The 54,540-nt window shown below is 70.2% G+C and carries 51 protein-coding genes, 1 tRNA gene, 2 pseudogenes and 1 riboswitch (1 of these 55 running past the window's edge); of the genes and pseudogenes, 31 read left to right on the plus strand and 23 right to left on the minus strand.

The window, feature by feature from the left end; all coding sequences use genetic code 11:
• The 4 genes from groL to thrC form a co-directional block, all read right to left on the minus strand.
• Window positions 1-158 carry the beginning of a chaperonin GroEL gene (gene groL, locus H293_RS0137075; RefSeq protein ID WP_020122859.1) on the minus strand. It extends 1,465 nt beyond the left edge of the window, so only the first 158 of its 1,623 coding nucleotides appear in the window; it begins with the start codon at window positions 156-158; its stop codon lies beyond the left edge, outside the window.
• Window positions 159-756: 598 nt separating this feature from the next.
• Window positions 757-963, minus strand: a complete 207-nt coding sequence (locus H293_RS0137080) for a cold-shock protein (RefSeq protein ID WP_007382895.1) — start codon at window positions 961-963, stop codon at window positions 757-759.
• A gap of 443 nt (window positions 964-1,406) precedes the next feature.
• Window positions 1,407-1,682, minus strand: a complete 276-nt coding sequence (locus H293_RS0137085) for a MoaD/ThiS family protein (RefSeq protein WP_020122860.1) — start codon at window positions 1,680-1,682, stop codon at window positions 1,407-1,409.
• Window positions 1,679-2,959 carry a threonine synthase gene (thrC, locus tag H293_RS0137090; RefSeq protein ID WP_020122861.1) on the minus strand — a complete coding sequence of 427 codons (1,281 nt, stop codon included), beginning with the start codon at window positions 2,957-2,959 and terminating at the stop codon, window positions 1,679-1,681. The genes H293_RS0137085 and thrC overlap by 4 nt, the downstream gene beginning before the upstream one ends.
• A gap of 17 nt (window positions 2,960-2,976) precedes the next feature.
• Window positions 2,977-3,135, minus strand: a riboswitch (SAM riboswitch).
• A 149-nt stretch (window positions 3,136-3,284) separates the two neighbouring features.
• On the opposite strand from thrC, the gene H293_RS0137095 reads away from it, so the two are divergent.
• From H293_RS0137095 to otsB, 3 genes are all read left to right on the plus strand, one after another.
• Window positions 3,285-4,229 (plus strand): glucosyl-3-phosphoglycerate synthase, encoded by a 945-nt coding sequence (locus H293_RS0137095; RefSeq protein ID WP_020122862.1) that lies wholly within the window; start codon window positions 3,285-3,287, stop codon window positions 4,227-4,229.
• Between the two features lie 107 nt (window positions 4,230-4,336).
• On the plus strand, window positions 4,337-5,743 hold the full coding sequence (locus tag H293_RS0137100; RefSeq protein WP_028808521.1) for an alpha,alpha-trehalose-phosphate synthase (UDP-forming): 1,407 nt from the start codon (window positions 4,337-4,339) through the stop codon (window positions 5,741-5,743).
• Between the two features lie 2 nt (window positions 5,744-5,745).
• A complete protein-coding gene (otsB, locus tag H293_RS0137105; RefSeq protein WP_033416074.1) occupies window positions 5,746-6,567 on the plus strand; it encodes a trehalose-phosphatase in 822 nt (273 codons plus the stop codon).
• Window positions 6,568-6,570: 3 nt separating this feature from the next.
• Here otsB and H293_RS0137110 read toward each other — a convergent pair whose 3' ends face one another.
• Window positions 6,571-6,804, minus strand: a complete 234-nt coding sequence (locus tag H293_RS0137110; RefSeq protein ID WP_020122865.1) for a DUF3263 domain-containing protein — start codon at window positions 6,802-6,804, stop codon at window positions 6,571-6,573.
• 33 nt (window positions 6,805-6,837) lie between these two features.
• Complete coding sequence (locus tag H293_RS0137115; RefSeq protein WP_028808522.1) at window positions 6,838-8,094, minus strand: extracellular solute-binding protein; 1,257 nt, start codon at window positions 8,092-8,094, stop codon at window positions 6,838-6,840.
• A 120-nt stretch (window positions 8,095-8,214) separates the two neighbouring features.
• On the opposite strand from H293_RS0137115, the gene H293_RS0137120 reads away from it, so the two are divergent.
• From H293_RS0137120 to H293_RS58630, 4 genes are all read left to right on the plus strand, one after another.
• Complete coding sequence (locus H293_RS0137120) at window positions 8,215-9,159, plus strand: ROK family protein (RefSeq protein ID WP_033416082.1); 945 nt, start codon at window positions 8,215-8,217, stop codon at window positions 9,157-9,159.
• A gap of 107 nt (window positions 9,160-9,266) precedes the next feature.
• On the plus strand, window positions 9,267-10,397 hold the full coding sequence (gene nagA, locus H293_RS0137125) for an N-acetylglucosamine-6-phosphate deacetylase (protein ID WP_020122868.1): 1,131 nt from the start codon (window positions 9,267-9,269) through the stop codon (window positions 10,395-10,397).
• A gap of 85 nt (window positions 10,398-10,482) precedes the next feature.
• Complete coding sequence (locus tag H293_RS0137130; RefSeq protein WP_020122869.1) at window positions 10,483-11,400, plus strand: 1-phosphofructokinase family hexose kinase; 918 nt, start codon at window positions 10,483-10,485, stop codon at window positions 11,398-11,400.
• A gap of 177 nt (window positions 11,401-11,577) precedes the next feature.
• Complete coding sequence (locus H293_RS58630) at window positions 11,578-11,916, plus strand: hypothetical protein (protein ID WP_158694487.1); 339 nt, start codon at window positions 11,578-11,580, stop codon at window positions 11,914-11,916.
• Window positions 11,917-12,184: 268 nt separating this feature from the next.
• On the opposite strand, the gene H293_RS0137135 is transcribed toward H293_RS58630, so the two are convergent.
• Both H293_RS0137135 and cdgB read right to left on the minus strand, forming a co-directional pair.
• Window positions 12,185-13,171, minus strand: coding sequence for a carbohydrate-binding protein (locus tag H293_RS0137135; RefSeq protein WP_020122870.1), 987 nt, complete (start codon window positions 13,169-13,171; stop codon window positions 12,185-12,187).
• 123 nt (window positions 13,172-13,294) lie between these two features.
• Window positions 13,295-14,950 carry a diguanylate cyclase CdgB gene (gene cdgB / locus H293_RS0137140; protein WP_020122871.1) on the minus strand — a complete coding sequence of 552 codons (1,656 nt, stop codon included), beginning with the start codon at window positions 14,948-14,950 and terminating at the stop codon, window positions 13,295-13,297.
• A 338-nt stretch (window positions 14,951-15,288) separates the two neighbouring features.
• Here cdgB and H293_RS0137145 point away from each other — a divergent pair, with 338 nt between their 5' ends.
• Together H293_RS0137145 and H293_RS0137150 are read left to right on the plus strand one after the other, a co-directional pair.
• Window positions 15,289-15,876, plus strand: coding sequence for a flavin reductase family protein (locus H293_RS0137145; protein WP_078612776.1), 588 nt, complete (start codon window positions 15,289-15,291; stop codon window positions 15,874-15,876).
• A gap of 42 nt (window positions 15,877-15,918) precedes the next feature.
• Complete coding sequence (locus H293_RS0137150; RefSeq protein WP_020122873.1) at window positions 15,919-16,401, plus strand: GNAT family N-acetyltransferase; 483 nt, start codon at window positions 15,919-15,921, stop codon at window positions 16,399-16,401.
• On the opposite strand, the gene H293_RS0137155 is transcribed toward H293_RS0137150, so the two are convergent.
• Both H293_RS0137155 and arfB read right to left on the minus strand, forming a co-directional pair.
• Complete coding sequence (locus tag H293_RS0137155) at window positions 16,398-17,240, minus strand: sigma-70 family RNA polymerase sigma factor (protein ID WP_020122874.1); 843 nt, start codon at window positions 17,238-17,240, stop codon at window positions 16,398-16,400. The two genes, H293_RS0137150 and H293_RS0137155, sit on opposite strands and share 4 nt — an antisense overlap.
• A gap of 168 nt (window positions 17,241-17,408) precedes the next feature.
• Window positions 17,409-17,846, minus strand: coding sequence for an alternative ribosome rescue aminoacyl-tRNA hydrolase ArfB (arfB, locus tag H293_RS0137160; RefSeq protein WP_078612777.1), 438 nt, complete (start codon window positions 17,844-17,846; stop codon window positions 17,409-17,411).
• Between the two features lie 169 nt (window positions 17,847-18,015).
• Between arfB and H293_RS0137165 the strand changes: the two genes are divergently transcribed.
• The 3 genes and pseudogenes from H293_RS0137165 to H293_RS0137170 all read left to right on the plus strand — a co-directional run bounded on the left by H293_RS0137165 (window position 18,016) and on the right by H293_RS0137170 (window position 19,943).
• Window positions 18,016-18,591, plus strand: coding sequence for a TerD family protein (locus H293_RS0137165; RefSeq protein ID WP_007382914.1), 576 nt, complete (start codon window positions 18,016-18,018; stop codon window positions 18,589-18,591).
• A gap of 474 nt (window positions 18,592-19,065) precedes the next feature.
• Window positions 19,066-19,374, plus strand: a pseudogene (locus H293_RS55605) (Uma2 family endonuclease); the annotation flags it as partial.
• 38 nt (window positions 19,375-19,412) lie between these two features.
• Window positions 19,413-19,943: a GNAT family N-acetyltransferase gene (locus H293_RS0137170; protein WP_020122876.1), complete on the plus strand. Its 531-nt coding sequence runs from the start codon at window positions 19,413-19,415 to the stop codon at window positions 19,941-19,943.
• Window positions 19,944-19,952: 9 nt separating this feature from the next.
• Here the strand turns inward: H293_RS0137170 and H293_RS0137175 are convergent, their stop codons facing one another.
• The gene (locus tag H293_RS0137175) at window positions 19,953-21,392 is read right to left on the minus strand and encodes a M1 family metallopeptidase (RefSeq protein ID WP_020122877.1); all 1,440 of its coding nucleotides are present in this window, start codon (window positions 21,390-21,392) and stop codon (window positions 19,953-19,955) included.
• Between the two features lie 40 nt (window positions 21,393-21,432).
• Between H293_RS0137175 and H293_RS0137180 the strand changes: the two genes are divergently transcribed.
• Window positions 21,433-21,933: a hypothetical protein gene (locus H293_RS0137180; RefSeq protein WP_020122878.1), complete on the plus strand. Its 501-nt coding sequence runs from the start codon at window positions 21,433-21,435 to the stop codon at window positions 21,931-21,933.
• 20 nt (window positions 21,934-21,953) lie between these two features.
• On the opposite strand, the gene H293_RS0137185 is transcribed toward H293_RS0137180, so the two are convergent.
• The gene (locus H293_RS0137185; RefSeq protein WP_259294606.1) at window positions 21,954-22,640 is read right to left on the minus strand and encodes a pentapeptide repeat-containing protein; all 687 of its coding nucleotides are present in this window, start codon (window positions 22,638-22,640) and stop codon (window positions 21,954-21,956) included.
• A gap of 129 nt (window positions 22,641-22,769) precedes the next feature.
• Here H293_RS0137185 and H293_RS0137190 point away from each other — a divergent pair, with 129 nt between their 5' ends.
• Complete coding sequence (locus H293_RS0137190; RefSeq protein ID WP_020122880.1) at window positions 22,770-23,930, plus strand: NAD(P)-binding protein; 1,161 nt, start codon at window positions 22,770-22,772, stop codon at window positions 23,928-23,930.
• Between the two features lie 63 nt (window positions 23,931-23,993).
• On the plus strand, window positions 23,994-24,980 hold the full coding sequence (locus H293_RS0137195; protein WP_020122881.1) for a zinc-binding dehydrogenase: 987 nt from the start codon (window positions 23,994-23,996) through the stop codon (window positions 24,978-24,980).
• Window positions 24,981-24,994: 14 nt separating this feature from the next.
• Here H293_RS0137195 and H293_RS0137200 read toward each other — a convergent pair whose 3' ends face one another.
• Window positions 24,995-26,392 (minus strand): NAD(P)/FAD-dependent oxidoreductase, encoded by a 1,398-nt coding sequence (locus tag H293_RS0137200; protein ID WP_028808523.1) that lies wholly within the window; start codon window positions 26,390-26,392, stop codon window positions 24,995-24,997.
• Window positions 26,393-26,403: 11 nt separating this feature from the next.
• Window positions 26,404-27,057, minus strand: coding sequence for a rhomboid-like protein (locus tag H293_RS0137205; protein WP_033416076.1), 654 nt, complete (start codon window positions 27,055-27,057; stop codon window positions 26,404-26,406).
• Here H293_RS0137205 and H293_RS0137210 point away from each other — a divergent pair.
• Genes H293_RS0137210 through H293_RS50685 form a run of 4 tightly spaced genes read left to right on the plus strand, consistent with a single transcriptional unit; the run spans window position 27,056 to window position 30,346 of the window.
• On the plus strand, window positions 27,056-28,006 hold the full coding sequence (locus H293_RS0137210; protein WP_028808524.1) for an aminoglycoside phosphotransferase family protein: 951 nt from the start codon (window positions 27,056-27,058) through the stop codon (window positions 28,004-28,006). The genes H293_RS0137205 and H293_RS0137210 overlap by 2 nt on opposite strands.
• Window positions 28,003-28,479: a GNAT family N-acetyltransferase gene (locus H293_RS0137215; protein WP_020122885.1), complete on the plus strand. Its 477-nt coding sequence runs from the start codon at window positions 28,003-28,005 to the stop codon at window positions 28,477-28,479. Before H293_RS0137210 ends, H293_RS0137215 begins: the two co-directional genes overlap by 4 nt.
• A 60-nt stretch (window positions 28,480-28,539) precedes the next feature.
• Window positions 28,540-29,235, plus strand: a complete 696-nt coding sequence (locus H293_RS0137220; RefSeq protein WP_020122886.1) for a response regulator transcription factor — start codon at window positions 28,540-28,542, stop codon at window positions 29,233-29,235.
• On the plus strand, window positions 29,228-30,346 hold the full coding sequence (locus H293_RS50685; protein WP_020122887.1) for a sensor histidine kinase: 1,119 nt from the start codon (window positions 29,228-29,230) through the stop codon (window positions 30,344-30,346). The genes H293_RS0137220 and H293_RS50685 overlap by 8 nt, the downstream gene beginning before the upstream one ends.
• Before the next feature lie 14 nt (window positions 30,347-30,360).
• Here H293_RS50685 and H293_RS0137230 read toward each other — a convergent pair.
• Window positions 30,361-30,434, minus strand: a tRNA-Thr gene (locus H293_RS0137230).
• Window positions 30,435-30,599: 165 nt separating this feature from the next.
• Here H293_RS0137230 and H293_RS50690 point away from each other — a divergent pair.
• The 4 genes from H293_RS50690 to H293_RS0137250 all read left to right on the plus strand — a co-directional run bounded on the left by H293_RS50690 (window position 30,600) and on the right by H293_RS0137250 (window position 34,816).
• Window positions 30,600-31,889 carry an RNA-guided endonuclease InsQ/TnpB family protein gene (locus H293_RS50690; RefSeq protein ID WP_020122888.1) on the plus strand — a complete coding sequence of 430 codons (1,290 nt, stop codon included), beginning with the start codon at window positions 30,600-30,602 and terminating at the stop codon, window positions 31,887-31,889.
• A gap of 320 nt (window positions 31,890-32,209) precedes the next feature.
• Window positions 32,210-33,346 carry an ABC transporter ATP-binding protein gene (locus H293_RS0137240; protein ID WP_020122889.1) on the plus strand — a complete coding sequence of 379 codons (1,137 nt, stop codon included), beginning with the start codon at window positions 32,210-32,212 and terminating at the stop codon, window positions 33,344-33,346.
• A gap of 216 nt (window positions 33,347-33,562) precedes the next feature.
• A complete protein-coding gene (locus H293_RS0137245) occupies window positions 33,563-34,024 on the plus strand; it encodes a hypothetical protein (RefSeq protein ID WP_020122890.1) in 462 nt (153 codons plus the stop codon).
• Between the two features lie 60 nt (window positions 34,025-34,084).
• Window positions 34,085-34,816, plus strand: coding sequence for a nucleotidyltransferase family protein (locus tag H293_RS0137250; RefSeq protein ID WP_020122891.1), 732 nt, complete (start codon window positions 34,085-34,087; stop codon window positions 34,814-34,816).
• A gap of 175 nt (window positions 34,817-34,991) precedes the next feature.
• On the opposite strand, the gene H293_RS0137255 is transcribed toward H293_RS0137250, so the two are convergent.
• The 6 genes from H293_RS0137255 to H293_RS0137280 form a co-directional block, all read right to left on the minus strand.
• Window positions 34,992-36,608, minus strand: a complete 1,617-nt coding sequence (locus H293_RS0137255; protein WP_078612778.1) for a DoxX family protein — start codon at window positions 36,606-36,608, stop codon at window positions 34,992-34,994.
• Window positions 36,609-36,726: 118 nt separating this feature from the next.
• Window positions 36,727-37,668 carry a 23S rRNA (guanosine(2251)-2'-O)-methyltransferase RlmB gene (rlmB, locus tag H293_RS0137260; protein ID WP_020122893.1) on the minus strand — a complete coding sequence of 314 codons (942 nt, stop codon included), beginning with the start codon at window positions 37,666-37,668 and terminating at the stop codon, window positions 36,727-36,729.
• Between the two features lie 102 nt (window positions 37,669-37,770).
• Window positions 37,771-39,165 carry a cysteine--tRNA ligase gene (gene cysS / locus H293_RS0137265; protein WP_020122894.1) on the minus strand — a complete coding sequence of 465 codons (1,395 nt, stop codon included), beginning with the start codon at window positions 39,163-39,165 and terminating at the stop codon, window positions 37,771-37,773.
• Window positions 39,166-39,218: 53 nt separating this feature from the next.
• A complete protein-coding gene (gene ispF / locus H293_RS0137270) occupies window positions 39,219-39,713 on the minus strand; it encodes a 2-C-methyl-D-erythritol 2,4-cyclodiphosphate synthase (protein ID WP_020122895.1) in 495 nt (164 codons plus the stop codon).
• Window positions 39,703-40,467, minus strand: coding sequence for a 2-C-methyl-D-erythritol 4-phosphate cytidylyltransferase (gene ispD, locus H293_RS0137275; RefSeq protein ID WP_028808525.1), 765 nt, complete (start codon window positions 40,465-40,467; stop codon window positions 39,703-39,705). Before ispD ends, ispF begins: the two co-directional genes overlap by 11 nt.
• Window positions 40,468-40,816: 349 nt before the next feature.
• Entirely contained in the window at window positions 40,817-41,299 is a 483-nt protein-coding gene (locus H293_RS0137280; RefSeq protein ID WP_003953493.1) for a CarD family transcriptional regulator, read from the minus strand.
• Window positions 41,300-41,888: 589 nt separating this feature from the next.
• Here H293_RS0137280 and H293_RS0137285 point away from each other — a divergent pair.
• A complete protein-coding gene (locus H293_RS0137285) occupies window positions 41,889-42,545 on the plus strand; it encodes a copper chaperone PCu(A)C domain-containing protein (protein WP_020122897.1) in 657 nt (218 codons plus the stop codon).
• Between the two features lie 109 nt (window positions 42,546-42,654).
• On the opposite strand, the gene phoP is transcribed toward H293_RS0137285, so the two are convergent.
• Window positions 42,655-43,326 carry a two-component system response regulator PhoP gene (gene phoP, locus H293_RS0137290; RefSeq protein WP_004000192.1) on the minus strand — a complete coding sequence of 224 codons (672 nt, stop codon included), beginning with the start codon at window positions 43,324-43,326 and terminating at the stop codon, window positions 42,655-42,657.
• 5 nt (window positions 43,327-43,331) lie between these two features.
• On the minus strand, window positions 43,332-44,588 hold the full coding sequence (phoR, locus tag H293_RS0137295) for a two-component system sensor histidine kinase PhoR (protein ID WP_020122898.1): 1,257 nt from the start codon (window positions 44,586-44,588) through the stop codon (window positions 43,332-43,334).
• 224 nt (window positions 44,589-44,812) lie between these two features.
• On the opposite strand from phoR, the gene phoU reads away from it, so the two are divergent.
• The 7 genes and pseudogenes from phoU to H293_RS60575 all read left to right on the plus strand — a co-directional run.
• Window positions 44,813-45,502 (plus strand): phosphate signaling complex protein PhoU, encoded by a 690-nt coding sequence (gene phoU, locus H293_RS0137300; RefSeq protein WP_020122899.1) that lies wholly within the window; start codon window positions 44,813-44,815, stop codon window positions 45,500-45,502.
• A 579-nt stretch (window positions 45,503-46,081) separates the two neighbouring features.
• Window positions 46,082-46,804 carry a hypothetical protein gene (locus H293_RS0137305; RefSeq protein WP_020122900.1) on the plus strand — a complete coding sequence of 241 codons (723 nt, stop codon included), beginning with the start codon at window positions 46,082-46,084 and terminating at the stop codon, window positions 46,802-46,804.
• A gap of 1,588 nt (window positions 46,805-48,392) precedes the next feature.
• Window positions 48,393-49,049, plus strand: coding sequence for a PadR family transcriptional regulator (locus H293_RS0137320; RefSeq protein WP_020122902.1), 657 nt, complete (start codon window positions 48,393-48,395; stop codon window positions 49,047-49,049).
• 203 nt (window positions 49,050-49,252) lie between these two features.
• Window positions 49,253-49,993 (plus strand): ABC transporter ATP-binding protein, encoded by a 741-nt coding sequence (locus tag H293_RS0137325; RefSeq protein WP_020122903.1) that lies wholly within the window; start codon window positions 49,253-49,255, stop codon window positions 49,991-49,993.
• Window positions 49,990-52,848 carry an ABC transporter permease family protein gene (locus H293_RS0137330; protein ID WP_020122904.1) on the plus strand — a complete coding sequence of 953 codons (2,859 nt, stop codon included), beginning with the start codon at window positions 49,990-49,992 and terminating at the stop codon, window positions 52,846-52,848. The genes H293_RS0137325 and H293_RS0137330 overlap by 4 nt, the downstream gene beginning before the upstream one ends.
• Window positions 52,849-53,611: 763 nt before the next feature.
• A pseudogene (locus H293_RS50700) lies at window positions 53,612-54,166 on the plus strand (FtsK/SpoIIIE domain-containing protein); the annotation flags it as partial.
• An 85-nt stretch (window positions 54,167-54,251) separates the two neighbouring features.
• The coding region (locus H293_RS60575; RefSeq protein WP_028808527.1) for a DUF2637 domain-containing protein at window positions 54,252-54,540 on the plus strand (289 nt) is incomplete at its 3' end.

The following is a 54,540-nucleotide window of genomic DNA, read 5'->3' on the forward strand; positions in this document are numbered from 1 at the left end:
ACACCATCGTTGGTGATCGTGGGGGCGCCCCACTTCTTCTCGAGGACGACGTTGCGGCCCTTGGGGCCGAGCGTCACCTTGACGGCGTCCGCGAGCTGGTTCATGCCGCGCTCGAGGCCGCGCCGCGCCTCCTCGTCGAACGCGATGATCTTGGCCATGTGAAGTGGTCCCTCCAGGACTGGGGGTGATTCCTTCGGACCGCGCCCGCGCCCGCGACGGACGGCTCGCCTGCCTGTGGATCCTTGCCCCACTAGGCCTGCGGGCCTCACCGACCCGGTCCATCTTTGTCACTCTCACCTTCAGAGTGCTAACGCCAATGATTAGCACTCGGCATGGTCGAGTGCAAGCGCCTCTCGGGTATCGGGCCCCGGTCCGCCGGTCAGAGCGGCAGGCAGACCACGGCCCGCAAGCCGCGTACGGCGGCAAGGGGACGGGGTGGGGGGTGTCCGCCCGCAGCGGCCGGCGTCCGTTACAGAGCCCTGATCCAGCGACCGAGCCGCCGGACCGAGGACGGATACCCCCCACCCCCACCGGGCCCGCGCAGGCCGCCGCAGGCATCAGGGGCGCGGGGAACTGCGCAAAAACGCCCGCCCCCACCGAACCCGCACCAGAAACCCCACCCGCACCCGCACAAGACCCCGCCCCACCGCCGGAGGCACATGCACATGCCGAAGGGCCCGTACCCATGACTCCCCATGGGGTACGAGCCCTTCGAAGAAGAACGAAGAACGACGCTGTTGTTACCCGGCGCGTGCTTCAGCCAGTCGCGAGACGAACCATGTCCGCCTGCGGCCCCTTCTGACCTTGCGAGATCTCGAACTCGACCCGCTGGCCCTCTTCAAGGGTGCGGTAGCCGTCCATCTGAATCGCGCTGTAGTGGACGAATACATCCGCACCACCGTCGACCGCGATGAAGCCGTACCCCTTCTCCGCGTTGAACCACTTGACGGTGCCCTGAGCCATGCCTAACTCCCCTATTACTGGCCCTTGCACGGATCCACACTTCATGGATCCGGGTCAGACCTCACCCCCCACATGGTTGGGGGCGTGCGCCGGAACGCGTCGACCGCGGCTGAATGTATCTGTCCAACTGCCGTCTGCAACAGGTCAATCGGACGAGAATTCTGGACGGAAGGGGTCCGGAATGTAGTGAGAATTCGCCCGAATTCGGGGCAAGTCGGGCCCCATAAAAGGAGCGTAAGGCGCAAAGGACCCACACACTTTGGCTACTTCTCGTCGCATCCGAAGTCGGAACTCATATGCGTCCGGCATGAAGGAAGCAGCGGGTTCCCCAACTGTACCGTGCTCAACCATAGAGAATTGCCCCCTCCGCTTCTCTCGCGGAGAGGGCAATCGGATGAACACTCGGTAATTACTGTTACCGAAGGTAATGACCAGTCATACGGTCACCCGCCGGCAACCGCCGGGATGATGGAGACTCCGGCCCCGTCGGGCGTCGCCGTCTCCAGCCCCTGCTCGAACCGCACATCGTCGTCGTTCACGTACACGTTCACGAACCGCCGCAGCTTGCCCTGGTCGTCGAGAACACGCGCGGCGATACCGGTGTGGTTCTTCTCCAGATCGGCGATGACCTCGGCGAGGGTCCCACCCTCGGCCTGCACCTCGGCCTGGCCGCCCGTGTAGGTGCGCAGGATGGTGGGGATGCGGACGTTGACGCTCATGCGAGGCCAGCCTCTCGGAAAGAGTCCAGGTTCGGACGAATCGTGGCGGTGAGCCCGGTACCGGCCACCGCGTCCAGGGTCTTGAGACCGTCGCCGGTGTTCAGCACCACCGTGGTCTTCGTCGGGTCGAGGACGCCGTTCTCGATCAGCTTGCGGGTCACACCCACGGTCACGCCACCGGCGGTCTCCGCGAAGATGCCCTCGGTCCGCGCCAGCAGCTTGATCGCGTCCACGATCTGCTCGTCGTTCACGTCCTCCACCGCACCGCCGGTACGGCGCGCGATGTCCAGCACGTACGGGCCGTCCGCCGGGTTGCCGATGGCGAGCGACTTGGCGATGGTGTCCGGCTTCTGGGGGCGGACCACGTCGTGCCCGGCCTTGTACGCCACCGACACCGGCGAGCACCCCTCGGCCTGCGCGCCGAAGATCTTGTACGGCTTGTCCTCGACGAGCCCCAGCTTGATCAGCTCCTGCAGGCCCTTGTCGATCTTCGTGAGCTGCGAGCCGGAGGCGATCGGCACGACCAGCTGGTCGGGGAGCCTCCAGCCGAGCTGCTCGCAGATCTCGTACGCCAGGGTCTTGGACCCCTCCGCGTAGTACGGCCGCAGGTTGACGTTGACGAAGCCCCAGCCCTCGCCGGCCGGGTCGCCGATCAGCTCGGAGCAGAAGCGGTTCACGTCGTCGTAGTTGCCCTCGATGCCGACGAGCTCGCCGCCGTAAATCGCGGCCATGACGACCTTGCCCTGCTCCAGGTCGTGCGGGATGAACACGCAGGAGCGGAAGCCGGCGCGGGCGGCCGCGGCACCCACCGCACCGGCCAGGTTGCCGGTGGAGGAGCAGGAGAGGGTGGTGAAGCCGAAGGCGCGCGCGGCCTCGATGGCCTGCGCGACGACACGGTCCTTGAAGGAGTGCGTCGGGTTGCCGGAGTCGTCCTTGATGTACAGGCCGCCGGTCACGCCGAGCTCGCGGGCGAGGTTGTCGGCCTTGACGAGCTGGGTCCAGCCGGGGTTGATGTTGGGCTTGTCCGCCACGTCCGCGGGGACGGGCAGCAGCGGGGCGTAGCGCCAGATGTTCGCGGGTCCCGCCTCGATCTGCTTGCGGAGCTCCTCGGTGTCGTAGGCCGAGAAGTCGTAGGCGATCTCGAGCGGGCCGAAACACTCCTCGCAGGCGAAGACCGGGCCGAGCGGGACGCGGTGACCGCATTCGCGGCAGCTCAGTGCCGCGGCGGGACCCAGGTCGACGGAGTTCGTGGTGCTTGCAACTGTCTGCGCAGCCATGGAGGCGAGGCCCTTTCTCCTCATCTTCCTCACGACGCATCTCGCCGTGAGACGGATTTGGCACCTTCCCGAGTCGGGAGCCTCGCGGAGACGATCGTCAGCGATCGCTACGAGAACCGACTGGAGGGTTGCCGGGGCTTCATCGGGCCGTATCCCTCTGCCCCTCTGGATGAGCGGTATGAAGTTGTGAACGGCGGGCCACCCAGGACATGCGATGGTCACCCGCGTTGTTCAAGACTGTAACCGAAGGCCAGGACAGTTGAGATAGTCGTCCGAACGGCGAGATGGATCACACGCAGATCACACCGCAGAGGAGCCGCGCACTGTGCTGAACGAAGTCGAGCGCTGGCTGGCCACCCGTTCCTGGTCCGCGAGCGATCGCCCACTCCACCGGATCATGGCCGCGAAGCGGAGCACGGGTCGGACCGTCAGTGTCGTCCTGCCCGCGCTCAACGAGGAGGAGACGGTCGGTGACATCGTCGCCGTGATCCGTCATGACCTCATGCAGCAGGTCCCGCTCGTCGACGAGATCGTCGTCGTCGACTCGGGATCGACCGACCGCACCTCGGAGGTCGCCGCCGCGGCCGGGGCGCGGGTCGTCCACCGCGACGACATCCTCCCGCGCATACCGGCCGTGCCCGGCAAGGGCGAGGTCCTGTGGCGCTCCCTGCTCGTCACCAGCGGGGACATCGTCTGCTTCATCGACGCCGACCTGAAGGAGTTCTCCTCGGACTTCGTCTCCGGCATCGTCGGCCCGCTGCTCACCGACCCCGAGGTCGACCTGGTCAAGGGCATGTACGACCGTCCCCTGGGCGGCGCCGCCGGGCAGGGCGGCCGGGTCACCGAGCTCATGGCGCGCCCGCTGCTGAACATGCACTGGCCGCAGCTGGCCGGTTTCGTGCAGCCGCTGGGCGGTGAGTACGCGGCCCGGCGCTCGCTGCTGGAGCAGCTTCCGTTCCCCGTCGGCTACGGCGTGGAGCTGGGCATGCTGGTCGACGCCCTGCACCTGGTCGGCCTGAACGCGCTCGCCCAGGTGGACGTCGGGGTGCGCAAGCACCGCCACCAGGACGGACAGGCCCTGGGCCGGATGTCCGCAGCGATCTACCGCACCGCGCAGCTCCGGCTGGCCCGCGGTCACATGATCCGGCCGGCCCTCACCCAGTTCGAGCGGGGCCGGGACGGCTTCGAGCCGCGTACGTACTCCGTGGACACGGAGGAGCGGCCGCCGATGGTGGAGATCGCGGAGTACGCGGAGCAGAAGGTCGCGTGACGGCCCGGGTGACGGAACGGGTGACAGAACGGGGCGTTCCGCATACGTCCGCGCACTGAGCGCAACCGTACGTTTGAGCGTTTCCGGGCCGGGCTAGGTTGAGGCGTATGGCTTCCACGTCTTCCGTGCAGGGTGCTGCCCAGGTATTGGTCGCGTCCAACCGCGGCCCGGTCTCGTACGAGGTACAGGAGGACGGTTCGCTGCGCCCCAGACGGGGTGGCGGCGGACTGGTCTCGGGCCTTTCGGCGATCGGTCCGGAGGCGGGCGCGCTGTGGGTGTGCTCCGCGCTCTCCGACGGTGACCGCGAGGCGGTGCGGCAGGGGGTCGGCGAGGACGGCGTCCGCATGCTCGCGATCCCGGCCGACGTGCACGCGGACGCGTACAACGGCATCGCGAACTCGGTCCTCTGGTTCGTCCACCACCTCCTCTACCAGACCCCGCTGGAGCCGTCCTTCGACGCGGAGTTCCGGCGGCAGTGGGCGTCGTACGAGACGTACAACCGCGCCTTCGCCGAGGCGCTCGCGGAGGAGGCGGCCGAGGGGGCGGCGGTCCTGGTGCAGGACTACCACCTGTGCCTGGTGCCGGGGATGCTCCGCGAGCTCCGCCCCGACCTGCGCATCGCCCACTTCTCGCACACGCCGTGGGCGCCGGTGGACTACTTCCGGATGCTGCCGGACGACATCGCGGCCCAGGTCCTGCGGGGCATGCTCGGCGCCGACCGGCTCGGCTTCCTCACCCAGCGCTGGGCGGACGCCTTCACGGCCTGCTGCACGGAGTTCACCGACGGGCTCGGGGAGACCCGGATCGGGGTGCACGGCCTTGGCGCGGACGCGGACTTCCTGCGCGCCCGCTCCCACGAGGCCGATGTCGAGGAGCGGATCGTCGCCCTGCGCGAGGAGATCGGCGCGGGCCGCAGGACGATCGTGCGGGTGGACCGGACCGAGCTGTCCAAGAACATCGTGCGCGGGCTGCTCGCCTACCGGCGGCTGCTGGAGTCGCGGCCGGAGTGGCGGGAGCGGGTCGTGCACGTGGCGTTCGCGTATCCGTCGCGCCAGGACCTCGCGGTCTACCGGGACTACACGGCCGAGGTGCAGCGGATGGCCGAGGAGATCAACGACACGTTCGGCACGCCCGGCTGGACCCCGGTCCTGCTGAATCTGAAGGACGACTTCGCGCGCTCCCTGGCCGCGTACCGGCTGGCCGACGTGGCGCTGGTCAACCCCATCCGGGACGGCATGAACCTGGTCGCGAAGGAGGTGCCGGTGGTGTCCGACGAGGGGTGCGCGCTGGTGCTGTCGCGGGAGGCCGGCGCGTTCGCGGAGCTGGGTGACGACGCGGTCGTGGTGAACCCGTACGACGTGGAGCAAACGGCGGCGGCCCTGCACGAGGCCCTGACGATGCCGGCCCACGAACGGGCCGAACGCGCGAAGCGGCTCGCCGCGGCGGCGACGGCACTCCCGCCCGCCCAGTGGTTCCTGGACCAGCTGAACGCACTGAAGGCGCTGAACGGGTGAGCATGAACCTTCCCACGCCCACCACCCCCGCCGGCCAGGAGGGCCTGCGCGTACTCCTCGCGGAGCCGCGCCGCGCGGTGATCGGCCTCGACTTCGACGGGACGCTCGCGCCGATCGTGGCGGACCCCGAGCAGGCGCGGGCGCACCCCGAGGCGGTGGCCGTCCTCGCCGCCCTGGCACCGAAGGTGGCGTCCGTGGCGGTGATCACCGGCCGCCCGGCCGAGATCGCGGTCCGCTACGGCGGCTTCGCGGACGTCCCCGGCCTGGAGCACCTGACGGTCCTGGGCCACTACGGCGCCGAACGCTGGGACGCGGCGACCGGCGAGGTCACGGCACCCGAGCCGCACCCGGGCGTGGCCGCGGTCCGTGCCGAGCTGCCGGCGCTCCTCGACGGGACCGGCGCCTGGATCGAGGAGAAGGGCGGCCGGGCGGTGGCGGTCCACACCCGCCGGGCCCCGGACCCCCAGGCCGTCTTCGACGCCCTGCGCGTCCCGCTCACCGACCTGGCCACCCACCACGGCCTGATCGTCGAACCGGGCCGGCTGGTCCTGGAACTGCGCCCGCCGGGCATGGACAAGGGCGTGGCCCTGCTGACCCATGTCCGCGAGCTGTCCGCCGCCTCCGTCCTCTACGGCGGCGACGACCTGGGCGACCTGCCCGCCTTCTCCGCGGTCGGCGACCTGCGCGCCGCCGGCACCCCCGGCCTCCTGGTGTGCAGCGGCAGCGACGAGGTGACGGAGCTCCGGAAGCGGGCCGACCTGGTGGTGGACGGCCCGGCCGGTGTGGTGGGCCTGCTGCGGGACCTGGCGGAGCGGCTCACCTGATCCTCAGCGCTCCGCCCGCCGCGTGTCCCGCACTCTGCGCAGCCGGTTCACCGTCACCGGGTCGAAGGCCAGCGCGCGCTCGTCGTCCAGCAGGGCGTTGAGCAGCTGGTAGTAGCGGACCGGTGCGAGTCCCAGTTCCTCGCGGATCGCCCGCTCCTTCGCGCCGGGGCCCGCGAAGGAGCGGCGCTCCAGCGCGAGGATGTCCCGCTCCCGGCGGTCGAGTTCCGCATGCTCCATGCCCGGAACCGTAACGCCCGCCACTGACGGCGACTACTCCGCGTTCCGCGCGGTCAGCTGCAAAGCGCGCAGCACCTCGGTGGGGCTCCCGTCGGAGCTCACCGCGGAGCCGATCCGCTGCTTCACGGCCGCGCTGACCGAGGCCCAGGACGTCTTGCTCACGGGAGGCAGCTCCGCGAAGGGCAGCGCGTCGAGGAAGGGCTTGAGGTCGGCGTCCCGGGAGGCCCGGCTCATGACCTCGGACGCGGAGTTGGTCACCGGCAGCAGGTCGTACTCCCGGGAGAACGCGAGGACGTTCTTCTCGCTGTAGACGAAGTCGAGGAAGTCGCCCACCTGTTCGGCGTGCCCGTGCTGCCGGAAGGCCATCATCCAGTCGGCGACGCCCATGGAGTTCCTGGTCCGTCCGTCGACGCCGGGCATCGGCACCATCCCGAACTTCACACCCTTCTCGGCGGCGATCTTCATCAGCGAGGGGTGCCCGTTGAGCATCCCGACGTCCCCGGCGGCGAACGCCGAGAACGCGGCGGCCCGGTTCAGGTTCTCGGGCGCGACCGGTCCGGTCAGTCCCTTGCCGACGAGGTCGTCCTTGAGCCAGGTCAGCGTGGCGGCGTTCTCCTCGGAGTCGATGCCGTACGTGCCGACGTCGTCGACGTACCCGCCGTGCCCGCTCAGCAGCCACTGCATGGTCTCGGCCTGCGCCTCCTCGGGGCCGAGCGGCAGCGCGTACGGGTACTTCACCCCGTCCGCCTTGAGCGCCTCGGCGTCGGCGGCCAGCTGCTTCCATGTCTTCGGCGGGGTGAGCCCGGCGTCGGCGAAGAGGGTCTTGTTGTAGAAGAGCAGCCGGGTCGACGCGGCGAACGGCATCCCGTACTGCATCCCGTTGATCCGCCCCGCGGAGCCGAGCTGGGAGACGAAGTCGGCCTGTTCCCGGATCCCGATCAGCTCGTCGGCCGTGTACAGCAGCCCCTTGTCCGCGTAGTCGGCGTAGGCGCCGATCTGCGCCATGTCGGGCGCCTTCCCCGCGTCGGCCAGCTCCTTTACCTTGCGGTCGACGTCGGTCCAGGAGTACACGCTGACGTCGATCTTCACGCCGGGGTGCTTCGCCTCGTACTCCTTGACGAGCTTGTCCCAGTACTTCTGGGAACTGTTGGCCGAGCTGTCGCCGTAGTCGGCGGCGACCAGCTTCAGCGTCACCTCGTCCGATCCCGCGCCCAGCCCGCAGCCGCCGAGGACCGCCGTCATACCCAGTGCGGACACCGCCGCGATCGTTCCCGTCCTACGCCGCCGCACCGGCAACCGCCCCACACTCACGTTCGAAACTTTCGAAAAGTCATACATATCTCGGAGCTTAGGTCTACACCACGTGAGTGGACTAGACCTCTTGTGGGTCAACGGGTCACACTGTTCCCCGTGAGACATGTCATCGCCCTCGACGTGGGCGGCACCGGGATGAAGGCGGCCTTGGTCGGCGCGGGCGGCGAACTCCTGCACCGGGCCCGCCGGGCCACCGGCCGCGAGCGCGGACCGGACGCGGTCGTCGACGGCATCCTCGACTTCGCCGCCGAACTGCGCGCGTACGGCACCGAGCACCTCGGCGCCCCCGCGGCCGCGGCCGGCGTCGCCGTTCCCGGCATCGTCGACGAGGCCCAGGGCATCGCGGCCTACGCCGCCAACCTGGGCTGGCGGGACGTCCCCCTGCGTGACCTGCTCACCGCCCGCCTCGGCGGCGTCCCGGTCGCCCTCGGCCACGACGTCCGCACCGGCGGCCTCGCCGAGGGCCGCATCGGAGCCGGCCGGGGCACCGACCGCTTCCTCTTCGTCGCCCTGGGCACCGGCATCGCGGGCGCGATCGGCATCGCGGGCCGGGTGGAGGCGGGCGCCCACGGATTCGCGGGCGAGATCGGCCACATCGCCGTACGCCCGGGCGGCACGCCCTGTCCGTGCGGCCAGCGGGGCTGCCTGGAGCGGTACGCCTCCGCGGCGGCCGTGAGCGAGGCCTGGGCCTCGGCCACCGGGAACCCGGAGGCGGACGCGGCGGACTGCGCGAAGGCCGTGGTGGCCGAGGACCCGAGGGCCCGCGAGATCTGGCAGCACGCCGTGGACGCCCTGGCCGACGGCCTGGTCACCGCCCTCACCCTCCTGGACCCCCGCACCCTGATCATCGGTGGCGGCCTGGCAGAGGCGGGGGAAACCTTGTTCACACCGCTCAGGGAGGCGGTCCGAAGCCGGACCACCTTCCAGAAGCTCCCGACGATCGTCCCCGCGGCCCTGGGCGACACGGCGGGCTGCCTCGGTGCCGGCCTCCTGGCCTGGGATCTCCTCGACACGACCGACAGTTCGGAGGCAACTCGCTGATGGCAACCCCCCTAGGGGCGCGGGACAGCGCTGAATCTGCGGCTACCGCCGCGCGGGCGCGACCAGCCGCGACGCACCCGCACCCCGCACCGGCCGGAACCCCCCTGGTGCTCTCCGGCGCCAACGTGGTCCTGCCCACGGGAACGGTCAAGAACGGCCAAGTCGTCATCGAGGGCACGCGCATCACCGCGACAGCCCCCGAAAACGCCCACGCCATCGACGTGACCAACCACTGGCTGGTCCCAGGATTCATCGACCTCCACAACCACGGCGGCGGCGGAGCCTCCTTCACCTCGGGCACCGTCGACGACGTACTCAAGGGCATCCGCACCCACCGCGACCACGGCACCACCACCCTCGTCGCCTCCACCGTCACCGGCGACATGGACTTCCTCGCCCAGCGAGCCGGTCTGCTGAGCGAGCTCGCCGAGCAGGGCGACATCGCCGGCATCCACTTCGAGGGCCCGTTCATCTCCCCCTGCCGCAAGGGCGCCCACTCGGAGGAGCTGCTGCGCCATCCCGACCCGGCGGAGGTCCGCAAGCTGATCGACGCGGCGCGCGGGCAGGCGCGGATGCTCACCCTCGCCACCGAACTCCCCGGCGGCATCGACTCCGTACGGCTCCTCGTCGAACACGGGGTCATCGCGGCGGTCGGCCACACGGACGCGAGCTACGAGCAGACCGTCGAGGCGATCGACGCGGGCGCGACCGTGGCCACCCACCTCTTCAACGCGATGCCGCAGATCGGCCACCGCACGCCCGGCCCCATCACCGCCCTCCTGGAGGACGAGCGGATCACCGTCGAGCTCATCGACGACGGCACGCACCTCCACCCGGCCGCGCTGCAACTGGCGTTCCACCACGCGGGAGCGAAGAGGGTCGCCTTCATCACGGACGCCATGGACGCGGCCGGCTTCGGCGACGGGCGTTATCTGCTCGGCCCCCTGGAGGTGGAGGTCAGCGAGGGAGTCGCCCGGCTCGTGGAGGGCGGCTCGATCGCCGGCTCGACGCTCACCCTGGACCGCGCCTTCAAGCGGGCGGTGACCTTCGACCGGCTGCCGGTGGAGGACGTGGTCGCGGCGATCTCCGCCAACCCGGCCCGTCTGCTGGGGATGGACGACCGCATCGGCTCCCTGGAGCCCGGCAAGGACGCCGACCTGGTCCTCCTCGACCATCAATTCGACCTCAAGGGCGTCATGCGCCGGGGGGAATGGGTGGTCGATCCCCAACTGGGGTGATCTGTCACGCTGTTGGGGCCGGGACGGTCCTGGGAGACTGGACGGGCACATTCTGTCGTCGGGGGACACGTGGGAGGTCGGCCAGGTGATCCTCACGGTCACGCTGAACACCGCTCTCGACATCACCTATCGCGTACGGTCGCTGCGGCCGCACACCAGCCACCGGGTCACCGAGGTCGTCGAACGCCCCGGCGGCAAGGGCCTGAACGTGGCCCGGGTGCTGGCCGCGCTCGGCCACGAGGTGACGGTCACCGGCTTCACGGGCGGCGCCACGGGCCGCATCGTCCAGGACCGGCTCACCGCCGTACCGGGCCTGGTGGACGCGCTCGTCCCGGTGACCGGATCGACCCGGCGCACGATCGCCGTCGTGGACGAACGCTCCGGCGACACCACCCAGCTCAACGAACCGGGTCCGACGGTGACGCCCGCGGAGTGGTCGGCCTTCCAGGAGGCGTACGAGGATCTCGTCCCGTCCGTCTCGGCGGTGGCCCTGTGCGGGAGCCTGCCGCCGGGCGTGCCGGTGGGGGCGTACGCGGGCCTGATCCGCACGGCGAAGGCGGCCGGGATCCCGGTCCTCCTCGACACCAGCGGAGAGGCGCTGCGCCGCGGGGTCGCCGCCCGCCCCGACATCCTCAAGCCGAACGCCGACGAACTGGCGGAACTGACCGGCTCCCACGAGCCGTTGCGCGCGACGCAGGACGCACGGCGCCGGGGCGCCCTCGCCGTCGTCGCCTCCCTGGGCAAGGAGGGCCTTCTCGCCACGACTGCGCAGGGCCGCTGGCGCGCCACCCCGCCCGCCCCGGTACCCGGCAACCCGACGGGCGCCGGCGACTCGGTGGCAGCGGGCCTGCTGTCGGGCCTGGTGGAACAACTCCCCTGGCCGGACCGCCTGACCCGCGCGGTCGCCCTGTCGGCGGCGACCGTCCTGTCCCCGGTGGCGGGCGAGTTCGACCGCGCCGCTTACGAGGACCTGCTTGCACGTGTCGTAGCCGACAGGGCCTGAACAAGTATGCGCACCGCGCCACGAAGGCGATCTTTTCAGCCAATATTCGAACTAACGCGCGAATCTATGTAGCCGTCACATAGAGTGGCAAAGATTTATTCCCGAGGAGGTCAAATGAATTAGAAGGTCGGAGCAGCCATCACAACGGCCGCCACACTAGCCGCCACCGCACTCAGCATGAGCCCCGCCCACGCCGAGGACTACCGCTGGTGTTCAACCACTGGAGCCAACGGCGGCGTCACGATAACCAACTGGACCGACCCGGGAGCTACGGTGGGACTCTCAATCGGGCTAAATGACACGAAGGCCGACAGCCACCACGTTCGGATCAGGATTCTTAGCAAGCAGTCCGGCGGCAACGTTGTTCACTGGCCGTGGCGCAAGCATATGGGTGGAGCAGGCACAGGAGACAGCTGGGACACCACCGCATCGGACGACAGAGGCCTCTTCGAGATAGGCGTGGAGGTGGCGGTGTTCGAAGGTGATCATAAGCTGAACTCTTGCACCGATTGGTAATGGCCAACCTGACCGTGGGGTGCGTTCCTCGTAGTGTGGCGCGGCGCTCTGGTGTGCCACTGCTCCGGACGGTGGTTGCACCACGCATCACCTGTAGAACTTGTATCCGGGGCGGCGACCTCGAATTGGCCATAGGCGTCTGCACTCCACACGCACAGCGTCGGCCGGGGCCTCCCCAGGGCCCCGGCCTTTGTGGTGAGAGCACGATCGTGGCGTCTACTGCTGCAGAGCATGGCAAACCGGGTGTAACGCGGGAGGTCAGCGCGGCCTAGCTCGTGACCTGGCCCTCCTTGATCCACACCTGGTCCAGGAGGACGTTGCACTGGTCGCCGTCCGCGCAGGACAAGGTGATGGTGTTGGTGCCCTTGGTGAGGGTGGGCCAGTTGTATGTGGTCGTCCAGCCCTTGGCGAAGTCGCCGTCGGCCGCCTTCGCGTAGTTCTTCAGGTTCAGTTTGCTGCCGAAGACCTTGCCGTTGACAGAGAGGGTCATCGCCTGGTCGTCGCTGGTAGCGCTGTAGCGCGCGAACACCGTATACGTGCCGTCCGAGGGAATGCCGTTGACGGTCCACGTCACCGAGGCGCCCACGTTGTTCAGGTTTCCGACATAGATGCCGCCGTCGGACTGGGCACCCGCGACGTCCGAGGCGAGAGCGGCACCGCCGCCGAGACGCAGGGCCTTGGCGTCGATCGTCTTCTGGTACTCCTCGCTCGCCTGGCTAGCGCCGCTACTCGACGCACTCGGCTCCGAGCTCTGCGACGCGCTCGGGGTCGTCGAAGGCTTGTTGCCGGCGTCGTCCTTCTGGTCGTCGCCGCCCGCCATCGCGATGCCGATGCCGATGACCACCGCGGCGACCACCGCGATCGCGCCGATCAGCAGACCCTTGGTGTTGGGGCCGCCGCTCCGGCCGCCACCGCTCCGGCCGCCACCGCTGTGGCCCGGCATGGGCTGCTGGGTGGTGGGCGCCGAGCCCGGGAAGGTCTCGGGGGCCGCGTAGTGGGCGCTGGGCTGGCCGTAGCCGCCCTGGGCCTGCTGCTGCGGGACCTGGCCGTACGGGGCGGTCTGCGCGGCCTGCGCCTGCTGCTGGCCGTACTGGCGCTGGCCGACCGAGCGGGACCGGTTGACGGAGTTCGGATAGCCGTAGCCGTAGCCGCCGCCGGAGGGCGGCTGGGCCCCGTTGGCCTGGCCGTCGGCGTAGAGGTAGCCGAACGGGTCTTCGTCCTCGGGCGTGCTCGCGCCGTTGTTGCCGGACGTCATCCCTTGGTACTCCTCAACAGGTCTGCGGATCGGATGCGATACGTGGAGTCAGAATGGCGAGCCTACCCGCTCCTGATGGCCCAAACGGGTGACTCGGATCGCATCAGCTCGCTGACCTGGGGCTCAGCCCGCGCGTCTGTGTTGTTTGGGACGAGATCGTTTCTCGACGTACATCCGCTCGTCGGCGGACTTCAACACTTCGTCCGCGGTCATGCCGCAGTGCGCCCAGCCGATGCCGAAGCTGGCACCGACCCGCACGGCCCGGCCCTCGGCCCGGATGGGCTGGATGATCTCGTTGCGCAGGCGTACCGCGAGGTCCGCCGCGTCGGCCTTGCCGAGGCCGTCGGCGAGGATCACGAACTCGTCGCCGCCGAGCCGGGCCACGGTGTCGCCGTCGCGGACGCACTGGGACAGCCGCCGGGCGACCTCGATGAGCACCGCGTCGCCCGCGTTGTGCCCGAACCGGTCGTTGATCGACTTGAAGCCGTCGAGGTCGCAGAAGAGCACCGCGAGCCCCTTGGTGCCGTCGTCGCGCTCCCCCTCGGGGGCGACGGTGTGCACATGGTGGTCGAAGGCGGCGAACGCCTCGGTGCCGCCCTGCCGGAAGTCGAAACCGTGGCCGTTGGCGTCGAAGGCCGGGTGGCCGAAGGCCGCGTCGACCGGCTCCAGGGCGCCGGTGTGGGTGGGTCGCTGACACAGCCGGGAGGACAGCCGCGAGCGCAGCTCGGCGGAGTTCGGCAGGCCGGTCAGGGAGTCATGGGAGGCACGGTGGGCGAGCTGGAGCTCGCGGCGCTTGCGCTCCTCGATGTCCTCGACGTGGGTGAGCAGGAAGCGCGGGCCGTCGGCGGCGTCGGCGACCACCGAGTTGCGCAGGGACACCCAGACGTAGGTGCCGTCCCGGCGCCCGAGGCGGAGCTCGGCCCGGCCGCCCTCCGCCGAGGTGCGCAGCAGGGTGCCTATGTCCTCGGGGTGGACCAGGTCGGAGAAGGCGTAGCGGCGCATCGCGGACGCGGGGCGGCCGAGGAGGCGGCACAGGGCGTCGTTGGTGCGCAGGATGCGGCCGTGCTGGTCGCCTCCCATCTCGGCGATGGCCATCCCGGAGGGGGCGTACTCGAAGGCCTGCCGAAAGCTCTCTTCACTGGCCCGAAGGGCCTGCTGTTCCCTTTCGAGCCTGACCAGCGCGCGCTGCATGTTCGCGCGCAGACGCGCGTTGCTGATCGCGATGGCGGCCTGGAACGTGTACATCTGGAGCGCTTCGCGGCCCCACGCGCCCGGCCTGCGGCCGTTGCGCGGCCGGTCCACGGAGAGCACGCCGATCAGCTCGCCGCACTGGCCGCCCTGCACGCCCGGCGTGTACATCGGCGCGAACAGCCGGTCGGAGGGGTGCCACTCGTCCTCGAAGCGGGGTGCGGGGCCGTCGGTGTACCACTGCGGGACGTCGTCGTCGTCGAGGACCCAGCCCTCGGTGTGCGGGATGAAGACCAGGTCGCCCCAGGTCTCCCCCATGCCCAGCCGGCGCTCCCAGGACTCGCGGGAGCCCACCCGGCCGGTGATCAGCGCCTCGGCGGCCTGGTTCCCGGCGAAGGCGGCGACCACGAGGTCCCCGTCGGGGCGCACGAGATTGACGCACGCCAGCTCGTAGCCGAGTGCGGTGACCACGCCGTTCGCGACGGTCTGCAGTGTGTCGGCCAGGCTGCGGGCCGTGTTCATGTCGGCCATGACCTCGTGCAGCTGTCGCAGGGACGCAAGGCGGACGTACGGCTCCGACTCGCTCTCCATTGCTCGCCCTCCCCCCGAGACCTCGCAGCGAATCAAGGGTTCTCTTCGGCGTATCTTCAGTGCGGTTTCGTTGGTGCGGCTCCGTCGGTACTTCCCGCCACTGAATCACAGCGCGCTGCCCACTCGGTACACAGGGTCAACAATTGGCGCCCCTTGTGACTCAAGTCACAGCGAAAGATGAACAATTGAGTGGGGTTTCTGCGTTTTCCCTGTGCGTTTACTGAACGCAAACTTTGGGTGTTTGTGAACGCCGTGCGCATCTCCGCCGGTAGACCTAGGTCCGGCCTCGGACGAAGGCCCGATGCGGTGCGCCCGGAGGTGACACTAGCGTTTCCGGCGTGCCGAACACTCCTGCCGCCACTCCTGCCGCCACCGTGCCGATGATCCCTCCGCCCGCTTCCGGGCATGCTGTGGGGGTGAGCAACGACGAGTTCCGCGCCGCCATGTCCCGGCTGGCCGCGGGCGTGGTCCTGGTGACCGCGTTCGAGCCGCCGCTCGACGCCGAGGGACCGAAGGGCGAGGACGTCGGCATGACGGCGACGGCGTTCCTGTCCGTCTCCCTGGACCCGCCTCTGGTGCTGGTCAGCCTGCGTACGGGCTCCCGGATGGACGACCTGCTCGACGAGCAGCCGCTGTGGGCGGTGTCCGTCCTGTCCGAGAGCCAGCGCCACATCGCCGGCCGTTTCGCCATGAAGGGCCGCATCAGCGACCGCCTCCTGTTCGAGGACATCCCCTACGTCCGCGGCAAGGCCACCGGCGCCGTTCTGGTGGGCGGCGCCCTCGCCACCCTGGAGTGCCGCACCGAGCAGCGCGTGGAGGCCGGCGACCACACCCTGGTGATCGGCCGCGTCCTGACGGCCGACGTGCCGAGCGCGGACGGCGGCCCGCTCATGTATTTCCGCGGCAGGTACCGGCAGTTGGGATGAATTCCGTGGCGGCGCGCCGTCGGCTCACCCTAAGGTCACCGGATGACATTCGCACCCCGCCTCGAGGAGATCACACCCGGGAATTTCGAAACGGCGACCGGCATACGCGTCCGGCCCGAGCAGGAATTCGCGGTCTCCCCCGTGATGCGGTCCCTTGCCGAGGCGTACGTCCATCCCGCGGGCGTCGCCTGGCCCCGCCTGATCGTCGACGGTGACCGCACGGTCGGCTTCCTGATGGCCTTCCTCGACATCGACTGGCGCGCCGACGGGGGCAGCGTGCGCCGCTCCGGCCTGTGGCGGCTGAACATCGCGGCCGACGCCCAGGGCAGGGGCTACGGCCGTTTCGCCGTCGAGTCCGTCGCCGCGGAGCTGCGCCGCCGGGGCACGAAGGAGTTGTACGTCACCTGGCACGACGGCCCCGACGGCCCGGCGGAGTTCTACCTGAAGCTCGGCTTCCGCCGCACCGGGGAGCTGAGCGAGGACGAGACGGTGGGTGTCCTGGACCTCCTCCAGAGAGGGGTCTAGAGGAGGGTGACGGCCGTCCGCGCCGCCCGCGCCGGGTCCGTGGTGATGTCGATCATGGCGATCCGGTCGTGTACGAACGTGAACGCGAGCGTCCGCTCCACCCGGCCGTCCGCCAAAAGCGCGATGCCGGTCGCCCCCTCGACGAGAGCGGGCACGGGGACACCGACCATGTGCCGCGAGTAGGTGGCCGCGCCCTTGGCCACCGCGAGGGCCCCCGTCGTCACCCCGGCCTCCGTGCGCACCACTACATCCGGGTCCAGGACCTCCAGCAGCCCGTCGAAGTCGCCTTCACGCGCGGCGGCGAGGAAGGCGTCGACAAGTTCCCGCCGACGCGTCGGATCGGTCTCGGTGGCCTCGGCGCCCCGCACCCGGCGCCGCGCCCGGCTGGCGAGTTGGCGAGTGGCCGCCGGGGACTTGCCGACGACGCCGGCGACCTCGTCGTACGGGACGGCGAACAGGTCGTGGAGGACGAAGGCGAGCCGTTCGGCGGGGGTGAGGGTGTCGAGGACGACGAGGAGGGCGCTGCCGACCGAGTCGGCGAGGAGGGCGTCCTGCTCGGGGCCGGGGACGGTGGCCGGGACCGGCGCCTCGGGCTCCAGGGGCTGCTCGGCACGGGACCTGCGGGAGCGGAGCATGTCGAGGCAGACCCGGCCCACGACCGTCGTCAGCCAGCCCCCGAGGTTGTCGACATGGCTGGTGTCCGACCGGCTCGTCCGCACCCAGGCCTCCTGCACGGCGTCCTCGGCCTCGGCGACCGAGCCAAGCATCCGCTGCGCCACCGCCCGCAGCTGCCCCCGATGGGCCTCGAACCGCTCGGCCAGGAAGTCCTCGTCGCGCATGGGGTCACCGCTCTCGTCAGTCGTCAGCTTTCGGTCAGTTGACGGATGAGAGGGTGAGGATGTGACGCGCCCCCCATAGGGGCGCGGGGCTGTAATCGATCTGCGGCTACCGCCGCGTGGGCGCGACAAGCCACGACGGCGCCGCACCCGACCGACGGCCTGGAGGCGTTAGCCCCAGTCCCGCCCCGACCGCCCCCGCTTCGTGTCCGACCGCGCCTTCTTCTCCCGCAGCCGCCGCTCGTTGATCCCACGAGGAATCCTGGTCGCCCGCCGCGGCTTGGGCGGGGGCGCGGTGGCCTCGGCGAGCAGCGCCGCGAGGCGTACGGCCGCGGTCTCCCGGTTGCGCCACTGCGAGCGGTGCTCGGAGGAGCGGACGGTGACGACCCCGTCGACGAGCCGTCCGGCCAGCTTGGCCAGCGCCCGCTGCTTCCACACGTCGGGCAGGGACTCCGTGCGGGCCAGGTCGAACCGCAGCTCCACCTGGGAGTCACTGGTGTTGACGTGCTGGCCACCGGGGCCGGAGGAGCGCGAGAAACGCCACATGAGCTCGGCCTCGGGAAGGGAGACGGAGCCGCGGATGACGTGGGGACCGGACATGGGGTCCATGTTCCCGCCCCTGACCGGTCCACGTCACCCCAATATCGCCCGCCCGTCCCCCGCCCCCGCTTCGGTAAAGAAGGCAAAGAAGCGGGGAACCTTCGACACCTCTCGCGGCGTTCATAGAGGTAGCTGTAGCTTCGTGCCCGTTACATAACGAGGGAAGGGACTCCCAACAATGGCTGTAAGCCTGTCCAAGGGTGGCAACGTCTCGCTCACCAAGGAGGCTCCGGGCCTGACCGCCGTCACCGTGGGCCTCGGCTGGGACGTCCGCACGACCACCGGCACGGACTTCGACCTCGACGCCTCCGCGATCGCGGTCAACACGCAGGGCAAGGTCTACTCCGACGCCCACTTCGTCTTCTTCAACAACAAGCAGACCCCGGACCAGACCATCGTCCACACCGGTGACAACCGCACCGGCGAGGGCGCGGGCGACGACGAGGCGATCAACGTCAACCTGGCCGGCCTCCCGGCCGACATCGACAAGATCGTCTTCCCGGTCTCGATCTACGACGCGGAGAACCGCTCGCAGAACTTCGGCCAGGTCCGCAACGCCTACATCCGCATCGTCAACCAGGCCGGCGGCGCCGAGATCGCCCGCTACGACCTCTCCGAGGACGCGGCCACGGAGACGGCGATGGTCTTCGGCGAGCTGTACCGCAACGGCGCGGAGTGGAAGTTCCGCGCGGTCGGCCAGGGCTACGCGTCCGGCCTGGTCGGCATCGCCACGGACTTCGGCGTCAACGTCTGACGTTCCACCACGCTGAACTGAACGGGAGCCCCCGGCCGCACCGGCCGGGGGCTCCCGTCTGTGGGCGGAAAACGATGTCTCACCGGCATCTGGAAACCGGGGCTTCGGCGGCGACGGCGCTCTTCCCCAAAGAACTCCGGGTGAAAGCAACCCCACCAAGCCCCACCCCTCCTCCCACCGCGAAGTCGCAGCTCACTTGCCCGAGTGAACATCGCCAACTCAGCTGGATTTCGCCCCGGTTGCTTGCTCTACGCTCAGCGCGACACAACCGCAGACCTGCTGCGGACATACAACGGCCCTCGCTGGGACTGGCATCCCGATGCGAGGGCCTGACCACCAAGGAAATGCACCTTCCCGATGGACACGCAAAACCCTAGCGCGCCCTCGCGCGCCCAGTCCCGTACCGCGGGCAAAAACCACCCTCACGCGGGTGGCGTCGTTCACGAGAACGCCCGCCACACCGAACGCTTCACGGTGATCGCATGGACGGACCTGAACGTCGAGGGTCCCATCGACCCTCACACAGTCATCGCCGCCATCGAGATCGTCTCCCGATCCAACCCGGACAACGACTGGGTCACCAAGATCCGTGACTACCCCCTGATGGGCGTACCCGTCTACGCGATCTTCGACCCCCGCAGCGCCACCGGCGCCGTCCTCACCGACATCCACCCAACCCCCGACGGCCCCCGATACGCCACCCGCAAGGACTTCGTCTACGGCGAGGACGTCACCATCGGCGACTGGACCATCTCCACGGACGGCCTGCCGCGCTACAGGGACCGAATGGCATGCGGCGGGGAGCAACTACTCTGCCCGCCATGCTCCTCACCTCCCTCCCCCTCACCCCCGACCACGACATCCCCGCTCCCCTCCTCACCGAGCTCACCGCCCTCTACGCCGCCAACCACGAGTTCTTCTCACTCAGCGGTGACCTCCCGGACCCGGACGACATCCGGCCGGAGCAGGTGGCGGCCGCGCTGGCCGAGGAACTCGCGCATCCGGACGCGGAGGTGCTGCTGGCGCGCAGCGAGGGCCGGCTGGTCGGCATCGCGATCACTCTCGCCCACCACCCCGACCCGGCCGACCCGGACCCGTGGATCGGGCTGCTGATGATCGACGCGGGCGTGCATCGGCAGGGCCTGGGGCAGCGCCTCGCGCGGCTCGTCGAGGACCGTTTCCGCACCGAGGGCCGGACCGCCGTCCGCCTCGCCGTCCTCGACGGCAACGACCGCGCCCTCGCCTTCTGGACCGCCCTCGGCTACGAGGTCATCGACCACCGCCCGGACCGCGAACACGGCCGCCCGTGCGCGGTGTTGCGCAAGCCGCTGGACGAGCCGGGACGGTCCTGACCCGCTCCCTCAGGCCCGGTCCGGCTTCCCGTCCCCGTACAGCCACTCCTCCCAGATCGGGCCGAAGTCCTCGTCGGGGGCGAGATCTTCGACGTACGTCGTGAAGTCCTCGGTGTCCACGGTGCCGTGGCGGTGGGTGGTGGGCCAGTCGCGGAGGAGGGCCTTGAAGGCGGTGTCGCCGAGCCGCTGCCGGATCTTGTGGAGGACCATCGCGCCGCGCTGGTAGACGGGGGTGTCGGACAGGTGCGCGGCGCTCGACGGCTTTCCGGGCGGGAAGGACCAGAGGTCGTCGTAGTCGTCCTCGCCGTGCGCGTACAGCTCGTCGAAGGTCTTCTGGGCGCTGTCGCCGCCGTGGTCCTCCGCCCACAGCCACTCGGCGTAGGTCGCGAAGCCCTCGTTGAGCCACATGTCCTGCCAGGTCTTCGGCGTGACCGAGTCGCCGTACCACTGGTGGGCGAGCTCGTGGACGAGGGTCTCGGTGTCGGGGGCGCCGGGAAAGAAGGGGCGGTTCTGCGTTTCCAGGGCGTACTCGGCGTCCCCCTCGCGGTCGACGATCGCGCCGGTGGAGGAGAAGGGGTACGGGCCGAAGGTGTGCTGCTCCCATGTCATCACGGAGGGGAGCTGCGCCAGGACCTTCCGGCTCGCGGCGGCCTCCCTCGGGTCGACCGCGACGTACACGGGCAGGCCGCCGGGGAGGGTGGAGGTGTGGATGTCGTAGTCGCCGATCGCGAGGGCGGCGAGGTAGCTCGCCATCGGTTCGGCGGTGTGCCAGTGGGACGTCGTACGGCCGCCGGCGGTCCTGCTCGCCGTCAACTCGCCGTTGGAGACGGCCTGGAGGCCCTCGGGCACGGTGATCGTGAGGTCGTAGGACGCCTTGTCGGAGGGGTGGTGGTTGCCGGGGAACCAGGCCATCGAGCCGGTCGGTTCGCCGAGGGCCACCGCGCCGTCGTCGGTGGGCAGCCAGCCCTCCTCGGAGCCGTCCGGGTCGGTGATCGTCTTCGGGGTGCCGGAGTAGGCGACGGTCACACGGAAGGCGCGGCCCTCGTCGAGGTCGTCGTGCGGGCGTACGGTCAGCTCCTGGCCGGTGCGGTTGAAGCGGGCCGGGTCGCCGCCGACGGTGACCTTCTCGACGTCCAGGCCGTCGAGGTCCAGGTCGAAGGCGGTCAGGTCCTGGGTGGCGCGGGCGGTGAGGGTCGCCGTGCCGGACAGTCGCGAGGTGTCCGGGTCGTAGGCGAGGTCGAGGGCGTAGTGGGTGACGTCGTAGCCGCCGTTGCCGGACTTCGGGAAGTAGGGGTCGCGCAGGCCGGAGCCGCCGGGGGTGCCGTGCACTCCGCCGTCGCACGCGGTGAGGGCGAGGGTTCCCGCGAGGAGCAGGGCGGCGGGGACGCGCAGTGCGACGGGGATGCGCATGCGCAGGGCGACGGGGACGAGCGGCGCGGATCGGGACACGCCGGTGATCCTATGAGGGCCGCGTGACACCATCGCCTACGTGCTCGACATCGGCTACGCCCTCTCCAACCGTTTCCCGGACCCCCCGCAGACCGACTACCGCCGCGCGGACGTCCACGCGCTGCGGCACGACCTGTTCTGCGGAGACGTGTATCTCGCGGACACCAAAGAGGACCGGGAACTGTCCACAGCCTGGGGATGGGTGCCGGTGCTCGACTTCGCGTGGGCGCTGTGCGACATCGTGGAACTCCTGGACCGCGACCCGGCGGGCTCCCGCGCCTCCCGCCCCCAGTACGCCGAACTCGACTTCACCGAGTCCACCGACCGCATGCTCTTCGAGCGCCGCTTCGGCTGGGTGGACATCGAGGCCGACTGGATGCGCGTGGAGGAACCCCCGCTCACCTTCTCCCACGCGGACCTGCGCCGCGAGGCCCGCGACTTCCTGCACGACCTGATCGCCGATCTGGTCGACCTGCACGAGGACCTGGGCGAGAACCCGGCGATCTGGACGCTCCAGGCACGGTTCCCCAGGGTGAAGTGATCACGGAGGGCCGGCCCCCGTCAGCCCTCCACCCGAATCCCCACCTCCGCCGCCAGCACCGGTGCCAGATCCAGCAGCTGGGACGGGCTGATCACCGCCCCGGCGAGGCGGTCGACGCCCCGGGCGATCTCCAGTGACGCGGCGCCGCGCAGGTCGACGTCCTTGAGGGTGGCCGCCGTGAGGTCCACGCCCTTCAGGGCGCAGTCCACGAACTCCACGCGCTCCAGGCGCGCGCCCCCGAAGTCCGGTTCCACCAGGACGCAGCTCTCGAAGACGACGTCCTTCAGGACGGCCGTGCGCAGGTTCAGGTAGTCGATCTTGCCGCCCCGGATCACGACCCGCTCCAGCGCCGCCCCGTGCAACTGCACTCCGCCGAGGCGGGCGTCGATCAGCTCGACGTCCCGCAGGGTCGACTCCGCGAGGTCGGTGCCCACGCCCCGTATGCCGGTGAGGACCGAGTCGAGGAAACGGGCGTGGTGGAGCCGGGTCTCGTCCAGCGCGCAGCTTCTCAGCGCGCAGTCCATGAAGCGGGCCCCCGCCCCGTCCTGCCCCACGAAGTCCGCCTCCAGGAACTCCAGCCCGTCGTAGTCCCCGTCCGGCTCCAGTTCCCCTCCCCCGTGCGGCTCCAGCGGCGGCAGCCGCACCTCGGGGCGCCGCGCCCCCTTCACCCTGCTCGCACCGCTCGCACCCGTCGCTCGCCTCACCATGCCCCCATCCTGCACCCCACCGCTGACAATCCCCCTGACCTGCGCAAACAGCCCTCATGTCACATTCCGGTGCCCTCAATCAGTCATACCGACGAAGACACGACCCCGAGCAGAGGGAGATCCCCAGCCATGCACCGCATCACCGTCATCGGCGGTGGCCTCGCCGGGCTGACCGCGGCGATCACCGCCGCCGAGGCGGGCGCCAAGGTCACCGTGTACGAGGCCCATCACACGCTCGGCGGCCGGGCCAGGACCAGCGAGGGGCCGTACCGCACGAACGACGGCCCGCACGCCCTCTACAACGGCGGCCCGCACTGGTCCTGGCTCCAGCAGCGCGACCTCATCGGACCGCTCGCCCCGCTCCCGCCCCTGGAGGCGGCCCGGCTGCGGCTGCGGCACAAGGGCGCACTGCGCCGCACCCCGCCCTTCGCGATGCTCAAGCTGCTGCGTCACAGCGCCCAACAGGCCCCCGCCGACGTCGACTTCATGTCCTGGGCCACCGGACAGGCCGGCGAGGAGGGCGCCCGCGCCGCCGCCCACTACTCAGCCGTCGCCCTCTTCCACCACGACCCGGGCGCGCTGTCCGCCGCGTTCGTGCAGGAACGGCTCCGGCGTGCCACCAAGCTGCCGCCCGAGGCGCACTACCCACGCGGCGGCTGGGCCGGCGTCGTCGACCGGATGGCCGCCCGCGCCTGGAACCTGGGCGTCCGGATGGAGACTTTGTCCCGCGTCGACGCCCTGCCCACCGACACCCCCGTCGTCGTCGCCACCTCCCTCGACGCGGCCCGCCGGCTCCTCCACGACGACTCGCTGACCTGGCCGAGCGGCCGTACGACACTGATCGACCTCGCTCTGCGCACCCGGCGCGGCGACGCCTTCGCCGTCTCCGACCTCGACTCCCCCGGCTGGATCGAACGGTTCACCGCCCAGGACCGCACCCTGGCCCCCGCGGGCGAACAGCTCCTCCAGGGGCAGATCCCGATCGCCCCGCACGAGACCAGGGCCGACGGCGTCGCGCGCGCGGAACAGCTCCTCGACCTCGCCTTCGACGGCTGGCGCGAGCGCGTCACCTGGCGGCGCGAGTCCGTCGCGAACGGCCGCACGGGAGCCGTCGACCTGCCCGGCACCAGCTGGCGCGACCGGCCCGGCATCGACCGGGGCGACGGCGTCTATCTCGCGGGCGACCAGGTCGCGGCGCCCGGGGTGCTCTCGGAGGTCTCCTTCAACAGCGCGCTCACCGCCGTGTCGCTGGCGCTGGGCCGGAACGCCCTTGACCTCAAGCATGCTTGAGGTCGGAGGGTGGCTGCACACCGGGTCCACACCGGGTGCACCTACCAAGGAGGGTTCCATCCCATGCACGCCATCCGCCTGCACACCTTCGGCCCCGCCGAGAACCTCACCTACGAGCAGACGGAGGATCCGGTACCGGGCCCCGGCCAGGTCCGTATCGCCGTACGGGCGGCCGGGGTCCACCTCCTGGACACCGCCCTGCGCGAGGGGCAGCAGGGGCCCGCGCCCCGGCCGACCACCCTTCCCACCATCCCCGGCCGCGAGGTAGCCGGCACCGTCGAGTCCCTCGGCGAGGGCGTCGCCGGCCTGTGGCTCGGCAAGCGCGCGGTCGCCCACCTCGGCTTCGCGCCCGGAGGCTACGCCGAACTCGCCGTCACCGACGTCGACCGCGTCCACGAGATCCCCGGCAACCTGGACTTCGCCCAGGCCGTCGCCATGATCGGCACGGGCCGTACGACCATGGGGATCGTCCAGTTCGCCGAGCTCGGCCCGGACTCCGTGGCCGTGATCCCGGCGGCGGCCGGAGGCATCGGCACACTGCTCGTGCAGTACGCGAAGAACGCCGGCGCGACCGTCGTCGGCCTCGCGGGCGGCCCCTCGAAGACGGCACGGGTGCAGGCGAACGGCGCCGACCTCGCCGTCGACTACAAGGACTCCGCGTGGCCCGGCAAGGTCCGCGCCTTCCTCGGCGGCCGGCCCGCCACCGTCGTCTTCGACGGGGTGGGCGGGGACATCGCGCGCGCATCCGTGGCCCTGCTCGGTGACCGAGGCCGAGGCCGACACATCGTCTTCGGCTGGTCCGGCGAGGGGATACGCGACGGCCGGCCCTACCTCGTCGAAGGCGTCTCCGAGCAGGTCCTCGGGCCCGTGATGGCCCAGCGGGCGGGCGGCCCGAACCCCCTCCGCACCCTCGAACTCCGCGCCCTCACCGAAGCCGCAGCGGGCCGCCTCACCCCCGCCGTACAACGCTTCCCGCTCACCGAGGCGGCCACCGCGCACCGGGCCCTGGAGACCCGCGGCACAACCGGGAAAGTGGTCCTGGAGCCCTGACCCGCCCGAGAAGGTCAGTGCCGCCCGGCGATCCGATCGGCCCACCGCGCCAGCCGGGACGACTCCGCGCTGTGGCCGGCGAGCTCCCGCCGGTCCGCCGCACGGTAGGTGGCGTACATGCCCTGCACACCCAGCCAGCGCAGCGGCTCCGGCTCCCACCTGCGCACCTTGTGCCCGACCCAGGGCAGTTCGGTGAGCTCCGTCCGGCCGCCCTGGCCGGAGTCCTGCTGAACCAGGTCCCGCAGGGTGCGGGCGGCCAGGTTGGCGGTGGCGACGCCCGAGCCGACGTAACCGCCCGCCCAGCCGATGCCCGTCGAACGGTCCAGGGTCACCGTCGCGCACCAGTCCCGCGGCACCCCGAGCACCCCCGACCAGGCATGCGCGATCCGCGTCCCGGCCAGCATCGGGAAGAACCCCACGAGGATCTCCCGCAGCGCCTCGACCGTCGCCGCCTGCGTCCGCCCGTCGTTGTCGGTACGCGAGCCGAAGCGGTACGGCACCCCGCGCCCGCCGAGCGCGATCCGCCCGTCGACGGTGCGCTGCGCGTACATGTAGGTGTGCGCCATGTCCCCCAGCGTCTGGCGCCCCTCCCAGCCGATCGCCGCCCACTGCTCGTCGGTCAGCGGCTCGGTGGCGATCATCGAGGAGTTCATGGGCAGCCAGGTCCGCTTCTGGCCCTTCAGCGCGGCGGTGAAACCCTCGGTGCAGCGCAGCACATAGGGCGCGCGGACCGTGCCGTACGGCGTGACCGCGTGCTTGGGCCGGATCTCCGTCACCGGCGTCTGCTCGTGGACCGTGACACCCAGCGCCTCGACGGCCGCCGCGAGCCCCTTCACCAGCTTCACCGGATGCACCCGCGCCCCATGCGGCGTCCACGACGACCCGACCGCGTCCGCGACCCGGACCCGCTCGGCCGTCTCCCGGGCACCGTACAGCTCACGGTCCTTCTCGCCGTACGACAGCTCGTGCTCATGGAAGGCCCTCAGCCGCGCCAACTGCGCGGGCGTACGCGCGACTTCGAGCACGCCCCCCTTGTGCAGCCCGGCGTCGAAGCCCTCCTCCCCGACCACCCGGACGACCTCGTCGACAGTGTCGTTCATGGCCTTCTGGAGACGTACAGCGGCCTCGTGGCCGTGCAGCCGCGCGTACCGGTCCCGGCCCGCGATGCCGTTGTAGAGCCAGCCGCCGTTGCGCCCGGAGGCGCCGTAGCCGCAGAACTTCTGCTCCAGGACGGTGATCCGCAGGAAGGGCACGGCCTTCTTCAGGTAGTACGCCGTCCACAGTCCCGTGTACCCGCCGCCGACGATCACGACGTCCGCCGACGCGTCACCGCCGAGCGGCTCCCGCGCCTCGGGATAACCGTCGTCCGCGTACCAGAAGGAGATGCCGCCGTTCACGACCCTGCTGCTCATGGCCAGGGACGTTAACCCGCCGGCGCACCCGCTGTCTCCTTCGGATTCCGTGCTTTTTCCCGCCCGGCGACCAGCGGCCAACACCCGAACCCGATCAGCGCCGACGTGAAGTGACCGAGATCCGTGAAGGTCCGCCCGGTCACCAGAGGCACCGCGTACACGACGAGGACCACGAACCCGTAGACGTACCGCCAGGGCGACGGAATCCGGTACACAAGCACGGCCACCACCCCCGCCAGCGCGTAACTCACCCCGATGTCCAGCGTGTTGACCGCCGACGCGGGCGCCATCCCGTGCCGGATGCCCCACAGCAGCGCCCCCTCGCTGATCAGCGTGGCCAGCACGTGCGCCGCGGCGCACACCGCCAGCCAGCGCGCCGTGCCCAGCCAGCGCTCGGCCGGCGCGTGGAAGAGGGAGTAGAGGACGACGTACGGCAGCCAGTGCCCGCTGTCGATCCACATCGCGCTGGAGACCAGCACCCGCAGCGGATTGCTCGACAACTCATGGATGTTGGTCGAACGCTGCCGCAGAAACTGCACCTCGAACTCCGGCGACATGTGGTGCAACGCCACCGTCGTCACGAAGAGGACCGCCAGCCACACATAGGTGCCGGGGGCGCTGCGGACGTACGCCCACACCCTGTGAACACCCCGGTTAATTCGCATGAGTCGATTCACGCACGCCGGTAGGGTCCGGCACGTGATCGACATCCCGGAGGAACTGGCCGCCGCACAGGAGCTTTACAACGGCGACCGGGGCCGGGAGTTCATCGCCGGACTCCCGACACAGATCGAGGACTTCCTGGAGCACTGGGACCTCAGACCGGACGGCTCCCCCCTGCACGGCGTCACCGCCCTGGTCCTGCCCGTCGTCCGCCGCGCCGACGACACCCCGGCCGTCCTCAAGCTCCAGCTCCTCGACGAGGAGAGCGCCGGCGAACCCGTCGCCCTGCGCCTGTGGAACGGCGACGGGGCGGTACGCCTCCTGGACCACGACCCGGTCACCCACACCATGCTCCTGGAACGCCTCGACTCCACCCGCATGCTGTCCACCCTGCCCGGCACCCGGGACGCGGTCCTGATCATCGCCGGACTGCTGGCCCACCTGACCGCGGAGCCCGCCCCCGCCGGGATGCGCCGGCTCGGCGACATCGCGCACACCATGCTCGACGAGACCCCCGAGGCCCTGAAACGCATCCCCGACCCGGCGGTCCGCCGTACCCTCGCCGACTGCGCGGCCGCCGTACGCGAGGTCGTCGACGAACCCGGCGACCGCCTCCTGCACTGGGACCTGCACGACGAGAACGTCCTCGCCTGCGACCGCGCGCCCTGGCTCGCCATCGACCCCAAACCCCTCGCCGGCGACCCCGGGTTCGAACTCTGGCCCGCCCTCGACAACCGCTTCGACGCCGACGAGATCACCTGGCGCTTCGACGCCATGACCGACGTCCTCGGCCTGGACCGCGCACGCGCGCGTGCCTGGACCATGGGACGCCTCCTCCAGAACGCCCTCTGGGACATCGAGGACGGCCGCCCCGTAGAACCCCGCCAACTCCACATCGCCCACCGACTGCGCACCCCCCGTCCGCACACCCCCCGGAGCCGACAGCCGTGATCCGCCCCGCCACCCCCGCCGACCTCCCCGCCATCCACACCCTGATCCGCGAACTCGCCGACTACGAAAGGGCCCTGGAGGAGGTCCGGACGACCGAGGAACAACTCCACGAAGCCCTCTTCGGCCCCCACCCCGCCGCCTACGCCCACGTGGCGACCGACGCCACGGACACCGTGGTCGGCTACGCGATCTGGTTCCTCAACTTCTCCACCTGGCGCGGCGTCCACGGCATCTACCTGGAGGACCTCTACGTCCACCCCACCGCCCGCGGCAGCGGCCACGGCAAGGCCCTGCTCACCGAACTCGCCCGCATCTGCGTCGAACGCGGCTACCAGCGCCTCGAATGGGCCGTCCTGAACTGGAACACCCCCGCGATCGACTTCTACGAGTCCCTCGGCGCCCGCCCCCAGGACGAATGGACGGTGTACCGCCTCACCGACGAAGCCCTCACAAAGGCCGCCGACACCGCGTAACCGGCCCCCGCCCGGATTTCGATACGCCGACGATACGCACCCCCTCGTAGCATCGAAGACATGCGTGTCTTGATCGTCGAGGACGAGCTCTACATGGCAGAAGCCATCCGCGATGGTCTCCGCCTGGAAGCGATCGCGGCCGACATCGCAGGCGACGGCAACACCGCGCTGGAACTGCTGAGCATCAACACCTACGACATCGCCGTCCTCGACCGGGACATCCCCGGACCCTCCGGCGACGACATCGCCAAACGCATCATCGACTCCGGCAGCGGCATGCCCATCCTCATGCTCACCGCGGCCGACCGCCTCGACGACAAGGCCTCCGGCTTCGAACTCGGCGCCGACGACTACCTCACCAAACCCTTCGAACTCCAGGAACTCGCGCTCCGGCTCCGCGCACTCGACCGCCGCCGCGCCCACCACCGCCCTCCCGTGCGGGAGATCGCCGGCCTGCGCCTGGACCCCTTCCGCAGAGAGGTCTACCGGGACGGCCGCTACGTCGCCCTCACCCGGAAGCAGTTCGCCGTGCTCGAAGTCCTCGTCGGCGCCGAAGGCGGTGTCGTCAGCGCCGAAGCCCTCCTGGAACGCGCATGGGACGAGAACGCCGACCCCTTCACCAACGCCGTACGCATCACCGTCTCGGCCCTGCGCAAGCGCCTGGGCGAACCCTGGATCATCGCCACGGTCCCGGGCGTCGGCTACCGCATCGACACACAGCCCGGGACCGGACCCGAGGGAGACGACCGTGGATAGAGCGCCCGGTCTCAGCCTTCGCCTCAAACTCACCCTCAGCTACGCCGGGTTCCTCATGCTCGCCGGTGTCCTGCTGATCGCCACCGTGTGGCTGTACCTGCTGCGAAAAGGAGAGCTGGCATACAACGAAGCGGGGGCCGTACAGGCGACTCCGGGCACCATGTTCCTGAAGGCCTTCGCCCCGACCGCAGCCGCGGCGATGGCGTTCCTGCTGGTGTTCGGCCTCCTCGGCGGATGGATCCTCGCTGGCCGCATGCTCGCCCCCCTGAACCGCATCACCGACGCCACCCGCATGGCCACCACCGGCTCCCTCTCCCACCGGATCCGGCTACCGGGCCGCAAGGACGAGTTCCGCGAACTCGCCGACACCTTCGACACGATGCTCGCGCGACTCGAAGCACACGTCGCCGAACAGCGCAGATTCGCCGCCAACGCCTCCCACGAGCTGCGCACCCCGCTGGCGGTCTCCAAGTCGCTCCTCGACGTGGCCCGCGCCGACCCGAACCGCGACACCGGCGAACTCATCAACCGCCTCCATGCCGTCAACACCCGCGCGATCGACCTCACCGAGGCACTGCTCCTGGTCAGCCGGGCCGAACGGCGGTCCTTCACCCGAGAGCACGTCGACCTGTCCCTCATGGCGGAAGAAGCCACCGAAACCCTCCTCCCCCTCGCGGAGAAGCACGGCGTCACCATCGAGACCCACGGCGACATCACCCCCACGACCGGCTCCCAGGCCCTCCTGCTCCAGCTCACCACGAACCTCGTGCACAACGCGATCATCCACAACCTGCCCGACCGGGGCACCGTGCGGGTCACCACCGACGTCCGCCCCGGAACAGTGGTCCTCACGGTCGAGAACACCGGCGAGCAGCTCGCCCCGGACCTGGTCCCGACCCTCACCGAGCCCTTCCAGCGCGGCACCGAGCGCATCCACACCGACCACGCGGGAGTCGGCCTGGGCCTCGCCATCGTCAAGACCATCACCCACGCCCACGACGGCACCCTCACCCTCACCCCACGCCCCGGGGGCGGCCTGCGCATCAGCGTGGAGCTCCCGGCGACGAACCCGCCCCCAGACAGCAAAAAGCCCAGGTCAGAGACGCTCTGACCTGGGCCTGCCGGAGCCCCCTGTCGGATTCGAACCGACGACCTGCGCTTTACAAGAGCGCTGCTCGTTCCAGCTGAGCTAAGGAGGCATCGCGCGCTGTAACGCCGTACGCGAAGGCTGCACCACTGTACACAGTGCCCCTTAGTCCGAGCCACAAAGTTCGGGACGCAGAAACCATGCGTAACCATCCGCGCACCCGTTCGTTGATCGAGCTGACGTGCTGTTCCGAAGATCGGATCGTCATGGAGGGGTTATGGGGGAGACGGAGGCCGAGCGCATCAAGCGTGAGGTTCTCGGCATCGGCGATCGCAGGAAGCACCACACGCGCACAGCGACGCCGCTGAAGTCCCACGCCAAGGCGCCGGACGCGCATCACCGGCTGTACCGGTTCCGCTTCTATCCGACCGAGGAGCAGGCTCGTCAGCTGGGGCGGACGTTCGGGGCGTGTCGTTGGGTCTACAACGAGGGGCTGGCGCTGCGTTCGGGGGCTTGGGAGCGGCACCGCGTGAACGTGGGGTTCGCGGAGACGTGTCGGGCACTGACCGGGTGGAAGCGGAGGGGGGAGACGGCGTGGTTGAGGGATGTGTCGTCGACGGTTCTTCAGCAGTCGTTGCGTCATCTGGATCAGGCGTACGTCCGTTTCTTCAAGGGGGAAGCCAGGTATCCGAGGCGCAAGAGGAAGGGTCGGTCGCGGGATTCGGCGACGTATGTGCGTACGGGGTTCAAGTGGGTGGAGGACCCGGGGCGGCCGGGGACCGGGCTGATCACTCTGGCTAAGCAGTCGGTGCCGTTGGACATCCGTTGGTCTCGGGCGTTGCCCGCCGGGGAGGTTCCGGTGCGGTTGTCGGTGACGCGGGATCGGGCGGGCCGGTACTTCGTGTCGGTGTTGGTGGAGGAGCGCATAGCGCCGCTGCCTGTGGTGTTTGTGCCAGGGACGCGGGAGCCGAAGGCGGTCGGGGTGGATGTCGGGCTGGCGTCGCTTGTGATCCTCGACGACGGGACGAAGTTCGATCATCCGCGGCTGTTGAAGCGGTATGCGGAGAAGTTGGCGCGGTTGCAGCGGGAGCTGCACCGGAAGGTGCGGGGGTCGAGGAATCGGCAGAAGGTGCGGGAGAAGATCGCGCGGCTCTATGCCCTGATCAGTGACGTACGCAGGGACATGTTGAACCGGCTCACCACCCGTCTCGTGCGCGAGAACCAAGTGCTCGTGGTGGAGGACCTGTCGGTCAGGACCTTGATGCGTGCGGCGCGCGGCAAGGGGCGTGGGCGCAAGGCGAAGCTGAATCAGGCGATCGTCGACGCCTCGTGGGGTGAGTTGCTTAGGCAGCTGCGCTACAAGTGCGAGTGGTACGGCCGGACGCTGGTGGTCGTGGATCGTTTCTTTCCCTCGACACGGCGTTGCTCCGGCTGTCATGTCATGGGGCCAAGGGTGGACGTCTCGGTTCGGCAGTGGACGTGTGCCCAGTGTGGGGCTCTGCACGACCGTGACGTGAATGCCGCCGTGAACCTGAGGGACGAGGGTTTGCGTTTGCTGGCCGCGTAAGGCGCAGCTGGTGAAGTACGGACCGACGGGCCGTCGGTCTGAATGCCTGTGGAGTTCGTGTAAGACCGGTTGGACGCAGCTCACCGTGGCTGTGTGTGGCTGGCAGCGGATGTTGAAGCAGGAAGCCTCTAGGCAAGGTCAAAAGTGCCGTGCTCTGGCCCGTTCGAAAATTTCCGCGAAGTTCACAGTCCGCCAGGTACTGACATACGGGTGAACGCCGGGTACCGTCCTGAGCCAGTCCATCTGTGTGGACTACACCACCACCTTCCTACAACGGATCGTCCGGCACGTTCCTGCCGGTAGAAGGGGGCCTCTGAGCCATGGCCACTGTTTCGTTCGACAAGGCGACCCGTATTTATCCGGGTTCCACGAAGCCCGCCGTCGACGGTCTCGACATCCACATCGAGGACGGCGAGTTCCTCGTTCTGGTCGGCCCGTCCGGCTGTGGCAAGTCCACCTCGCTCCGTATGCTCGCGGGGCTCGAGGACGTCAACGGCGGTGCCATCCGCATCGGTGACCGTGACGTCACGCACCTGCCGCCGAAGGACCGGGACATCGCCATGGTGTTCCAGAACTACGCGCTCTACCCGCACATGACGGTCGCCGACAACATGGGCTTCGCGCTCAAGATCGCCGGCATCAACAAGGCGGAGATCCGGCAGAAGGTCGAGGAGGCCGCGAAGATCCTCGACCTCACCGAGTACCTGGACCGCAAGCCGAAGGCGCTCTCCGGCGGTCAGCGCCAGCGTGTCGCGATGGGCCGCGCCATCGTGCGTGAGCCCCAGGTCTTCCTCATGGACGAGCCGCTGTCCAACCTGGACGCCAAGCTCCGTGTGTCGACGCGTACGCAGATCGCCTCGCTCCAGCGCCGTCTCGGCATCACCACCGTCTACGTCACCCACGACCAGGTCGAGGCCATGACGATGGGCGACCGCGTGGCCGTGCTCAAGGACGGTCTGCTCCAGCAGGTGGACTCGCCCCGGAACATGTACGACCGCCCGGCGAACCTCTTCGTCGCCGGTTTCATCGGCTCCCCGGCGATGAACCTCGTCGAGGTCCCGATCACCGACGGTGGTGTGAAGTTCGGCAACAGCGTGGTGCCCGTCAACCGCGAGGCCCTCAAGGCCGCCTCCGACAAGGGTGACACCACCGTCACCGTCGGTGTCCGCCCCGAGCACTTCGACATCGTCGAGCACAACGGCGCCGCCGCCTCCGCCCTCTCGAAGGACACCGAGGACGCCCCGGCCGGTCTCGCGGTCTCGGTGAACGTGGTCGAGGAGCTCGGCGCCGACGGCTACGTCTACGGCTCCGCCAAGGTCGACGGCGAGCTGAAGGACCTGGTCGTCCGTGTCAGCGGCCGCGCGGTGCCGGAGAAGGGCGCCACGCTGCACGTGGTGCCGCGTCCGGGCGAGACCCACGTGTTCTCGACCTCCACGGGCGAGCGCCTCACCGACTGAGGACGAACCGCAGCAATTCACCCAGGTTGACGAGAAGGGCCCCGCGGACAGTCCGCGGGGCCCTTTCCGTGTTTCGAGGGCGGCGCCAAATACCCCGGCACACCGGTCATTTCGAGCAGTGTGCGTCAACGCCGTACCCAGAAATCGGCACCACCCCGTCCCCCGAACCGGTGACTAAATGTCGCCAAATCATTACCGCACGCTACCCTCACACGCGTGAAGCACTCCATTTACCAAGAGACGCGACGCGGCCGGGGCCCCGCCCGCCGTATCGGCCGCTCCCTCGCCCTTGTCCTGCCCGTCGTCCTGGTGCTCTCCGGGACCCTCGCGGTCACCCGAGTCAACTGGTCGGGGGACCCGTCGAGCTCCTCGGTGCTCACCGCGTCGGACGCGACGGTCTCCGACAGCAAGCCGGGCGGCGCGCCCCTCGCCCCGCAGGACCTCCTGCGCGAGCAGCTGCTGACCGAGCTCCAGGAGAAGAACCCGGGCATCGCCCTCACGCACCTCCAGGAGGCCGTGAACGAGCGTCCGTCGCTCGCCAGGCACTGCGCCTCCATCGCGCGGGCCCTGGGCCGTGCCGCGGTCCGTGTGTACGGCCCCACGCGCGCGCAGTCGTACGCCCGTCCCGTCTGCGACACGTCCTTCGCGACGGGTGTGGCCGCGGCGCACAGCGGCTGACCTCCGCGAGAGGGGATGCCGACCGGGGTCGGGAGAGGGGCGCGTCGTACAGTTCCGGTCATGACCGATCCGAACGCCGCGTCCCGTCCCACCCAGGCCGTGATCCTGGCCGGTGGCCAGGGCTCCCGGCTGCGTCCGTACACCGACGACCGGCCCAAGCCGATGGTCGAGATCCCCGGTACGGGGACTCCGATCATCGGCCATCAGCTTGTCTGGCTCGCCGAGGAGGGCGTGACGGACGTCGTGGTCAGCTGTGGGCATCTCGCCGAGGTGCTGCAGGACTGGCTGAGGACGGCCGACCTCCCGGTGCGCGTCCAGACCGTCATCGAGACAGAGCCGCTCGGGCGCGGTGGCGGTCTGAAGTACGCGGCCGCACATCTGCCGCACCCGGAGCGGGCGTGGTACGCGACGAACGGTGACATCTGGACCCGTTTCTCGCTGCGCGACATGGCGGACTTCCACACCGGGCGCGACGCGGTCGCGACGGTCGCGCTGGCGCGGCCGCGGATTCCGTGGGGGGCGGTGCAGACCGACGGGTTCGGGCACATCACGGACTTCATCGAGGCCCCGCCGTCGACGTTCGAGATCAACGCGGGGGTGTACGTCTTCTCGCCCGCGTTCGCCGGGCTGCTGCCGGAGCGCGGGGACCATGAGCGGACCACGTTTCCGACGCTCGCGCGTGAGCTGCGGCTGGCCGGGTTCCCGATCCCGCAGGGGGCCTACTGGCGGGCCATCGACACGGCGAAGGACCTGACGGAGGCGGCGCGGGAACTGGCGGCGCTGGGTCGATAGACGGGTAGGCGTCGACAGCGGCGTGAGCGTCGACGGCGGCGAACGCGTCGTCAGCGGCGAACGCGTCGTCAGCGGCGAACGCGAGAAGGTCCCGCACCTCCACGGTGCGGGACCTTTTCGCGGGCCCGTGTCGCTCAGCCGGTGGGGTTGCCCAGTACGTCGCCCACCGGCCCGCCTACCCCAACAGGCCGCCCACCAGGCCCGGTTGGCCGGAGGAGGTACCCCCGGTGCCGGAACCGCCTGTCGAGCCGCCGGAGGTGCTGGTGCCGCCGCCGGTCGGGCCTGAGGTGGTGCTGGGTGCCTGCTGGGCCGGGGAGGACTGCTGGGGTGAGGTCTGGCCCGTGGTGCCCTGGGTCTGGCTGGGCGAGCCGCTGGTGGTGGCACCGGTGTCACGGGTGGCGCCGGGGGCCGCCGAGGTGTCGGCGGACGGGCCGCGGGTGGCGCCCTGGCTGGGCGGGGTGGACGCCGACGGCTTCTTCTTGTGGGCCTTGGCGGAGTCCTGCGGCAGCGGGGAGCCGGGCAGTTCGTTGCGCGGGGCCTCGCCGGGGCCGGGGACGATGACCCGGTCGGCGTCCCGGACGGCACCGCCGAGGACGGAGCCGATCAGGAGGGTGAGGCCGGTGGCGATGGCCGTGATGAGGGCGCCGCGGCGCAGGACGTAGCGGCGCAGCTCCCAGATGTCGGAATGGGGTCCGAGGCGGCGCCAGGCGCTGCCCGCGAGGCGGCCGTCGACGGAGTAGACGGGGGCGCCGGCGATGATCAGCGGGGACCAGGCGGCGAGGTAGATGATGTCGGGGGTGTCGTAGGCGGGGACGCTCTTCCAGCTGACGGTGACGAGGAGCGCGGCGGAGAGGCCGGCGCCGATGACCGCGGCGACCCGCTGCCAGCAGCCCAGGATCGTGAGGACGCCCACGATGACCTGGAGGAAGGCGATGACGAGGCCGGAGCCGACGGGGTGCTGGAGGGCGAACTGGCGCAGGGGTTCGGCCACTTCCCACGGGTGCAGGGTGTTGAGCCACTTGACCATGGAGCCGCGCTTGCCGCCGTCGAAGTAGACGGGGTCGCACAGCTTGCCCATGCCGGCGTAGATGGAGATGAAGCCGAGGAAGATCCGGAGCGGGAGGAGGACGACGCCGAGGTTCATCCGGCGGCCGGGGTAGTACGCGTGCCGCGCGGCTTCGTCGCCCTGCCGCCTGGTGGCGCGGTCGGCGCGGGCCTCGTCGAAGCCGTCGTCGAACTCCTCGCCCCCGTGGGCGGGTTCGTCGTACGCGCTGCCGACCGTGCGCATGTGGGGCAGGAGTCGGGTGCCGTCGCCTTCGGGCGTGCGCTGGGCGCCGACGACCGGGGTCTCCATGGTCTGGGCCAACTCGTCGTCGTAGCCGGCCTGGTAGCCGTGGTCGACGTCGATGCGGGGGATGACCTGGGTGGCTCCGGCGTCGGCGGCGGGCGGCTCGGTATGGCCGACGCTGCCGCCCCGCACGGCCTGCAGCAGGCGGTGGGCGCCGGTGTCGTCGGGGGCGGACCTGCCGCTCCACACGACGGGTCGGCGGCGTCCCGCGGCGCCGGCGGCCGGCATCCGGGTGGTGTCCTCGGCGGCGGTCAAGTTCCGTGCGATCCGCGGGGATTGGGCGCGTCTCGTCGACGCGCCCAACTGCACGCGGAAGCTCGCATGATTGACGATGATCTGCGCCGGATCGCTCGGCACCTTCACCATGCTCAGCGCGGGAGCGTCGTCGAATCCCGACGGGCCGTCCCCCGTGGGTGTGCGGGGTGTTCTGGTGTCCACACTCATCTAACCGAGTGACGTGTGGTTAGGACACTGCTTTGACTGGCCGGATGTGTCCGGACCCCGTCAAGCTTGCCCCGTACGGCGGGAACACCCCGTGTGGGGGACCGTGCCGAACAGCCGTTCAGGCCCGGCGGCGAGCCGCCTCGTAGAGCACGATCCCCGCGGCCACACCGGCGTTGAGCGACTCGGCGCCGCCCGGCATCGGGATCCGCACCCGGTAGTCGCAGGTCTCGCCGACCAGGCGGGACAGGCCCTTGCCCTCGCTGCCGACGACGATGGCGACCGGGCCGCCGAGGGCCTCCAGATCACCGATCTCGTGTTCGCCGTCGGCGGCGAGGCCGACGACCACGATGCCCTGCTTCTTGTACGCCTCCAGGGCGCGCGTCAGGTTGGTGGCGCGGGCGACGGGCGTGCGGGCGGCCGTACCGGCGGACGTCTTCCACGCACCGGCGGTCATGCCGGCCGCGCGCCGCTCCGGTACGAGGACGCCGTGGCCGCCGAACGCGGAGACCGAGCGGACCACGGCACCGAGGTTGCGCGGGTCGGTCACGCCGTCGAGGGCGACGATGAGCGGGTCGGCGCCGTCGTCGTAGGCGGCGCCCGCGAGGTCCTCGGGGTGGGCGTACTCGTACGGCGGGACCTGGAGGACCAGGCCCTGGTGGTTGAGCCCGTTGGTCATCCGGTCGAGCTCGGGGCGGGGGGCCTCCATGAGGTGGACGCCGCCGCGGTCGGCGACGAGCTGGAGCGCCTCGCGCACCCGCTCGTCGTTGTCGATGAACTGCTGGACGTAGAGCGTCACCGCGGGCACGCCCTCGCGCAGCGCCTCGACGACGGGGTTGCGGCCGACGACCATCTCGGAGGTGCCCTTGCCGCCCCGGCCGCGCGCCGCGGGACGGCGTACCGCCTGCTTCGCCTTGGCGTTGGCGACACGGTTCTTCTTGTGGCCCTTGCGCATCTCGGCGGGCGGGGTCGGTCCCTTGCCCTCCAGGCCCCTGCGCCGCTGGCCGCCGCTGCCGACCTGCGCGCCCTTCTTGCCGGACATGCGGCGGTTGTTGGCTGCCATGACCTACCTGTTCTGCGTGAGTGTCTGCGTCGGTGAAATGTTCGTACGTCTATGCAGTGTGCCGCCCGGAGGGCCGGGCGGCACAATCGATCATGAAAAGGGCTAGCGGGGACCCAGCGTCCAGCGCGGGCCCTGCGGACCGTCCTCGATGGTCAGTCCCGACTGGCCCAGCTGGTCGCGGATGGCGTCCGCGGTGGCCCAGTCCTTGCGGGCGCGGGCCGCCTCCCGCTGGTCGAGGACCAGGCGTACGAGGCTGTCGACGACGCCGTGCAGATCGTCGCCGCGGTCCGTCTCGCCGGCCCAGTGCTCGTCGAGCGGGTCGAGGCCGAGGACGCCGAGCATGGCGCGCACCTCGGCGAGGCGGGCCACCGCGGCCTCCTTGTCGTCGGCCGCGAGTGCGCTGTTGCCCTGCCGGACGGTGGTGTGCACGACGGCGAGCGCCTGCGGCACGCTGAAGTCGTCGTCCATGGCCTCGGCGAAGGCGGGCGGTACCTCGGCGGACGGCTCGACGGGGCCGGCCTTCTCCACGACCCGCTGCACGAACCCCTCGATCCGCGCGAACGCGGACTCGGCCTCGCGCAGGGCTTCCTCGCTGTACTCGATCATCGAGCGGTAGTGCGGGGTGCCCAGGTAGTACCGGAGCACGATGGGCCGCCACTGCTTGACCATCTCGCTCACCAGCACGCTGTTGCCGAGCGATTTGGACATCTTCTCGCCGCTCATGGTGACCCAGGCGTTGTGCACCCAGTACCGGGCGAATTCGTCGCCGTAGGCCTTGGCCTGGGCGATCTCGTTCTCGTGGTGCGGGAAGATCAGGTCCAGGCCGCCGCCGTGGATGTCGAAGGCGGAGCCGAGGTACTTGTGCGCCATGGCCGAGCACTCCAGGTGCCAGCCGGGGCGGCCGCGGCCCCACGGGGTCTCCCAGTCGGGCTCGCCGGGCTTGGTAGCCTTCCACATGGCGAAGTCGCGGGGGTCGCGCTTGCCGGAGACGCCCTCGTCGGGCTGGCGCAGGTCGTCGATGTCCTGGTTGGACAGGGACAGGTAGCCGGGGTAGGAGCGCACGTCGAAGTAGACGCTGCCGTCGGCCTCGTACGCGTGGCCGCGCTCGATGAGACCGCGCATCATCTCGACCATCTCGGTGACATGGCCGGTGGCCCGCGGTTCGTACGTCGGCGGGAGGCAGCCGAGGGCGGCGTAACCGTCGTTGAAAGCGCGCTCGTTGTCGTAGCCGATCGACCACCACGGGCGGTTCTGGTCGGCCGCCTTGGCGATGATCTTGTCGTCGATGTCGGTGACGTTGCGGATGAACGTGACGTCGTAGCCGCGGTACTCGAACCAGCGGCGCATGATGTCGAAGTTCAGGCCGGAGCGGATGTGGCCGATGTGCGGGGCCGCCTGCACGGTGGCGCCACAGAGGTAGATCGAGACACAGCCCGCTGTGAGCGGGGCGAAGTCACGGATCTGCCGGGCGCTGGTGTCGTACAGGCGAATGGTCACGGGTCCAGGGTAGTGGGCGATGTGTGGTGCCTTCGACGGGTTGTGGATAACAGTCAGTTCGCGGTCCTGACCACCAGCGCGGTCGCCACGGCCATCAGGCCCTCGTCCCGGCCGGGAAACCCGAGTCCGTCCGTCGTCGCGCCCGACACCGACACCGGTGCCCCGACCGCCTCGGACAGGATCTTCTGTGCCTCGTCCCGCCGCTTGCCGATCTTCGGACGCGGTCCTACGACCTGTACGGCGATGTTCCCGATGCGGAACCCCGCCTCGCGGACGATGCGTGCCGCCTCAGTCAACAGGGTGACGCCGGACGCACCCGACCACTCGGGCCGGCCGGTGCCGAAGTGCTGGCCGAGGTCGCCGAGGCAGGCCGCGGAGAAGAGCGCGTTGCACGCGGCGTGCGCGACCACGTCCGCGTCGGAGTGCCCGGCAAGACCGGTGCCCTCCCACTTCAGACCCGCGCACCACAGCTCGCGGCCCTCCTCGAAGGCGTGGATGTCGGTGCCGATGCCGACCTGGGGCAGTGCGTACGGCAGCTCAGAAGCCATCGTTGAGCCTCCGACGGGCCAGGACCGCCTCCGCGAGGACCAGGTCCAGCGGGCGGGTCACCTTGAACGCCTCCTCGTGACCGGGCACGACCACGACGGTGAGCCCCAGCTGCTCGACCATGCTCGCGTCGTCGGTGACGTCCCCGGTGACCGTCTCGTGGGCGCGGATCAGGGTCGCCCGGTCGAAGCCCTGCGGGGTCTGCACGGCACGCAGACGCGCGCGGACCGGGGTGGCCACCACGGGCTCCGGCTCGCCGGGAGCGGTCGCCGGCTCGACCTCCTTCACGGTGTCCGCGAGGGGCAGCGCCGGGACGACGGCGGGCGCGCCCTCCCGTACGGCCTCGATGACCGCGTCGACGGTGTCGACGGGGACGAGCGGGCGGGCCGCGTCGTGGACCAGCACGATGTCGAAGTCGGCGGGCAGGGCGTCCAGGCCCAGCCGGACCGAGTCCTGGCGGGAGTCGCCGCCCGGGACGACGAGGAAGTCGGTCCGCTCGGGCAGCGCGTGCGCGTCGAGGAGGGACTTGACCTCGCCGGCGCCGTCGGGCGGGGCCACGACCACGACCAGGGAAACGGCACGGGACGCGGCCATCGCGCGGACCGCGTGAATCAGCATGGGGGTGCCGTTCAGCGCTCGGAGCGCTTTGGGGGCGCCCGGACCGAGGCGTACGCCCCTTCCGGCGGCCGGAATCACCACTGCGGTGCGGGCCTCCGCACGTGCTTCGGCGGGCGAAGGGCGCGAAACGTCAGACATCGGTTCCTGTCAGGTTTGTGTGCTCGGCCAACGTGGGTACGGAGACAGCGTGCCGGGCGCGACGCCTTGACCGGACCCTTCCGTGACACCGGTCGAGCCAGCTGCCCGGGCCCGGCACGCCAAGTATCGGGGGATCTTTCTCCGAGAGGAACAGGCGCACGGCACTCCGGGGCGTCTTGGCAAAGGCGCCGCGTCATGGTCAACGCACCATGGATTCGCCATCCGGAGACAGACATGCCGCAGCGCCCGGCGACAGCTGTTGCGTCATCGGGCACCACGGCATTTCAGTGCGGCAATTCAGATTCAGTGTGTGCTGAGCTGAGCGGGCAAGGTGCCTGCACAGAGACGCTCAGGACGCGAGAACCTCGTCGAGCAGCGCCTCGGCCTTGTCCTCGTTCGTGTTCTCCGCGAGAGCGAGTTCACTCACCAGGATCTGCCGAGCCTTGGCGAGCATGCGCTTCTCACCTGCGGAGAGTCCGCGCTCGCGCTCACGACGCCACAGGTCACGCACGACTTCCGCGACCTTGATGACATCGCCGGAGGCGAGCTTCTCCAGGTTTGCCTTGTAACGACGGGACCAGTTAGTGGGCTCCTCGGCGTACGGTGCGCGCAGCACCTCGAAGACCCGGTCCAGCCCGTCCTGACCGACCACATCCCGCACGCCGACGAACTCCGCATTGTCCGCTGGCACACGTACCGTCAGGTCACCCTGGGCGACCTTCAGCACCAAGTAGGTCTTGTCCACGCCTTTGATCTGGCGAGTTTCGATAGCCTCGATCAGCGCGGCCCCGTGATGGGGATAGACCACGGTGTCGCCAACCTTGAACGTCATGTGACAGGTACCCCTTCCGTGGCTATCCAGGGTAACACGGAAACTGCGGGTTCTGAATGGCGTTTTCGCAGGTCAGGGCATATCTCGGGGCTTGACAACAGCAACAGGAACGTGCTGCGAAGGCCGAGCGGAACAAGGAATTCGCAGGTCGGAGCGGCTCTCCGGTCGAGGTGAAACGCGTACGTTACACACATCCGGAGGCGCCTCCGAGTGGGCTAACGTCCCCAAATGTCCGCTTCCAGGTGTGCGACTTCCGCTACTCCGTTCGGTGTCCGGAGTCACTTCCCCGCCGAATCCGGAATTGATCACGCACGGCCGGCGGATCAGGCCGTGATCAATTCCGGGGGTGATCGCGCATTCCTTCACGGAAGTTTTGCTACTGGATGCCGAAGACTCTTATGTGAATGCCGGACGAGCGCCGGAGTGCGGGGCACAAGTGACTCAGGGGTCACTTGTGAACCGAGTGACACGCCCCTTGGGGAGGGTCGGGTGCGGCGCTGCGGGAACGGCTCGGTAACCTAAGGCCGCTGACAGACACTTAGCGCGGCTTTATGGGCCGCCCCGCTCAAGTCAAGGAGTTGCCGCCGCCGTGAGCAGCAGCCTTCGACGCGGCGCCCTCGCCGCCTCCGCCATCGCGTTCTCGATCGCCGCGCTCTCCGCGTGTGCGGCCGGCAGCGACGCCCAGACCCTGGAGGTCAAGCCGGACAACGCGGAGACCCGCGTGGGCGCGATCAAGCTCCAGAACGTCGTGGTGATCACCCAGGCGACCCCCGAGGCCTCCGGTGAGACCAAGGGCCCGGCCGTCGTCTCCGCCACCGTCTTCAACTCCGGCGACAAGGCCCAGACGCTGGACTCCGTGCGCGTCGACGGCGCCGGCAGCACCGAGATCACGCCCGCCAAGGGCAAGGGCAAGGTGACCGTCCCGGCCCACGGCTCCGTCATCCTCGGCGGCAAAGGCAACGCCTCCGCCGTGGTGAGCGAACTCGGCCCGAGCGTCAAGAACGGCAACGCGCAGAAGGTCACCTTCACCTTCAGCACGACCGGTGACGTGAGCCTGCGTGCCTTCGTGGTCCCGGCCGACAGCTACTACAGCAAGTGGGGTCCGAGCGCGGTCCCGTCGGCGCCCGCGAAGCCGGCCAAGCCGTCCGTCACACCGACCGGCTCCAGCACCCCGACCGGCTCGGCCACGCCGACCGGCGCGGCCTCCGCGAGCGCGACGGCGACCGAGTCGGCCGCGACCCACTGAGCAGCCGTACGAGGCGGTCGTGACCGTCGTACGACACGAAGGGCGGGACCTCCTCTGAGGAGGTCCCGCCCTTCGTGTCGTACGACTGCTGTCTTTACGGCTGCTGTCTTTACGGCTCAAATTTGTAGCCGAGGCCGCGGACCGTCACCAGGTACCGCGGCGCGCCCGGGTCGGGCTCGATCTTGGCGCGCAGACGCTTGACGTGGACGTCGAGGGTCTTGGTGTCGCCCACGTAGTCGGCGCCCCAGACGCGGTCGATGAGCTGCATGCGGGTCAGGACGCGGCCCGCGTTGCGCAGCAGCATCTCCAGCAGGTCGAACTCCTTGAGGGGCAGGTCGACCTTGGAGCCGGAGACCGTGACCACGTGGCGGTCCACGTCCATGCGGACCGGACCGGCCTCCAGGGCGGCCGGGGTGACCTCCTCGGGCTCGCCGCGGCGGCGCAGGACGGCGCGGATACGGGCGACCAGCTCGCGCGAGGAGAACGGCTTGGTGACATAGTCATCGGCTCCTATTTCCAGGCCGACGACCTTGTCGATCTCGCTGTCCTTGGCGGTCACCATGATGACGGGGACGTTGGAGCGGCCGCGCAGCTGGCGGCAGACCTCGGTGCCGGGCAGGCCCGGCAGCATCAGGTCGAGGAGGACGAGGTCGGCGCCGTTGCGCTCGAACTCGTCGAGTCCGTCGGGGCCCGTGGTCGCGACCGCGACCTCGAAGCCCTCCTTGCGAAGCATGTACGACAGGGCGTCGGAGAAGGACTCCTCGTCCTCGACGACGAGCACTCGGGTCACGGAAGGACCTCCGGGGCGGGAAGCGGGTCGTAAGAAGCCGACTCGGATGTGGATGGCCCGTCCTCGTCATCGAGGTCGGGGTGCTGGAGCGCGCGGTCGCGGGCCGCGCCCGCCTCCGGCAGCCTGAGGGTGAACGTGGAGCCCTGTCCCTCCGAGCTCCACACCGTGACCTCCCCGCCGTGCGAGGCGGCCACGTGCTTGACGATCGCGAGACCGAGGCCCGTACCGCCGGTCTGGCGGGAGCGGGCCGGGTCGACGCGGTAGAAGCGCTCGAAGATGCGCTCCTTGTCCTTGTCGGAGATGCCGATGCCCTGGTCGGTGACGGCGACCTCGATCAGGTCGCCGCCCGGTACGGACACCCGGCGGGCGGCTATGCCGACGCGGGTGCGGGCGGGCGAGTAGTTGACGGCGTTCTCGACGAGGTTGCCGAGAGCGGCGGCGAGCTGGCCGCGGTTGCCCCAGACTCGCAGCTCGGCCGCGCCGGCGGCGGCCATGGTGATCTGCTTGGTGCCGGCCTGGTGCCGGCAGCGGTCGATGGCCTCGGCGACGAGTTCGTCGACGCGGACGGGTTCGGCGTCCTCCAGGGGGTCGTCGTTCTGTACCCGTGACAGGTCGATGAGCTCCTGGACCAGGCTGGTGAGCCGGGTCGCCTCGATCTGCATACGGCCGGCGAAGCGCTCCACGGCCTCCGGGTCCTCCGAGGCGTCCATGACGGCCTCGGACAGGAGGGAGAGCGCGCCGACGGGGGTCTTGAGTTCATGGCTGACGTTCGCGACGAAGTCGCGTCGTACGGCTTCGATCCGCCGGGCCTCGGTGAGGTCCTCCACGAGCAGCAGCACCAGCCGGGACCCGAGGGGCGCGACCCGCGCGGAGACCGCGAGCGCCTCCCCTCGTCCGGTCCCCCGCCTGGGCAGGTCGAGCTCGACCTGGCGTATCTCCCCGTCCCTCCGGGTGTCCCGGGCCATCTGGAGCATGGGCTCCACGGAGAGCTTGCCGCCGCGGACCAGCCCGAGGGCGTACGCGGCGGAGCTGGCCTTGACGACGGCGTCGGCCTCGTCGAGGACGACGGCCGAGGAGCGGAGCACGGAGAGGACGGTGTCCACGCCCGGCGGGAGCACCGGGTCGGTGTGCAGGGAGGTGCGGGTGGGGCGTTTCTGCTCCCGCTCGCTCCAGCGGAACGCCAGCATCGCGATGACACCGGTGAGCACACCGGCGATCGCTGCCGCTGCGGCGACCGCCGCGTTCACGTCCATGCCTCCAGGTTAGGCATGGGATCGGTCCTGGCCACAGCCGTCCGAGTGCGAGCTCGAACACTCGTCGCCCAGAGTTCACCTTGGAGCCAGTACTGGTTCATTTGGGAGGGCGGAAACGGACGCGTAGGGGGCCGAACGTGGGAGCGTGGGGTACGCAGCACCGGTTTCGCGGCCGGTTTTGGCCCCTGGAACCCACAGGAATGACGTACGAGAGGGAACCGACAATGCGGGACGCGTACCACGAGGAACTTGATTCGATCGGCGACGGTCTGGTGGAGATGGCCCGGCTGGTCGGCTCGGCGATCGGACGCGCCACGACGGCCATCCTCGACTCCGACCTGAAGCTGGCCGAGAGCGTGATCGAGGCCGACCAGAAGGTGGACGACCTCCAGCACGACCTGGAGGCCAGGGCGATAGCACTGCTCGCCCGCCAGCAGCCGGTGGCGACGGACCTGCGGATCGTCGTCACCTCCCTGCGCATGTCGGCCGACCTGGAGCGCTCCGGCGACCTGGCCCAGCACGTGGCGAAGCTGGCCCGGCTGCGCTTCCCCGAGAAGGCCATTCCGCACGACCTGCACGCGACCATCCTGGAGATGGGCCAGCTCGCCCAGCGTCTGATGGCGAAGGCCGCCGAGGTGATCGTCACGAAGGACGTCGACCTGGCGCTCCAGCTGGAGCAGGACGACGACGAGATGGACCTGCTGCACCGCACGCTCTTCCAGCACCTGCTGGACGACAAGTGGAAGCACGGCATCGAGACGGCGGTCGACGTGACGCTGCTCGGCCGCTACTACGAGCGGTTCGCCGACCACGCGGTGTCGGTGGCCAAGCGCGTGGTGTACCTGGTGACGGGTGAGCACGCGGACGAGCTCCAGCAGGAGATCCAGCCGGTGACGGGGATCGAGGGGGCCTGAACGGGCGCCTTCGGATCGGCGCTTTCGGATCGGCGCTTTCGGTCTGTCCGAGGCGTGCGCGAGCCTCTGTGCGCCGTTGATGCGCCCAGCGGAGCGGGCATGCAATGGGCACAGGGCCCGATCCGACAGTCGGTCCGGCAGTCGGCACGTTCTGGCTCTCGCTTCGAGGAGGGACCCATGGCCGAATCACCCAGCACTCCCCAGCCCGACCCCACGCAGGAACGCCCGACCGAGCAGCCCGCCGCGATCAGGACCCTGACGGTCATCGGCGCGTGCGGCTGCGGCTCGGGGTGCGGGTGCGGGTGCCAGTCGGGCAGTCCGTGCCAGTGCGGCTGATCTCGTACGACGGTGAGGGGCCCCGGGTGATCCCGGGGCCCCTCGTCGTCCGGGCCCCGTCGCCGGAAGCGGTCCAGCGCGTCCACACAAGCGGGCGGGCCACAAGGCGGGCGAGGTCCACGCGGTGCCGCTGTCGATCTGACCCGACCGCACGGCGCCACGGTGGGCATCGCACGCAGTCCTGACGCACCGGCCGCCTTTTTTCGATCGTATCGGCGGCTCGGTCCGTGCATGATCGGTCGCATGACGAAGAGGACGGTCCCGGGAGTCGACGACGCCCGCGCGTGGAACGAGCGCCTGGCCTGGGCGTATCACCTGATCGCAGCGGATCCCGACGAACGTGCCGTCGCCCTGGACCGTCTGGACCGTGCCCGCGCGAGGACCCAGGCGGCGATAGACCACTGCAACGAAATCTGGAGTGCGGCCAACCGGTTCGGCCCCCACCGCAGGAAACGAACGGCGGCGAAACAGGCTTTCGAGGAGGCCGCGAGCCGCTCTCTGCCAGAGGCCCTGTGGACCGGACGCGGCCACGCCGACCTCCGCAGATGGCCGGGCCTGCCGTACGCGGTGCTCTACCTGGAGTGGGAGGCCCGCTATCCGCAGCAGTGGACACGGCACGCGAAGATGTGGGGCGTAAAACAGGCTCTGATACGGCAGTTGGCCACCGCCGGCCACGACGCCGGGACGAGGGCGAAGCTGGTCGACCTCGTCGATCTGGTCGTGCGGCGGGCATACCGCTGCAAGGATCGCGAGTACGTACGCCTGGCCCGTGCCGTGGACGGCCCCGACCTGCGCGCCAGACTCACCGCGGCCCGTCACTCCCCGGACCCGTGGGCCCAGCTCCACGCGGCCTACGTGCTGTGGCTTCTCGACCACCCCGAGAAGCCGAACACCCGCCACGTCTGGAAGACCTGGCTGAACGAGAACGCCCCCGCTCCGCACCTTCGGCACGGGTCGGGGGCGTGATCGTGGAGGTTACTTCTTCTTGCCCTGGGTCTTGTAGTGGATCTTGGTGAGCTGGGTTTTTGCTGGTCGGGGGCGGTGGGCTCGTGTGCCTGGCGGTCGTCGTTGGTCGGCATTGGCCACTGTCGAGCAACCTCGGACGGCCCAGGGACGGCCCAGCCAGCACCGTTATGGGCGTCGGCTTCCCGTGCTGCGTAGCGCCTCGAACCAACCCATGACGACCCACCTCAGCCTCCAGAACCAGCCTCTCCGACTGCCTCGCGGCTGCGGTTCTGGACGCTCCGGCACGCGCCGAAGTCGGGGAGGAGTAGAGACACGTGGGCTTCGGCCTCGTTGACCTCCGCCACCGTGCAGATGGCAGTAGCCGTTCCATCCTGCCGGGTTTCCGCACGTTCGTCCCTGCCGTGTCACCCCAGAGCCACGCCCCATGAAGCGAGTCCGGCAGAGCCTGTGCGGGCAGGGAGTGGCTGTGGGGCAACTGCTCGCGAGAGCTGCTGAGTTCCGCATATGGAGCCATCAGCTTGGGAAGCGACGGCGCTTGCGTAGAGGTAGGCCCTCTGACCTGGGAAAATTCGTTGTCAGGCGGCAGGTGCGAGGGGCTGGTTGCACCGTTGTTGACCGTGGTTGTCCGCTCTGAAGGGCACGCTATGGGCACGAAGCAGGGCTGGGGGAGAGCAGGGCTTTCGGCTGGCCCCCAGCGACCGGGAGTGGCTCCGCCTCGGACGGCAGGCGAGTGAGGCCGTCGCGGCTGCACACATGGCGTCTTTAAGGATGCGGTGGCACGCATCAAACGTCCTGCTGCGGGTTGAGGACTCGTTGGGCCTTGCCGACGAACGAGAGAAGGTCGTTGGCGACGTCGTCGGCCGTGCAGGAGAACTCCCTTTCCGGAGACCCTCCGGGCCGCCCACCATCCCGTCCGTCCCGCGCCGCAGGCCCCCTCGTGCCCGGCCACGGCGACGGCCTCCGCCGTACCGCCCGCTCACGCCCCGCTCCGAACGGTTCGGCGGCCACGACCGCCGCACCGACCCCGCCCGATCGCCCGTCCGCCCCGTCGGCGTCGCCCTCCTCCGGATCCGCCGGACCCGCCCGTCCGGCGGTTCCCGAGCCGTCGGGGCCGCGCGACGCGCCCGCGGCCGGCGACTCCGCCTCCCTCGCGGGGCGGTCGGCGGGGGAGGGCCGGGAGCGGCCCGGCCGACCGGCCGACCCCTCCGGCTCGCCGTTCTCCACGAGATCGGTGGAGCCCGCTGGTACTAAAACGGCAACAGAGGTGGAGCCGCGGAGGAGCCGGACGAGGGGGTCGAGGTGGTACCCGAGACGGACGCCCCGGCCCGCCGAGAGCTCGCCTGCGGAGCTGCCGACGGCCGCTCACCGGACCGGCACCGAGGCCCCCCTCGACCTCTCCGACCGGCGGATTCCCGTGTTCACACTGGGCGCGGGGCCGGCGCTGGTGGGCCTCGGCATCGGCTTCCCCGGGGTGCGGATGCGCCGCCACTGAGAGGCTCGCGACGGCCCGGGTCCCCCTTGAGTCGGACCTCCGGCGTCCACCTCAGGACGCTTGTCCACGCGGACTTACTCGGTATACATACTCAGTATGTCCATCCGCCACGGGCTTCTCGCCCTCCTCGAACGCGGCCCGCGCTACGGCTCACAGCTCCGTACGGAGTTCGAGTCCCGCACCGGCTCCACCTGGCCACTCAACGTGGGTCAGGTCTACACGACGCTCAGCCGGCTTGAACGCGACGGCATGGTCGTGCAGGACGGCGAGGACGAGGCCGGCCACTCGCTCTACGCGATCACCGACAGCGGTCGCGTCGAACTTCGCAGCTGGTTCGAGCACCCCGTCGACCGCACCAGCCCGGCCCGTGACGAGCTGGCCATCAAGCTGGCCATGGCCGTCGGGGCGCCCGGGGTCGACATCCGTGACGTCATCCAGTCCCAGCGCCGGCACAGCGTGAAGGCCATGCAGGACTACACCCGGCTGAAGGCGCAGGCCCTCACCGCCATGGAGAAGAACGGGGTCGGGGAGCGGGACGACATCGCCTGGCTCCTCGTCCTGGAGCAGCTGATCTTCCAGACCGAGGCCGAGGCGCGCTGGCTCGACCACTGCGAGTCCCGGCTGATCCGTCTCTCGTCGACCACCCCGGCGGCGGGGCCGGAGCCGGCCTCGCCGGGGGCGGCACCGGGAGCGGCGGGGATGGGGGCGCGGGCGGGGGCCGTGGCAGAGGGGGTCGCACGCCACCGCCCGTGATGTCCGCCCTTCACGACCGGCCCTGAGCACCCGAACGACCGGATCCACAGGGCCGACCGAGTCCACCCGCTCCACCCGACCCACCCGTAGCACCTGAAGACTCCGAACCATCCGACCAGACCCATACCGTACGCACGGCGCCGCAACGACCGTCCGTCGCACCGACGTCCGGCCGTTCGCCGGCGTACGCCCGAGGGGAAACCATGTCCACACAACAGCAGCATCCCGTGCTGAGTCTGCGGAACTTGACCCGCGTCCACGGCTCCGGCGCCACCGAGGTGCACGCCCTGCGCGGCATCGACCTCGACGTCCACCCCGGTGAACTCGTCGCCGTCATGGGCCCGTCGGGCTCCGGCAAGTCCACCCTGCTCACCATCGCCGGCGGCCTCGACAACCCCACCTCCGGGCAGGTTTTCGTGGAGGGCACCGACATCACCGCCCTCGGCATCAAGGGGCTCGCAGCCCTGCGCCGCCGCAGCATCGGCTACGTCTTTCAGGACTACAACCTCATCCCGGCCCTCACCGCCGCCGAGAACGTGGCCCTCCCCCGCGAACTGGACGGCATATCGGCCCGCAAGGCCCGCACCGAGGCCCTCGCCGCCCTCGCCGAGATGGACCTCGGCCAACTCGCCGACCGGTTCCCCGACGAGATGTCCGGCGGCCAGCAGCAGCGCGTGGCCATCGCCCGCGCCCTTGTCGGCGACCGTCGCCTCGTCCTCGCCGACGAGCCCACCGGCGCCCTCGACTCCGAGACCGGCGAATCCGTGCTGGCCCTGCTGCGCTCCCGCTGCGACGCCGGAGCCTCCGGCATCATGGTCACCCACGAGCCGCGGTTCGCCGCCTGGGCCGACCGGGTCGTCTTCCTGCGGGACGGCGCAGTCGTCGACCAGACCATGCGCAGCGACGCCGACTCGCTCCTGACCGACCGGGCGGCCCAGCGGTGACGACCTGGTTCCACTCCTGGCGGGCCGCGGTCCGCATCGCCCGCCGTGACGCCTGGCGCTCCAAGGGCCGCAGCTTCCTCGTCCTCGCCATGATCGCGCTGCCGATCCTGGGCGTGAGCGCCCTGGACCTGACCGTGCGCAGCGCCGAACTCACCCCCGCGCAGCGGATGGAGCGCACCCTGGGTGCCGCCGACGCTCGCTTCTCCGACGCCCGAACGGCCGGCGTGGCCATCCTGCAGGACCCCGAGGGCGAGCAGCACACCCCGGCCGGGGACTACAACTCGCCGGGCAAGTCCTGGCCCGACGGCCCGACCGATGTCACCAAGGCCATCCCGGCCGGTTCGACGGTGCTGACCGACAGCAGCGGTACCGCCAAACTGACCACCACTCACGGTCTGCTCCAGACCGAGGTCCGTGAGCTGGCCGCCGCCGATCCCGTCGCCCGGGGCATCATGCGGCTGCAGGAGGGCCGCTTCCCCGAGAAAAACGACGAGATCGCCGCGACCACCCGGTTCCTGGAGAGCAGCGGGCTGTCCGTCGGCTCCACCCTCACCGCCCGCGGCTTCGACCGCACCTATGTGATCAGCGGCTCGTACGAGCTGCCCAGCGACCTCACGACACAGCAGGTCAACGCCCTGCCGGGGGCCTTCCTCGCGCCGTACGCCAAGGCGGTCGAGAAGGCCGGACTGCCGAAGCCCGACATCTCCACCACCTACCTGGTGAAGAAGGCCGGTGGTTTCACGTGGAACACGGTCCAGGCGATCAACGCCAAGGGTGTCGTGGTCACCTCGCGCGTCGTGGCCCTCGACCCGCCCGCCGACTCCAACGTGCCGCTCTACCAGAAGGAAGACTGGGCCAACCACGAGAGCAGCGGGGCCGCAGACGCCGCCGCCGTGGGCACGGTCGTCGGCCTGGCGATGCTGGAGATCTGCCTGCTCGCCGGCCCCGCCTTCGCCGTCGGCGCCCGTCGTTCCCGCCGCCAGCTTGGCCTGGTCGGCGCCAACGGCGGTGCCCGCAGCCACATCCGGGCCATCGTGCTGAGCGGCGGCGTGGTCATCGGCGTCGCGGCGGCCCTGGTCGGCATTGTCCTCGCCCTGATCCTGACCTTCGCCCTCCGGCCCCTCCTTGAGGACTACATGGGACAGCGGTTCGGCGGCTTCACCGTCAGGCCGCTGGAACTTCTCGCCATCGCCGCGCTCGCCGTCATCACCGGCCTGCTCGCCGCGATCATCCCGGCCGTCACCGCCTCCCGGCAGACCGTCCTGGCCTCCCTCACCGGCCGTCGCGGCGTGCGCCGCAGCAACCGCGTGCTGCCGCTGATCGGCTTCGGCGCTGTCCTGCTCGGCGCGGCCATCGCCCTGTACGGCTCTGTCGTCTCCGACCAGTTCGTGCTGGTCGCGGGTGGCTCGGCCGTCGCCGAGCTGGGTGTGGTCGCCATGACGCCCGCGCTGGTCGGCCTGTTCGGCCGGGCCAGCCGCTGGCTGCCGCTCTCGCCGCGCCTCGCCCTGCGGGACGCCGTCCGCAACCGGGGCCGTACGGCACCCGCTGTCGCCGCCGTCCTGGCCGCCGTCGCGGGCACCGTCGCCGTCTCGACGTACGCCGCGAGCCGCGACGCCCAGAGTCTGGCCGAGTACCGGGCCAGCCTGCCGTCCGGGGCCGTCGCCGCGCTCGTCACCGAGGAGGGCGGCCGGGACGTCCCCGAGGTCCGCGACGCCGTGCAGCGGACGCTGCCCGTCGACGTCCGCGCCGACGTGTTCCGGATCGCCGTCGGAAAGCCCGGCTGCGACCCGCATGGCGAGGGCGAGGGCTGCGGCCGCTTCGAGGTCGTCACCCCGCCGGCCAACAAGTGCCCGCTGTGGGCCACCTCCCCCGACGGCTCCGACCCGGCGGAGAAGTACACCAAGGAGCAGCGGCGCGCCCTCGCCAACGACTGGCGCTGCCTCTTGCCCGACGGCAACGGCATCTACGTCGAGGGCCGTCTCCTCATCGCCGACGCCCCGCTCCTGAAGGTCCTCGGCATCGACGACCCGGGCGCGGCCAAGGCCCTCGCCGACGGAAAGCTCCTCAGCTTCCACAAGCCCCAGGTCGACAGGAACGGCACCGTCGGCATCAAGCTGATCACCGACCCGAAGGCCGCCAACCGCGCCGTCGAGCAGAACAAGCCGGTCCCGGGCGAGCTGAAGTCCTTCCCCGCCTACCAGGTGCCCGGCTCGCCCGACTCCTACGGAGTGGAGAGCGTGCTCAGCCCCGCCGCCGCCAAGGCCGCCGGACTGACCACTGTCCCCCTCGGTGCCTTCTTCAGCACCGACCGGATGCCCAGCACCGAGGAACGGCAGAAGCTCGACGCCGAGATCGCCAAGCTCGGCAGCAACGTCGAGCTGACCGTGGAGCAGGGCTGGGTCGACGAGAACAGGCTCGTCCTGCTCGCGCTGACCGTCTTCGCCGGCCTGGTCACCATCGGTGCGGCCGGCATCGCCACCGGTCTCGCCCAGGCCGACGCGGAGGCCGATCTCAAGACGCTCGCAGCGGTCGGAGCCCCGCCCCGGGTGCGCCGCATGCTCAGCGGCTTCCAGTGCGGTGTGGTCGCCGCGATGGGTGTGGTCCTCGGCTCAGCGGCCGGTGTCCTGCCCGCGGTCGGGCTGCGGCTCACCGAGGAGCGCGAGCAGATGCGCTTCTACCAGGAGGATCTCGCCAACGGCTTGGTCGGCGCCGGTGACGCCTCGCCGCACGTGCCGATCGTCGTCCCCTGGGAGACGCTCGCCGCCCTCCTGGTGGTCGTGCCCCTCGGCGCCGCCCTGCTGGCCGCGCTGGTGACCCGCTCTCGCGGGGCGCTGGCCCGCCGCGCCGCGCACTGAGCCTCCGTTGCCGGACCGTGCCCCTGGACGAGGGTGGATCACCCTCGTCCAGGGGCAGGAGGTAGTCCCCGTCCGAAGGGATGCTGCTCGAAGCCGGCCAGCGCTTCCGGGCCATCTCCACCTCTGGGCGCGACGGCGCCGTTGCGCGGGGCGAAGCATCCACCCACTTCGCCAACGGGCAGAGACGCCCGACTCTGTGGTCAGGCGAAGGCCCTTCCGTACATTACGAGCCCGCGACTCAGGACACGCGGAGGGCACGGAGCCAGCAAATCGGTTTAAACAAAAACAAACCCCAGGTTGCTGACCTGAGGCTTCAAGAAGAGCGGGGGACGAGAATCGAACTCGCGCTCTCAGCTTGGGAAGCTGCGAACACTTGAGGTCGGCTCGGTCTTGACCTGGGTAAACGCCAGAGTCGTGGCCTCGTCGAGCTCCCCTGGTCTTACCGTGATTCCCCGCTGTTCCCCGCTCGATCTGGTGCGGTTGTGGTGCAGCGGCTACGGCAGCGGCGGTTGGCGAACGTATTTTGCGTCGTCCTGGGTTCTGGATCCAGGGGTGGGAGTGACGGCATGCCCGAAACCAGTGGATTTCGGGCATGAGTGAGGTGTATTCTAATCCGTTCGGCTCACACCAACTCGAAGACGTAGAAGCGGCGTTGGCAATCCAAGACGTGGTGCCACGGGAGTCCGGAAGATGCTGAGGCACACATTCTGGCTAATCGCTTGGAAGCGGCGGTAACCCGCCTGACGATGCCAGAATCCATCTACGTCCCTGGGGCCTGCCCGAGAGTGAACGGCCCACCCCCGTCGTCCTGTTCGTCGACGAGGTGGCCGAACTCTTCCTCACCGCCACCCGCAAGGACGAGGAACGCCGCGACGAGATGGTCACCCAGCTCATCCGCCTCGCCCAGCTCGGCCGCGCGGCCGGCATCTACCTGGAGGTCTGCGGGCAGCGCTTCGGCGCCGAACTCGGCAAGGGCGCCACCATGCTCCGCGCCCAGCTCACCGGCCGCGTCTGCCACCGCGTCAACGACGAAGCCTCCGCCAAGATGGCCCTCGGCGACATCGCCCCGGAAGCGGTCTCCGCCGCCTGCGCCATCGCCCCCGAACTGCCCGGCCTGGCCGTCGCGGGCGACACCTCCGGCGGCTGGTCCCGCATCCGCACCCCGTACCTCTCCCTCGGCGACGCCGCCGAGATCTGCCGGGAATCGGCCCACCTGGTGCCCGACCTGACCGCGCTCAAGCCCTTCCGGCCCGACGTCCCCGTACGCCCCGTCGAGACCCCGGCCCCGCCAGTCCTGCCGCACCCGGTGACCGACTGACGCGCTCCCCTCCACCCGGTCGGCGTGACCGCCTCACGCCACGTCCCTACCCCTGCCATGCCCGCAACCGAAAGGAGCCGGACCGTTGCGCGCCCATCTGGCCCGTGTCGACGCGGTGTTGGTCCAGGCGCTCATCGCCGCCGCACTGTCCTTCGCCCACATCCACGACATCGCCACGGCGGCCGGACAGGACGGATGGAAAGCGTGGGCCTACCCGATCAGCGTTGACCTGCTGCTCGTCGCCGCATCCGTGCGACGGCAGGATTCGGCGCTCCGCCCGGACGGCCCCACCGAGTCTGCGGCGGGGGCTTGTCGTGATGGAGATCGTGACTCACAGATGCCTGAAAATCCCAATCAAACTGGGGGTTTGTGGT

Origin of the sequence: Streptomyces canus 299MFChir4.1 (genome assembly GCF_000383615.1) — a bacterium.
Taxonomy (GTDB): Bacteria; Actinomycetota; Actinomycetes; order Streptomycetales; family Streptomycetaceae; genus Streptomyces; species Streptomyces canus_C.

Bases quoted from the DNA above. Each gene is read 5' to 3' on its own strand.
- rlmB (WP_020122893.1), bottom strand. From the start codon at position 37,668: ATGGCAGCCAACAACCGCCGCATGTCCGGCAAGAAGGGCGCGCAGGTC.
- H293_RS0137170 (WP_020122876.1), top strand. From the start codon at position 19,413: ATGCTCCTCACCTCCCTCCCCCTCACCCCCGACCACGACATCCCCGCT.
- H293_RS0137200 (WP_028808523.1), bottom strand. From the start codon at position 26,392: ATGAGCAGCAGGGTCGTGAACGGCGGCATCTCCTTCTGGTACGCGGAC.
- H293_RS0137255 (WP_078612778.1), bottom strand. From the start codon at position 36,608: ATGAGTGTGGACACCAGAACACCCCGCACACCCACGGGGGACGGCCCG.
- H293_RS0137165 (WP_007382914.1), top strand. From the start codon at position 18,016: ATGGCTGTAAGCCTGTCCAAGGGTGGCAACGTCTCGCTCACCAAGGAG.
- H293_RS50690 (WP_020122888.1), top strand. From the start codon at position 30,600: ATGGGGGAGACGGAGGCCGAGCGCATCAAGCGTGAGGTTCTCGGCATC.
- H293_RS0137135 (WP_020122870.1), bottom strand. From the start codon at position 13,171: ATGACGTCCGGCAACAACGGCGCGAGCACGCCCGAGGACGAAGACCCG.
- H293_RS0137205 (WP_033416076.1), bottom strand. From the start codon at position 27,057: ATGCGAATTAACCGGGGTGTTCACAGGGTGTGGGCGTACGTCCGCAGC.
- cdgB (WP_020122871.1), bottom strand. From the start codon at position 14,950: ATGGAGAGCGAGTCGGAGCCGTACGTCCGCCTTGCGTCCCTGCGACAG.
- H293_RS0137220 (WP_020122886.1), top strand. From the start codon at position 28,540: ATGCGTGTCTTGATCGTCGAGGACGAGCTCTACATGGCAGAAGCCATC.
- H293_RS0137185 (WP_259294606.1), bottom strand. From the start codon at position 22,640: ATGGTGAGGCGAGCGACGGGTGCGAGCGGTGCGAGCAGGGTGAAGGGG.
- H293_RS0137150 (WP_020122873.1), top strand. From the start codon at position 15,919: ATGACATTCGCACCCCGCCTCGAGGAGATCACACCCGGGAATTTCGAA.
- H293_RS0137320 (WP_020122902.1), top strand. From the start codon at position 48,393: ATGTCCATCCGCCACGGGCTTCTCGCCCTCCTCGAACGCGGCCCGCGC.
- phoU (WP_020122899.1), top strand. From the start codon at position 44,813: ATGCGGGACGCGTACCACGAGGAACTTGATTCGATCGGCGACGGTCTG.
- H293_RS0137240 (WP_020122889.1), top strand. From the start codon at position 32,210: ATGGCCACTGTTTCGTTCGACAAGGCGACCCGTATTTATCCGGGTTCC.
- H293_RS0137155 (WP_020122874.1), bottom strand. From the start codon at position 17,240: ATGCGCGACGAGGACTTCCTGGCCGAGCGGTTCGAGGCCCATCGGGGG.
- H293_RS0137210 (WP_028808524.1), top strand. From the start codon at position 27,056: ATGAGTCGATTCACGCACGCCGGTAGGGTCCGGCACGTGATCGACATC.
- H293_RS0137190 (WP_020122880.1), top strand. From the start codon at position 22,770: ATGCACCGCATCACCGTCATCGGCGGTGGCCTCGCCGGGCTGACCGCG.
- H293_RS0137110 (WP_020122865.1), bottom strand. From the start codon at position 6,804: ATGGAGCATGCGGAACTCGACCGCCGGGAGCGGGACATCCTCGCGCTG.
- H293_RS58630 (WP_158694487.1), top strand. From the start codon at position 11,578: ATGAGCCCCGCCCACGCCGAGGACTACCGCTGGTGTTCAACCACTGGA.
- H293_RS0137280 (WP_003953493.1), bottom strand. From the start codon at position 41,299: ATGACGTTCAAGGTTGGCGACACCGTGGTCTATCCCCATCACGGGGCC.
- H293_RS0137085 (WP_020122860.1), bottom strand. From the start codon at position 1,682: ATGAGCGTCAACGTCCGCATCCCCACCATCCTGCGCACCTACACGGGC.
- ispF (WP_020122895.1), bottom strand. From the start codon at position 39,713: ATGGCTTCTGAGCTGCCGTACGCACTGCCCCAGGTCGGCATCGGCACC.
- H293_RS0137325 (WP_020122903.1), top strand. From the start codon at position 49,253: ATGTCCACACAACAGCAGCATCCCGTGCTGAGTCTGCGGAACTTGACC.
- H293_RS0137195 (WP_020122881.1), top strand. From the start codon at position 23,994: ATGCACGCCATCCGCCTGCACACCTTCGGCCCCGCCGAGAACCTCACC.
- H293_RS0137305 (WP_020122900.1), top strand. From the start codon at position 46,082: ATGACGAAGAGGACGGTCCCGGGAGTCGACGACGCCCGCGCGTGGAAC.
- H293_RS0137080 (WP_007382895.1), bottom strand. From the start codon at position 963: ATGGCTCAGGGCACCGTCAAGTGGTTCAACGCGGAGAAGGGGTACGGC.
- thrC (WP_020122861.1), bottom strand. From the start codon at position 2,959: ATGGCTGCGCAGACAGTTGCAAGCACCACGAACTCCGTCGACCTGGGT.
- phoR (WP_020122898.1), bottom strand. From the start codon at position 44,588: ATGGACGTGAACGCGGCGGTCGCCGCAGCGGCAGCGATCGCCGGTGTG.
- arfB (WP_078612777.1), bottom strand. From the start codon at position 17,846: ATGGACCCCATGTCCGGTCCCCACGTCATCCGCGGCTCCGTCTCCCTT.
- otsB (WP_033416074.1), top strand. From the start codon at position 5,746: ATGAACCTTCCCACGCCCACCACCCCCGCCGGCCAGGAGGGCCTGCGC.
- H293_RS0137100 (WP_028808521.1), top strand. From the start codon at position 4,337: ATGGCTTCCACGTCTTCCGTGCAGGGTGCTGCCCAGGTATTGGTCGCG.
- ispD (WP_028808525.1), bottom strand. From the start codon at position 40,467: ATGTCTGACGTTTCGCGCCCTTCGCCCGCCGAAGCACGTGCGGAGGCC.
- H293_RS0137250 (WP_020122891.1), top strand. From the start codon at position 34,085: ATGACCGATCCGAACGCCGCGTCCCGTCCCACCCAGGCCGTGATCCTG.